Source organism: Pseudomonas sp. 2,4-D (assembly GCF_030418155.1).
In the GTDB taxonomy this organism is placed as follows: Bacteria; Pseudomonadota; Gammaproteobacteria; order Pseudomonadales; family Pseudomonadaceae; genus Aquipseudomonas; species Aquipseudomonas alloputida.
Window position 1 is genome coordinate 57,672 of the sequence record NZ_JAUHUI010000010.1, and the last position, 56,765, is coordinate 114,436.

Genomic DNA, 56,765 nt, shown 5'->3' on the forward strand with positions numbered 1-56,765 from the left:
GGCGAATTTCATCGATGGTTTCAACGTGCTCGCTGTTGTGCCGGCTGCTGGTGAACTCGAACAGCACCACCGGGCCGTCGGTGGCCACGAACACATAGCGGCTGGGCGAGTGCATCACCCACAAACCAAGGTTGTTGGTGTCGGTGGCATAGCGAATATTGATCGGATCGGCCAACAGAATGCCGGCGTAATCCTGGGCGCGCAGTTGCTCGCGAATGCGCTCCAGGCGGTAATGGCGCAAGGCTTTGCGGTCGATGGCGGCATACGCATCGAGTAACGCCGTGTCGACCGGCGCGATGGCATGTTCAGTGACCTTGGCATCGCTGCGAAAGCGCAGGTCGCGTTCGGTTAACGCCGTGAGCAGCTCAATGGAATCAGAACCCGTTTGCATGCAACAACCTCCGCTGAGTCAGACCAACTTTCGGGGCAGTAACTAAAAGGTTTCTAAATCTGGTGACGGCTGTCTTTATTGTTGTGGGCGACGCAGGGCGGCTAGAGGTCCTTGACCAGCCGTAGGGCATCGTAGATGGCCGCATGGGTATTGCGCGACGCCACTGCATCACCAATGCGGAACAGCTGGAAGCGCCCTTCGGGGTTGCTGACAACGGTTTGCGGCTTGCCGACAATCAGGTCCATGTACTCCAAGGCGCCTTCGTTGCTGGCCAGGGGTTTGAGGTCGAAATACAGTTCGTCCAGCGGCCGGGTGCCGTGGTTGACCACCACCTGATCCACCAGGCGCGTTTTGGTCAGGTCGCTGTAATCGGTGCCGATCGTGGCCAGCAATTGGTCGCCTTGTTTCTCCACAGCCTTGAGCCGGTAAGTGACGGTGAAGGTGGTGTCCAGTTGCTGTAACGCGCGCATGTAGGGCACCAGGTTCATGCCCATGACTTCTGGCGCGAACGAGCGGTCGGGGGTCATGATTTCGGTCTTGGCGCCACTGCGGGCTATGAATTCGGCGGCTTGCAGGCCGGCGTGGTCGCCCGCATCGTCGTACACCAGCACGTTGCGCCCAGGCTTCACATCGCCGGAAATGATGTCCCAGCTTGAAACCAGGAACTGATTGCCGTGCTCCAGCACTTCGGTGTGCGGCATGCCCCCGGTCGCCACGATCACCACGTCGGCGTTTTCATCGAGCACAATCGCGGTGTCTGCCCAGGTATTGAAGTGGAACCTCACGCCAAGGCGCTCACATTGGGCCATGCGCCAGTCGATGATGCTGATCATTTCCTTGCGCCGCTCGGACTGCGCAGTCAGACGAATCTGCCCGCCGGGTTTGTCCGCCAGCTCGTACACCACCACCTCGTGGCCGCGCTCGCCTGCCACACGTGCCGCCTCCAGGCCACCAGGGCCGGCGCCGACAATCACCACTTTGCGCTTCTGCACAGCCTTGGGTATTTCATGAGGCATGGTGGTTTCACGCCCGGTCGCGGCGTTGTGGATGCAGTAGGCGGCGCCTGCGTTGTAAATGCGGTCCAGGCAATAGTTGGCGCCTACGCAAGGGCGGATATCGTCTTCACGGCCTTCGATGATCTTGCGCACGATGTGCGGGTCGGTCATGTGCGCGCGGGTCATGCCGACCATGTCCACCAACCCCGAGGCAATGGCATGACGCGCCGTGGCCACGTCGGGAATTTTTGCTGCATGGAAGGTCGGGAAGCCGGTCAGTGTCTTGATCTCGCCGGCAAAGTCCAGGTGCGGGGCATTGCGCATGCCCTGGATCGGGATGATGTCGGTCAGCCCGGCGTCGGTGGCGATGTTGCCGCGAATCACATTGAGGAAGTCGATCATGCCACTGTCTTTCAACAGTTGAGAGATCTGCAAGCCCTCCTCTTTTTGCAGGCCACCGGCGAGCACTTCGTCCCCGGTGTAGCGAATGCCGACAATAAATTCCGGGCCCACGCGTTTGCGAATGGCCGTGAGTACATCGAAGGTGAAGCGCAGGCGGTTTTGCAGCGAGCCGCCGTACGGCCCTTCCAGTTCGTTGGTCAGTGGCGACCAGAACTGGTCCATCAAGTGGCCGTAGGCTTGCAGCTCGATGCCGTCCAGGCCGGCGGCCTTCATGCGTTCGGCGGCATCGGCATAGTCGCGAATGATGCGGTCGATGTCCCACTGTTCAAGCTGCTTGGGGAAGGCGCGGTGTGCGGGTTCCTGATTGTGGGAGGGCGACACCACCGGTAGCCAGTCGCCTTTGTCCCAGCGGGTACGCCGGCCCAGGTGAGTGAGCTGGATCATCACCGCCGCACCATGTTCGTGGCACTCGTCGGTCAGGTCTTTCATCCAGCCGACCACTTCGTCCTTGTAGGCCAGAATGTTGTTGAACACAGGCGGGCTGTCACGGGAGATCGCGGCGGAGCCTGCGGTCATGGTCATGGCTACGCCGGCTTTGGCACGTTCAACGTGGTAGGCACGGTAGAGCTTTTTCGGCATCCCGTCTTCCGGGTAGGCCGGTTCGTGGGAAGTGGTGATGATGCGGTTGCGCAGGGTCAAATGCTTGAGGCGATAAGGCTGAAGTAGCGGATCGTTTTTCATATCGGTCTCGCAAACAGGTCATCAGGCACGCCGACAATATGCCCCTGTGTACACAGGTGTCAATACTCTTGACGATGGTGTACAGTTGCCACAAAGCGCACATTGAAAAGGGAAGAAATGCCCATGAAAGGAACCACTTCAAAGGCGGAAGCAGCAGGCCGAGGCTCACTGGAAGGCTGGCTTAATGCGGCCTATGAAAGCCTGACCGAGTCAGGTGTGGATTCCGTGCGAGTGATGCCGCTGGCCAAGAAACTGAATTTGTCCCGCACCAGCTTCTACTGGTTTTTCGAAGACCGCGATGCCTTGCTCGTGGCCTTGATCGAGCAATGGAAAAACAAGAACACCTTCAACCTGGTGACCAAATCCCAGGCCTATGCCGAGTCCATCACCGAGGCGATTCTCAACGTCTTCGACTGCTGGCTGAACAGCGAATTGTTCGACTCGCAATTCGAGTTCGCCATGCGCAGTTGGGCGCTGCAGTCGCCGGAAGTGGCCCAGGAAATCGGCCAGGCAGACGCGCAACGCGTCGAGGCATTGCGGCAGATGTTCGACCGTTTCGGCTTTGAACACGATGCTGCGATTACCCGCGCCCGCTCCATCTACCTGACGCAAATCGGCTACATCAGCATGAAAACCCGGGAGCCCCTGGCCCAGCGCATGCGCTACATTCCCGAGTACCTGAAGATATTCACCGGCAGGGAGCCGGAAGCCCGTGAGCTGGAGCGCTTTTATCAGCGCAACGGTTTTAGCGGGGCCGATTTGAAGGTCTAAAAACACCGACTCACAAGTGAGCCTCTTTGAAGATACGGGGGTTCATTGCAAGCTTCAGGATCTTGCGCACCTGTGGGCACGGGTTCACCCGCGAACAGGGGCGCAACCCGTGCCATCCCCTGGCCGCCTTACCAGCTATAACTCACCTTCGCCGTAACCTCACGCCCCGGGTTGTAGTAATTCGCCGTCCCCGACCCCACCACATGCTGCTCGTCAAACAGGTTGCTCACATTCAGCGCCAGGTCGGTCCCTTTGGCGATCTTGTAGTTCAGCGCCGCATCGAACAACGTGGTCCCATCGCTCTTCTTGGTATTGGCAGCATCCATGTAGTACGCCCCCACATACCGCGCGCCCAGGCCGACACTCACATCAGTGCCAGGTATGTCGTAGTAGCTCCACAGCGATGCGGTGTGTTTGGGCGCCGTGGTGAACTCATTGCCCTTCAAGGAAGAGCCGTCATACAGCGACCCGCGCAGCACCTCGGACTCCATGTAGGAGTAAGCACCAATCACGCTGATGTCTTGCGTGACTTGTGCCTTGGCTTCCAGGTCAAGGCCACGCACGCGTGACTCGCCCACCGTCTGCTGCTCGATGATGCCGCTTGGCAACACCACGGCAATGGTGACGTTCTCTTGGGTCAGGTCGTAAACAGCGGCGGAGAAGAGTGCGTCCATGCCCATGGGCGAATACTTGATGCCCACTTCGTATTGCTTGCCGGTCTGCGGGGTAACGCCTACTTGCGGGGGCGAGACGGACTCCACCATGCTCACGTAGGTCGACACTTCATCGTTGACGATATAGGTCAGTGCCGCGCGGTAGGAGGTTTCGGAGAAGTTGTCCTTTTCCGTCTGCTCGCCACCGATGTATTCCTTGCTCGACAGGTCCATCGAGTCATTGCGCACGCCTGCGGTCGCGATGACGCGGTCAAAGAACGACAGGTTCTGCTGCAGGAAAACCGCCTTGGTGGTGGCGTCATTCTTTTTGCGGGTATAGGGCGTGATGCCGCCAGGCACGCCGGTGAATACCGGGTTGGCGATGTCGATGGAGGGCGCCAGGCCGTAGACCGAGCTCTGCTTGGTCGTCGAGTCGAGGTACTCGACGCCCACCAGCGTGCTGCTGTCGATGTGCTCGAACTGGGCATCGTACTGCAGCATCAGGTTGCCATTGAGCTGATCGGCATCGCTGTCGGTGCCGAAGACGTAGCGTGGAATGGTGGTGCCAACACGCGAGGCGCTGTCGCTCAGGTAGGCGTAGCCAAAGTCATCGGTCAGCTCGCTGTAGCGCAGGTTGCTGCGCAGGGTGAAGCCGTTGTCGAAGTCGTGGGTGATGTTGCCGCTCAGGCTGGTGCGCTCGACATCGTGGAAGTTGTAGCCGGGCTCGCCGTAGAAGTCGCTGCGGTCGTACTCCTTGTCCAACGGGTAGCCACCGCTGTTCGGCGAGCTGTTGGTCTTCAGGTAATCCAGCACCACCGTGGCCGAGGTGAAATCGGTCGGCGCCCAGGTCAGGCCGCCCATCACGAAGCGGTTATCGTCCTGAGAGTGGTCGTACTCGCGGTCGCTGTTCTGCATCTTGGCCGTGAAGCGGCCGGCCAGGGTTTGTTCGTCGTTCAGCGCATCGCCTACATCAATCCCGGTTTCGGCATGGTCATAGGAGCCGTAGGTCACGTAGCCTTGGCCAAACTTCTCGAAGCGTGGTTGCTTGGTCACGAAGTTGACCGAGCCACCCGGGTCTGCCGGGCCGAACAGGGTGGAGTTGGCACCCCGCAGAATTTCGATACGCTCGTAGGCGTAAGGGTCTTCGCGCACACCGCGCATCGAGCTGAGGGTCAGGCCGTCTCGGTAGGTGGTGGCCTGGAAGCCGCGGATCAGGAAGTAGTCGTTGCGGTCGTCCGAACCGTAGTAGTCGCTGACCACGCCGGGGGTGTACTGCAGCGCCTCTTCGGTGGTGCTGACGCTGCGCTGCTGCATTTCCTTGTTGGTCACCACAGACACGGACGCGGGCGTGTTGAGGATGCTGGTCGCCACCTTGCCCCCTACCCACAGCTCCTTGGCAACCACCGAGTTGGCGTCATCGTCGGCGCTGGCCTTGACCTTGGCATTGATGATGACAGGTGCCAGGCGGTAGTCCTCGGTCGCGCCCAGCTCCAGCGGGCCGGCAGGCTTTGCCTGGGGGATGACCAGGTAGGCGTTCGGGCCCTGCTGCTCTACCTGCAAGTCGGTACCCTGCAACAGCGTCGACAGTGCTGCCGATGGCGCCAGGCTGCCCTGCACGCCTTGGGTCGTGCGATTTGCCACGCTCTGCGCATCGAAGGATAGGCTGATACCTGCCTGACGGGCAAAGCGGTCCAGCGCCGGCGCCAATGGGCCGCCAGGGATATTCCACTGCTGCATCTGGGTTTTCTGATCAGCGCCCGAGGTTTGCGCCAGCGACGGCAATGCATAGCTGCTCACTACCAAACCCAGAATTGCTGCGTGCAAGGCACGATTCAATGGATGGCGCTGTGGTACCGGTGTCGAACTCATTCTCTAGCTCCGTGGAGGGTCGGCAACTGGCCTGTATTCCGGCCTTATCCACAGGCCGAACGAGAATGAGAAATCACCTCATTTATTTTCGATGCTGAGCAATTCCATCGTGCTATCACGTCAATTTCGGTAAAGTCCACAGCGACCAAGGGGTATCTTGGCGAGCTGCTGGTGCGCTACTTCGTCTGGCTGAAGCTGGACGAGCAGGTCTATCGCAGCCTGCACAACACCACTCTGGATACCCCCGGACGGCACCACTCAGATTGATCATGCGTTCATCTCGCTCGTTCAAGACCGCAATGCCGGCCAACGCCACCCAAGGCAGCAAATTCATTCGCAGTCGGGCAACAAGGCAGGTCAGCAATTCTGGGGCTGCTCGGCATTTCCCAAATGCCGAATCATGCAGAGTCTCTGAGGCTGGCGATCACGCCGTAGGGTCAGCCCCACCCTCCTCCTGACCGAGGCCTCCCTTCTCCCTCCTCACGTAAACCCTGCGCACCAGCCGCTGGTTACGCGCCGCGAGCCGCTCCCGAATGAGCAAGGTCTGCGGCCTATCAGCGGCCACCATCCCACTGCGCAAGCCACGCCAATCAAGGCATCCAATTGAATTGTCAGGCGCGAACCGCCCGCTGCGCAGTGGCTATTTGCCAACATTGCGCTCTTGTAATTCACATGTCAAAAAGTTGATACGCCAGCATTTTTGATACAGAATTAAAAAAAGGATGCATTTTAGCGTATTTCAGTATGCTTTAACCGAGTGCAGGGAATGGACGAATACACAACCGCCGGTGCGCACATACCGCCCATCGACTCGCTGGACCTCACGGCACACGGCGTCCTTGGTCATTTCGCGAAATCGTCGCGCAATGCCCAACTGGTGAAGTTTCTGGTGAGCATGGACCGCCTGGACCGCTGGACGGTGGACTTCGAAGAGGATGCCTCGACGCATCAGTTCGAGATCCAGTTGCTGATGCAGGAGCTGCAGTCGTTCGTCGAGGCCTATGCACGCGTCCTGCATCAGGTTCCACAGGCATTTGCCGAGTTGCTGGCCCACCTCACCTCTTCGCGCTGCATGTACCTAACTCGTTATGTCGCGCAACACAACGACGCGTTTAGCGGTGCGCTGGCGCCGCTGCTGGCTGGCGACCTGTCGCAACTCGCTGACCTCACGGTATTTCGCCGCCGGCTGGATGCCTTCAGCAAAGCTCACCTGCTCAGCGAGATTTTCTCTGCCGAGCGGCTGCGCGAGATTTCACAGATCATGGAGAGTTACGCAGATGTATGACGGACGACTGAACCCTGTCGCTGTGGCGGTGGGCAAATCTGTGGGCAAGCGCGCGGTGATGGGTGGTGTGCTGGGTGCCTGGCTATTGCTGGCCGGGCCGGCATTCGCCGCCACCAGCAGCCTGGGCTCCTCGTCGAGTACGCTGCTCTCGGAGCAAAGCTCCGTGGTGGCCGAGGCCATCAAGGCCGATGCGCAGGACTGCGCCGACGGCACCAAGCAGGGGACGATCGGTGCCTCCATCAACGACGCGTTGAGAATCCATACTGAACTGGCTGCCGCAACGCCCAATGTCGAGTCGCTATTCAGCGCCACCGCGGATTGCTTTGGGGGCCTGGGCAGCCTGTTCGATCTCTCCGGCTCGATCCCGAGCCTGGGCTCCATTTTCGCGGCAGCCCAGCAAGCGGTATTGAAATACGCGCAGAAGAAGGTCTGTACGGCGATACAGCAGGTTTCTTCGATGGTCACCACCCCCATCAACCAGGCGATCGGCAAGGTCAGCAGCGGCACTTCACTGGCGGACCTGAACGGGCTGACCAATGGCTTGGTCAGCAAGGGCATGAGTACACTCGACCCGGAACTGGGTAGCAGTTACCACAGCACACCCGCCGGCTACGAGGCCACCTACACCGTCGACGTCAACCCGTTCAACTACATACAGACTGACTTCGGCGGCGGCGCCAGCACTGGTAACGGTACTGGCACCACCACCAGCAGTGCAGCCACCACCAGCACCGTGGCGCCCGCAGCGAGCACCTCATCTTCGAGAACTTCGAGCAATACCAGCCGTTCGTCGTCCGGGTCAGCCAGCGGGTCGTCCGGCTCGGCTGCAGGCCTGTTCAACTAAGGGGGCTGGAGATGAAGAAAGTCGCGGCAGTTCTGGCCGTTGGCCTAGGCCTGGGCGCTACGGCGCTTCCGGCCCAAGCACTGACCTGGGCTTCGGTGCTGACATTCATCAGCACCATGCAGAGCGAGATGAGTGCCTGGTCGGTGACCGTCAAGCAGACCGCGTTGTCCGCCAACGTGATCTCGCAAATGGACAACGATTCGAAAAAGCAGCTTGCCAACGCGGTTGGCGCCATCGAGATGTCCGACCGGGCGATGGCGGCCGTGACCTCGTTCGACTCCGCGGTGGGGCAACCGGTCACCAGCAAGTGCATTGCCCAGCAGCAGGGCAAGCTGATGGTCGAAGCGGTGTCACAGCGTGACAAGGACGCGGCGCGCCTGATGGCAACCTATTCCTCGCAACGGGTGGGCTCCAGGGCAGTGGCCGACCGTGAGACCCTGGCCATGCACCGCGACAACTACTGCAGCGTGTCCGAAGCCAGGCAGGGCATGTGCACGCTCAACGCCAACGGCATGCAGGGCTGGGATGTGGACTACGCCGGGCCGTTCAGCGAAATGACCCTCGCCCCGGAAGGCGAGACCGCAGCGTATGCGTATACCGCCATGATCACGGATCAACGTGCGGAAGCATACATCGACTGCACCACGGTCGCCTGCAATGCTGCCCAGTCGCAGCAACTCGCCGCCTCGGCCATGACCGCGATGGCTGCCAACTCTCTCGTAGGGCAGGTGACGGACCGTCGCGTGCCAATGCTCACAGGGCAGTGATATGAATTTTCGGCTCAAGCTAGCCAGCATTGTCGTGGGCTCGACAATGCTCTCGGGTGTTTCCTACGGGGCGCTTTACGGTTTCGGCCCTGCCGAGATGTGGACCGCTGCGCAGATCAGCGCGCTGTCAGCATCCGTGGGCACCAACATCACCACGTTCGGCACGACCTTCGGTAACCAGATGACCATAAAGTTCGAGCAGATCATCTCGGCCGTGGCCGTAGCCACCAAGCAGGAAGCACTGTCAGCGAGTGTGGTCGCGGACAACAGCAGGCAAACCGCCGAGCAACTGATCAATGCCAGCCGCGCGCAGCAACAGAACGCGGCCGCGACCAAGGCCTACCTCGACTTCAACGCAGCGACCGGCCAAGGTTTCGACCCTTGCGGCACCGTGATCAAGAACAAGTCGATGGACATCGCATTCACCAGCATGGCAGCCAAGGCCAAGGCAGCTGTCGGTGAGCTGGATGCCTCTCCAGGTCGCCTGGTGGCTTCCACAGGCAAGGCGATGCAGCAACGCCTGCAAGAGCACCGCGACAAGTTCTGTACCGCCGCAGAGGCAGACGCCGGGCTGTGCACGCTCAGTACGCTACCCGGTGGTGACACCAACGCCTCCCTGCTGTTCGAAGCCGCGGATGCTGACTCGCTGGCCACCGAAGCGCGTACCGCCTACATCCAGCACGTGATCGGCCCCCCGGACGAAGCCTTGGTCAAGGCCGCTGGCGCTACGCCCGCCGGCGAAACCTACATGGTGCAGAAAAACCGCAAGGACTCGATGTTGTCTGTACCGGCCTACAGCCTGTCGATGATCAACGCCGCCAACACCCGCAGCACGGAGTTCGGCGGCAAGTCCCCCAATGAAGTGCTCAAGCTGCGCGTGAACCAGTACTTCGGTGGCAAGGAAGCGCAGCAATGGTCGGGCAACCTGGCCCGCCAGACCCAGCGCGGGTTGCTGGTGGAGGCTGCCAAGATGGGTGGCCTCGAAGTCTGGATTCATCAGCAGCAGTACGAGCAGAACCAACGGCTGCTCGCTAACCTGGCAACGCTGGTAATCGCCTCCTCTGACGGCCTGGACGCCCCTTTGGAAGCGCGCTACCAGAAAGTGTTGTCTGAAACAGCAGCGCAGTCGGTACAGTGAGGTGCCCATGAAAAAGGATTTCGACGCAGCGCGTGAAGCGCGCAAATGGAAGGTCTCGCTGGGTGCTTCGCTTGTGCTGACCTCTACGCTGGCTTGGGCCTATTGCCCACCCCAGTATCAGGAAAATACCGTAGCGCCGGCATTCACTGCGGCCACCCAGACACTCAACGGCCTGGTGTCCGGGGTAGATGCTTCGCTGTCGGCCCTGCTTGAAACCGAGAGCCAGCGCCTGACCTCGGCCATCGCGATCCTGACCAAGCAGAAAGCCCTGGCGGCAAACCAGATCGCGGAAGCTGGGCACAATGCTGCCCAGCAAACGGCGACGGGGCTGAAGGTGCTGGCCCAGACCCAGCGGGTCAAGCAGTCACGCTTCGACTACGGTGGCGAATTCGGCCAAGGCTTTTCGCCTTGCTCGGTCTATGCGACACGAACGCTGATCAGTGCCCGCGATGCCGACATGGGCACCGAAGTGCGCCAGCGGGTCAAGTCCGAGATCGTGGCTGCACCAGGCACCTACGCCGAGCCCATCAGCGCCCAGGCTGCACTGGTCAAGGCGCGCAAGCAGTTCTGCACCCAGGACCAGGCAGATTCAGGCTTGTGCGAATCGGTCGGCTCGCTGCCGGGCGCCGACCTGACCGTGGCCACCCTGTTCGAACCCGTCATGGAAAACGAGCCGCTGTACCAGGCGAAAGTCGGGTTCGTCAATAACGTAGCCGGCCTGCCGGACGGCCCGGTGCCAGCATCGGCAGGCAAATCCGCAGCCACCGAAGATTACGCGCTTTCCAAGGCCCGCAAGGATGCGCTGGTATCGCCGGCACTGGCCAGCCTGAAAGCAATCCAGCTCGACTATTCCGGCGTGGAAGGCACGGAAACAGGCACCGACCTGCCACTGGCCGTGCACTTTCGCAACGAGGTCAAACGCTATTCGGGCAATACGCCTCAATATGACAGCTGGGCCCGGGTCATGGCCGCACAGAACGAGCGAGGGGCGCTGATCGAGATCTTGAAGATCAAGGCGCTGGACCTGGCCATACTGGAAAAACAATATCGCCAGTACGAAAGCATGGAGGCCCAACTCGCTTCGCTGGTGTCCATGTCGGTAACTGCCGCGGGTGCGCAAACCCAGACCACCCGGGCAGCGGAAAATGCCGCCAGGCAGAACGTACAGCAGAGCGTGCAGTGACGGAGCGCAAGGGATGAACAGAACGATCTTGCGCGGCCTCGCCGGCCTGAGCCTGCTGGCGTGTGCCCACGGCGCCATTGCGGACACCTGCATGGTGTCCCCCACCGACAAGGAAATTGTTTCCGGTCGTTTCGGCAAGTTCCGGGGTGGCGGCGCGGCCAACCATGGTTCGGCCAACCAGAAGGCGCACATGCACGATGGCCTGGACTTTTCCACCAGCGGTACATCGCAACCGGTATACGCCACCACCGAGGGCAAGATCACTTTCGCCGGCTCTCGCGGATCTGCGGGTAATACGATACTGATCCAGCGGGCCAATGGCGATATCGTCGCCTACTACCACCTCAGCGGTTTTGCCAACGGCATCAAGAAGGGCGTCACGGTCAAGCCGGGGCAGCAGCTTGGCCTGTCAGGCAACACCCCCAGCACGTCCATGACGAAACACTTGCATTTTACCTACGGCACCACGAAAAAAGACGAGGCCAGGGCCAAGGCGTTCAGGGAAAATGCTCATCGAGGGCCCTTCAACCCGGCGCAGTTGCCCTCCCCTTTGGTCAAACCGCAGGTTGACATTGGCTGGAAGACTGACCCGGCCCCCTATTTCTGCCAAACTTACGCCATCCAGGATGGTCATCCCGAGCATTATCCAATCCTCGGCAAAGACACCAAGGCGCAGCACCAGATCCTTTTCGGTAATGTACCTTCGGGCGGGGTTGCGCCAGACTCCACGGCTGAGCCTGTCCAGGTGGCAGCAGCCAACGCCGATGCAGCGCTGGCCGAAGCGGATGGCAAGACGCCTGCGATGTACTTGTCCGACGCTGATGGCTATGGTGCCTTGCCCACCGCTCCGATCGGTGGCTACGACACCATGTCGGTTTCAGAAATGCTGGCGACTGAAGCCAGCCGGCGCTTCAGCGATGCCGAGTGGAACAACAGTATCACCCATGTTTCCAGCCGAGCCCTGTGGGTCGACTACAACCGGGCGGTCGGTGTCGGTAATTATTTGTCGGAAGCGATTTATCGCAAGAAGGAAAAAGTTGAAGCATTGCTTGCCGTTTACGCGTCGCAGAAATTGGCAGGTCAACGGATGCAGACCGACAGGGCCCAGCAGCGAGCCCAGAGAGGAGCTGTTTCCAGATCCATTGAATAACGCGGCGCCCACGAAAGGTAAACACAGATGGAACCCAAAGAACTCGATAAGCCTGATCAAGCCTTCGCTGATTCTGCTGCCGGGCAAACAGCCCAGCCAGGGCGGAGTTATGCAGGCATCCTGGTCCATCATGGCGCAGCACCCTATCAAAACGACCCTGCCAAGCAGGGTAGCTACTACGTAACCCTGCAAACACCTGCCGGTCCACAGACCCTTTGGGGGGCAGGCCTTGAACAGGCCATGCGCGAAACAGCACCCGCCGTCGGCAAACCCGTGCAACTGGATTACCAAGGTGGCGCCGAAGCCGGCAGCGAACAGTCGACACAAGGTCGCTGGAGCGTGCATTCGATCGATACGGCTGCCCTGCAGGCCCACAATAGCGGCCAGCAAACAAACGCCAGGCCGTCGCCAGGCGCCGCGCCAGATATCGACCCAAGCGTATTTGACGCCATCATGAAGGTTGCCGGGGAGGTGAAACCCAAAGGATCGTCCCTCGACCCTGATGAAGTACGCCGCATCAACGCAGCCCTTCTCGACAACGCGAGCAACGCTGCAGAGCCACCGAAACCCGCAGAACCGGCAGAACAGGAGCCACAGCACCCGCGGGACGCCAACGGTGCCGAATCACTGCTCAGGGGCGGCGCCCAACTGGTGGGGGGCGTAGCCTCGCTCACCGGCGCCGCCATGCAAGGTATCGGCAAGGGCGCGAGTGCCCTGGCCTCTGCCCTGCGTGGGGATGGGCAAGTTCAGGATGCACAGGTGCCCTCAGCGCAATCGGCCACTGCGGAAAAACACAGCGCGGCGGTTGAGCCCGGCTCGGCCGAAGAAATGACCGGACGCGTGCAGGTGTTGCCGCGCCTTTCCGAGTACCGGGTAGATCAGGTTGAAAAGGCCGCGACCAACTACGAAAAAGCCCACTCGGCCTTCTGGAACGCTGGGAGCCTGCCTCAGGTGCGCGAGCAGATCGAAACCCGCGCCGAGCAAACCGGCCTGAGCGTTCCCGAAGTGATCGAGAAGATGAAACCCGACGGCGAATACACCGACCTGCACGAAAGCTTCGTCCAGGCCGTAGGTGAGTCCCCCGACGCCCAGAACAGCAAAAAAGCCATGGACAAGGCCCTCACCGGCTGGGCCCGGCAGTACGGGCGCGCCCAGGAAGAATTGCTGAACCCGGAAACCCAGGACAACCCGCACTACGACAAGCTGAAGAACCGGCTGGAAAGCTCCAGCGAGAGCATGCACCGCAATGCGGGCAGCATGCCGGCTTTCGCGGGCGAAACGCAGTCGCATCTGGAGCGCCTGAGGGAAGTGATGCAGCGTATTGGCGAACGCCTGAAGGAAATGGTGCAAGGCATCGTCAGCCTGGTTCGCGGCAAGCCTTCGGGCCCTTCACAGGGCGATGACTTCACCCCTTGAGACAGCCCCCAGCTCAGCCGATTCCCAGAGGGAGCCATGAAGGCGCACGTAATCATCCACGCAAGGAGAATGGAATGACCGAGTACAGCAACTGGAAAGAAATCACCGCCACGCCGGAAGCCCACCTGGAGTTCCTGCGGGTGATCGACGGCAAGCTGGAAGAAGGCCTGGGTGGCCGGAACCTGTATGAAAAACTGTCCAAGGAAATCACGGTGGAAGGCAAGGCCTTCAGCCAAGCCTTCCACCTGAACAAACTGGAAGCCAACTCGAACGGTTGGGACACCGACGAGACGCCCGACCCGGTGAAGCTCGAGATCGTCGAGTTGACTTCAAGGATCAAGGAGGCTGACCCAGGCTACGACCTGGCCCACTTCATGGTCGGCTATGAGTACATGATCAGCGAGATGAAAGAGCGCGGCGTGGAAGTGAATGCCGGGCTGGACCACAGCGACCCTGTACCAAAGAACCGCAGCGGCTCGGACTACGAGCCGGGCATGTGACGCCGGGAGGCACCTGTGAAAGCGACCATTTCACTCATGCTGGCCTTCGGTATGTCGGCTCTGGCGAGTACTGCCCAGGCCCAGGAAGCCCCCGTGGCCGAGGAGCAATGGCAGGAGCTACCGCGCAATACCACCATCTACGTGCCGGTGCCCAAGCAGGTCACGCCGGTTGCAGCTTATCGTTCGTGCTCGAACCGCTACGAAGGTGAGCGCTGCGATTTCTCCACCCCTCGCCAAGGAGTGGTCGAAGGCACATGCCAGGCACCGGAAATGCGGCAGCCGCCCGCCTATGGCTACGAGATGCAGCAATACCCCGCCCAGGTGCGCACGGCCTTGGTTTGCATGCCCGTCGAGGGCCCGGCTGCTGGCGGCCCGGACAACCCGGGCCACGAGTCGCTCCAACCGCCTTCGACAGCCCCACAAGCGCAACAGCCAGCCCCCTAGCCCAAGGGTGCTGAGCTCTGCAACTTCGGACTCGCTCGCCGTCGGTTTAGCCTTGGCGCGCTTGGCCGCGCCGGCGACCTGAGGCAATTGCTGGTACGTCAGGTCTAAGCTGCTGCCGCCCCTGGTGGCTGGATGTTTACCAGGCCAACACTCACACCTTCGGGTCGGGCGCGTCATCCTGCGGCGTTGCTGACGACTGCGCCATCTTCGCCATCTGTCCGTGCATCAGCTGAATCAGTTCGCGCAGGCGCTCTGCTTCGGCCCTGAGCTGAACGGTTTCTTCAAAATACTGGCGCACATACCCACGCAAGGGCTCCAGCTTCTCGTTGGCTTGCGCCACACCGGCATCCCAGCCTTCAGCATAGCCATGGGAGCGCCCTTTCCTGAAGCCCTCCTTGCGGCCCTGCCCCAAGCCTTCCTGGTAGCCCGCCTGATAACCCTCCTGCAGCCCTTCCTGCCGCCCTTGGTCGCGGCCTACATGGAGGTTGGCAATGGCCTGCTGGACAGAGCCGTTGTAACCGCCATCCAGACTCATGTTGCCCTTGCGTGCAGCCCAGTTATCGTCCATTTCGCCATCTCCCCGGATCGGCGCTTTCCCGGAGCATGCGCCGCTAGATTGTGGTCAATGCCAAACCCGATACTGTCGGCCGGGTTCAACGCGTAGTCTTTACCTCGCTCCCAGCTGCTTGCTGGGCTTCGGCCTGAGGCAAGGCAAAACTGGCCAGCCGATGCAGCGCAACCGCTACCCAATCGCCACCGAAACGCTTGTCCTCCAGCACCGACTTTAGCGCCAGGATCGGCACACAGTGCCTTGCCAGGCCTTGGACATAAAAAGCAGCCGTCCATTCGGGCAGCAAGTGTTTTATATCTTCGTGGGTTTCCACGCTGAACACCAACGCAAGAATACCAGGCAGGGTCTTGACCTCCCGGCTGGGCAGCGCGTCCGCCAGCCAGAAGGCCACTTCGCCAAGCTGGCCGGCCTGGATCGGCAACAGGGCAACGACCTTGTTCCCGTCATGATCAACGACAATACCCGGCTCAAGATCGAGCGTTTCCGCGTCAAAGCCGAGCGCTGCCTGGCGAATGGGCAGCGACTTGAGGAAATGCTCCAGCAGCGTGTACATCTCGAAAGCTGCCGGAATGTCCTTCTGGATGGCCGGCGCACTCTTGGCCATCACACTGACGAAGCCGCCACCCGCCTGGGCGAGAACATCGCCACTGATGGCCTGCGCCACGAAAGCCTCGAGTTCACACAACGAATACATGGTCCCACTCCCGCACAACGGCTCGACTAGACTGAACTTAAACCTGCTGACAGGTCCAAAAACCTCAGTCGTTCGTGTTTTGTATGTTTGCAGCCCAAACTTCAAGGATGTACCAATGACCCATCAGTTTCACTGTGCATTTCATCCCGCGCCGGGCAATGACGGTGGCGTGCTGAACATCGGCCCTGCCTCGGTCAGCATCGACCTGGAAAACCTCTGCCTGTTCGCCAATGTGGTCGGGCAGATCGAAAAGCGCCGGGCGGCCGGCGTAGCCAGGTCAGAGATTCTTGGTGAGTGGGTGGGCAGTGAAGATATCGACTGGGCGCATATCGGCTTTCACCCCTGCCGCGAAAGCTACAGCCTGCGTTACAACGGGGTAGCCTGGGAGGCGCCTGCCGACGCCACCATCGCCGCCGCCGCCGAGGCGCGCTTGTTCCTTGACAACATGCGCCTGCAGGCCTGACCTGACAGCCCTTGCTAACTAGCGAGCGAGGGCCGTGCTCGCGTGGTACTGACCGAAGAACTCGAATTCAACCCGGCGGTTGGCTGCACGGCCAGCGGGGGTGTCATTCGCAGCGATGTAGTCGCCCTCCTGCCCCTCGGCGCTGATTTTCGCCGCTGGTACGCCACGCCGAACCAGGTACATCTTCGCCGCCTGCGCCCTGAGTAAGGCAACCCGGCGATTTGCCTCCACCGTGCCCACACTGTCGGTAAAGCCCACGATCTTCACCTGCAGCGCGTCCTGCGCCGAGCGCACCAGCACGTCGCCATCCTCGGCGCTGGGGCTGAAGCGTGAGTGGCCGAACGCAAAATTGAGCGTCATGTGGTTGATCGAAGTCTGGATCTGGTTCTGTCGCGCCCTGATTGCCAAAAGCTCCTGACGGCTGCCATTGGCGTCGGCTTCAGCCGCAGCCAACCGCACCCGCAAGCTCTGGATCTCGATGTTCAGGGCATTGATGGTCTGTTGCATTTGCGCGGTGTTCTGCCCTTGCGCCGAGGGTGCTACATAGGGCACCGGGGCGGCGGGGCTCTCCACCAGCTCGAACCCTGCGAAAGCCTTCGGGGCAAGTGCCAGCGAGAGGGCAGCCAGTACCAGCGGCAGCAACCTGCGAGGGGTGGAAACGAAGGTGCTCATACATCTCTCCAATATCGCAGGATCACGAAAACGATGCTCGACCAGGCATACCCCAGCAGCATTACCAGGATGCCTGCCAGCAAGTAGGTACGCAGCGGGTCCATGGCATCCTGGCCCAGCGGCTGAAGCCCGGGAACCAGCGTGGCCGGGAACCAGGCGAACAGCAGCGCCACCAGCGGTGCGAGCCACAGGCCAAGGCGCAACTGGCGATGGTCGCCCCCGCGCGTCCACCATGCGTACCAACCCAGGCTGAGCAGGTAGGCAGGCAGCAACATGACGCTCAGCAACAGGGCTGAAAAGGACAATGCCGCGGCGTAGAAGCGCGGCGACCCTTGGGCCATTTCACCCATCAAGGTCGCAACCACCGCGATGGTAAAAGCGACCAGCGCCACCAGCAGAGGCACCGACAGCAGCCACAGGGCTGCGCGACGATCGCCCACGGCCCTGAAGCCTGGCTTCACGGCAGGTGGAGGTAATGCGTAGGACATGCCTGGAAACTCCTTGTAAGGGTCAGCCGGGCGGCCAGATTCAGAAGAACTGCCGCTGCGTGCCAGCCAACGTTCGACATCCTGTCATCTATCAAAATGACCTGTTAGAAAAATGTTGAAATTGATGGCGAGTATGAATTTTGGGCCTTTTGCCGTCAAGGTTTGAATCTTCGTCACTGGCAGGCACTCACTTGACCAAGCGCAGGGCGTAGCGCACACTCCAGGCATATAAAAAACGTTTTTCTAACAACACGAATTAATAGCAATTTGTCATCCAGAAGGATCTGACGCATGAAAGCCCTGCACCTCGCCCTGCCGCTGCTGGTTTCGCTCGCCTGCACATCGGCATTCGCCGCAAAAATCGATCAGGCCGAAGCCAATGCACGCATCACCCAGGCACTCACCTGCAAGCGCAACGTTTCCCCTGACCAATTCGAGGCCCTGGTCAAGGCCGCCAACGGCAAGGCCATCGTGCAGGCCTCGGACCTGTCCGACGGCGAGTACACCGTGCCTAACCCACTGGACGTTTACGGCCGCGCCGTGACCAAGCTTGCAATGCACCCAGGCTCCAATGGTGAAGGTGACTTCGATACCTACTCCGGCGTATTCACCGGCGAGAGCATCCAGGCAGTGGCCAAGCTCGCCGACATTCCCAAAGACGAATTCGGCCAGTACAAGAAAGAAGTCGGTAACCACGACCTGTGGCTGTATGAAGATGGCAACAGCACGTACATCAGCTGCTCGTACGACATGCGCACAGTGGTGAAGACCATCAAGAGCACAGCTCGCAAGGCAGCGGATGCGGTACAGCGCGCCACCCAGTAACGCCTTGCGAACCTGTATGCGCTGAAAGGAGTCACGCCATGAGCTTCAGGACACTGGCTGCGAAGTTTCTGGAGGCGGTCAAGGACGACCTGGGCATCCCTGCCCGTTTACGCCGGGTCATCGCCGACACTCCCAAGTTGCGCATGAGGGTGGATGACACCGCCGCCGTCATTGCCTCATCGAGCGTGGTGCGCTGGCATGAGTGGTCGCAGCGTATCGGTTTCGGCCAGGGCAGCGAACAGAACGGTCAGGTCAGGGGCTGGCGCGCCAGCGACGGCCATTACCACAGCGAGCATCGGCAGATCGCCGCACTGGCGCGGCTGGGCAAAACCGAAACCGTGCATGAATTTGCCTGTGACATCGGTGAGATAACTGGCCTGTCCGCCTCCAAATCCGAGCTGTACAGGTTTTTCTCCCTGCAGCAGATGGCCGAGCAAGCCTGCCAGGCTTTCACTCGCGACATGAGCCAGGAGGGGCTTGCGCAGAACCTGGGCTGGCCGGAGATCGGCATCGTGCATGGCGGCAGCGACTTCATGGTGCGCTACGACTGGGATGTTGGCCTGTACCTGGCCAACAACGGCGGCTCGCACCACTTCGTCGCCGCCCGGCATATCGCCACGCAGTTGCAGCAACCGGTTACGCTGCAGGGTCGCCTGGTCCGCAACGGCCTCGATGCCGAGGCCGCCGCTCAGTTGAACGATGAATACGCCATCTATGCCGTGAACAAGGATGCGTTCTTCAATGATGCACTCGATGCCCTGCGCGACTTCAAGGCCACTCACTATTGGGGCGACCTGCCGCAGCCGTATAACAACGGCATGGCGATCTTCCTGCCCAGAGAAGAAGCGCGCTCACGCAAGGTTGCGCAAATCTTCGCCAGCGAAGGCTTCACCGATGTAGGTGAAATGCTGGTGGAACTGGCATCGCCGGATGCGGCTGTGGAGCGCCGGGCGCGCCAGGAAAAACTGCGCGCGCGCATTGAAGCCCTGCCAGGCCTGGAAGCAAAAGCCGGGGTGGCACACCTCTTCGGCAAACACGCGGCAGCCGCCCTGCGCGATCAGTTGCCGACACAAGTGGACTGGCAAACCGTGGAGCAGGCCACCCTGGATGAAGCCTTCGGCATTCACCAGCTCGACGCCCAAAGTGTCTACGAAGCGCTCGCCCAACATAGCCCAGGCGCCGTTTCGAGGCATTCACTGCGAACACTGCGCGCCACAGTCGATGGCTACGCGGCGCTGCATGAGCGCCAATTGGCCAACCTGCCTGCACCCGAGGCACCAAGCCCCGACTGAACGCTTGCCCGGTGGCAGGTCAGCTGACAGTCGAGAGCAGGAAATGCGGCCCTGTTGAAACGCCGAAAATCAATTTTTCAACATGCAAAGTTGCCATAAAAAATCAGCTCAACCAGAGCAGTACTGCGCAGCCAGCTGATGAATGCGCGCAGCCGTTTGCTCCTGAGCGCGAGCCTGCTCGCAAGCCCATGACAGCGTCGCCGAATCAGGAAAATCCTCGGTGATCGCCTTTTTTGCGATAAACCACAGGGCGCGCATGACAAACAGCGGGTCTTCCGTCAGTCGCGTATCTCCCGATGACTGCAGGTGAGCAACCAGCGCCTGGGTCGCACTGACCAATCCCTTGTCCTGACTGAACTGGACCAATGTACCCAGTGCCTGCGGATTCATTGAAGGATGAATCGTCAGCGGTGTGCAGCGTTCGGAATCGAGCAAATCCCAAAACGTTACGCCGTCCTTGCAGACCATTCCCACACGGCGACCACCCGCCATGTCATCGACCTCGATGAAGGTGCCTGGCTGGTATTTGTGGATTTTCATCTTCTCGCCCTTACCGATTGAATGGCCGACCACCGCCGGCAACAGGTGCATTCTAAGCAAGCAGGCAGCAAAAAGCCTTACTACTGTGATTAGCGAAACTCAGCCTGACCGTCAGGGCTCGGGAGCTTGCCAGATAACAGTTCGCTGCAACTCGTGGGCGGCTGGGCGGGCAACCATCGCACGCACCAGCGGCTTGCCATCTTCCCCGGGAATTTCGTAATCATCCGTCAAACTGCCTTCCGGCCGCTCGGCAATCCATTGCGCGGCCTGCTTGAGGCCATCATGGAGGAAACCCGCCTGCGCATCTTGTGCCACCTGCCGCATGTCGATTGCGATCAGGACACCGCACTCACCAGCGAACGTCGGCGCCTCATAAGCAGCCTCCAGCCCGCCCACCACGTTGCCGTTGGTGTCGTGGAGCATGATGGGGTCACCAATACTCAGGGGGCCTCGATTGCGGACATAGTCACCGGCATCTTCGACAATACGGCTGGCCTCGTACTCGAAGCCTAGGTCAGCAAAGGCCGATGAGCCTTCGCGGTCGATCCGAAGCACTGCATACTTCGGCGGTATGTTCGGGGTTGGCAGCGGCACCTCTTCAAGGCCGAGCCGTTGAATGTGCTCTATCTCTGGTTTCGAGCCCGCGAGCAATAACGAGAGTTCAGCCACTTGCTTCCGTGACTGCGCAGCCTCTTCTGCCTCGAAGCGTTCTTGTCGAGCCTCTACTGTGCTGCTGAAGCTGCTATCGGGCTGGTAGTCAGGCAACGACGAAAAACCTTCGGCCTTGTCGCTCCACCCGAAGAAGTTCTGACCTAGCTCCTTGCCGATACGTCGGATAACTGGCTCGCCGCGCGAACCATCATTTTCAAATATGACTTTCCGGCCGCTCACCGCGTGATCGAAGGGCTGTTTCTGCCACTCCAGACGCCCCAGGATCTTCCACCCCAGCACATTAGCCGTACCACGCTCCGTCGGAAACGGTCGATTGTTGAGCACTGTCCATGAACCGTTCGCCTCGCGCCTGAATGCCTCATTGCCTTTGAGCAATCGAGAATCGATCAACGCATCCTGCAACCGGTCAGGGTGCTTGATCAAGGCGTTGTATTGTTCGATGCGCTTCATTTCTTCCGGCGGCAACGGCGCCAATTCGACGCCTGCAGACTTCAGGCGATCGTACATGAAGGCCAGTGGACCAGCAGCCAGCAGATCGTTGCGGTAGCCGCCCCCAACTTGAGAGTGCGCGCCTGCGAACTTCACCTCTTCGACTCTTGAGTTGTCGTCGTTACGCAACGCGCTGGTCAGCGGAAACGTCGTACGATACTCATGCATTGCCACCAGGTGAGTGGTCGACTTTACGTTCCTGCTTATTTCCAGGTTCTTGTCAGGGTGGCTTTCAGTTATGGGCAAGCCGTAGGAGGCAACAGTGTCGAATATGGCGAGTTTGTTCACCTGCGCCTGACCAGGCGGAATCAGGTACTCCCGGGTCGCTTTCCACTGGCTATCAAGCTTAGGTACACCCCGATCAATGATCTCGTTCGCCAAGGCACGCGCTTGCGCTGCGCCGCGACTGAAGCCGATCAGGTTCAGGTCGACCTGCAGATCCTGGTTCTTGTTACAAAACGCGACAACGGCCTCGTAGGCTTGCTCGATACGGCTCTCGCTACCGCGCCCGGTACCACGCTCGACCAGGGCAGTCGGTGTGCTGCGCTGATGGCTACCCACCCCGTCGAAGTAGAGCTTTTCTGAGAGGCCCAGGTAATGTGCGGGATCATAGGCGACGGCCTCATGGCCGGAGTTTCGGGAAAGGTTGGTACCTTTCGCCGCATCACACTCATAAAGACGGGCCACGTTAGTGTGGGTGCCCAAAGGTTTGTCGTTGTCCTTGCTATTAGCCGTACCGTCAAAGTACACGCTAAAGTATACATTCTTACTCATGTCATATCCCTATGAACAACTGCAAGCGTCAGCCTTCATTCAACTTCAGAATATGGGCCTTTATGGCCGCACCGGCCCGTTCGATAAAGTCGCCGAAAAACGCCTTGCCCAAGCCCCGCAACGGTGAGCCGTCCAAGGAATCCGCAGCCGCCTCCACGGTGACAATGGCAAACTGCTCGGCAATTATTTCGACACTACGCTTGCGCATCCAGGGCTCGTCATACGGCTTCTGATACCACGTGGCGATCTGGTATGGAATGTCGTCCCTCTCAAATGCCCGGTACAGATGCTCGGCCAGCGCGATAACAGTTTCGCGGATCAGACCGGGATCAATATTGTGCGCTTCAAGCAGCGCCTCCACTGGAGCGTTGGCAACTGCCAGAAGGTCCCCAGTGGTGTAGCCGGGCATCGGTGGAAATACGCCGGGAGGCAACTCAACACCCGTGCCCTTATTGTCGCCCAAGTTGTCTTCGTCTTGCATATGAACATCCTCATGCAACATACCAAATCCAGATTACCGAGGCTGCTCCAGTACTTGAAGGATTGCCCCGCTCGACTAGTCATCGCCCAACTAGCCAGCTTGCTGCAAGCGCTGAGCAGCAGCATGGTAAAGAATTGTCAGATCCTGCCTGGCACCCATCACTTCATTGTGAAAAACCGCCGACACAAAAGGCGCCACCTTGAAAAAGTCCGGCAGCACTTCCGGAGCGCTGGCATGTATCGGAAAGACCGGATTGGCCGGCGCCGCCAGCTGGAACTGATAACCAAACCCGCCCAACCCCGCGCGTTCGGACAGCGCCTGGGCGATGCACAGCACCGCCACCAGCCCGATTTCCGCCACATCGTCAGCATACAGTTCACCACCATCGTAGATAAACTGCTCACCACGCACGATGGCCTGGTCCGCCAGGCCGGTCAGAAGCCGTCGAAGCTGGTCTTCCAGTTGATTGTCATCCATGCCAAGCCTCCGCCAAGCGATCCGAGTCAGGTATCAAGATACGCACACGATTGCGCGTCACCGTCCAAGACAACCTGGCGCGGGTAAAATTCCGCCCACACTGGCAAATTGCCAGACCATTGTTGCACCTGACAGCGCCAAGCCATGTGCGGCAGGACAGCGCCGTGGTTCAGCGGCTTTCATCATCGCCGTCTTTGTCACTTGCCGAGCCGCTTCCGGCTGGAAGCGCAGCGTCGTTGAACGCGTGATTCTGGCTCGCTGAATGTTCTGCACCCGCATCAGGCGAGGCAGGCGGCTCCTGGGCCTTGTCGCTGCCGGCAGGTGGCGCCCCACCGGTCAGCGAAGCCTTGTACGCGTCGATCCGGGCGTCTGCACCTTCATGGTAGGCCGCTTTGCCTTCAGACATCGCTGTCGAAAAGGCTTGCTTGTACTCGGCCCCAGCGGCACTTGCAGTAGCGGCTAAACCCGCACCTGCAGTCAGCGCGCCAGCCGATACTGCGTCACGCACCCGGCCACCCAGGGACGCAGAACCCGAGTTGCGCAAAGATTCCACGCCAGACCGCCCCGCAGACAATGCAGCACTGCCCGCGCCACGCATGGCCCTGCCTGTTGCAGCAGCCCCCCCGGCGACCGCCCGCCCGAGGGCGACGCCAGCCGCTTCGCTGCGCTTCTCGCCGAGCGTACGATTGTCAGTCGACGCAGTCTCACCCTTGTTATCGCTGCCTTGGCTTGCACCGCCCGCGCCTTGACCGTTCGCGCTGAGCAGTGGCGTCTTGCCCCCGCGACCACCGCGCAGCCCACCACCCCTCGGCCCACCACCCTCTGGGCCACCACCCTCAGGGCCACCATCAGGAGAACCGCCGCCCTGGGATGTCAGTCGCTTCTGTCCCCCACCCAGGCGCATACCCGAGCCACTCCCGTGCAGCCTCGAACCCACAGAGGCGACGCCGCCGCGCATTTCCGCTGTTGCGCTGGTTTCACCCATGCTGCCGAGGCCGCCGCCGATCCACCTCAGCACCTCGTCAGGCAAGGTCTGAGGCAGACCGAAGATCATGTACAGCACCGGCAGAAGTGTCAGGCCGAACACCATGAACCACCAGGCAAAGGTCAGGAACTCGGCAATGACCCCAACGCCCCCGCTCGAGGAAACGACCGCCCCCCGCATGGCGAAGAAGCCCTGCGCTATGTAGTCGATCACAGGGTCGGATACCAATATCGCGGCAAACAGCCCCAGAACGGCCAGTGCCGGGCGAGCGAACAGCGACAGCAGCAACAGGTAGCCCTGCGTCTGCGAACCCACGAACGTCCGATCGGGTGTCATGTGCATCACGGCCCAGAGCGGGGCAGCAATGATGGATTGCAACACGGCGAGCACCCAGCCGACGAACACGATCATGAACAGCGTGTAGGGCAAGCTGGGAAGGAATACGCCAAAGTAGAAGGCCAGAGGTTCAATATAGGTCGCCAGCAGCGCGAGCTGCTTGATCGGCACCTCCATGACCCAGTCCCACAGCGGGATGACAATCTTGTCGAGATCCAGCCCGTTACCCAGCGCCTTGACCGATGAAACGGTACCGGCCAGCACCCGTACTGCCGTCGCAGCACTTTTGATGGCAACATCGGCGAGCAGTATGCCGCCACGGGCAACGCTCAGGTAATCGCCCACGCACTTCATGCGGTTGAGCGAGCCCCCCATCTGCCCCGCCGTGCCACACAGTGGCGTCTGCCCGTTACTGCCCGCCCCCGTGGCAATCTCGACCACGTTCTGCATCATGCCGTTGACGAACGAGGACATCTTGCTGTCCATGTCCGCCCTCAATGACCCTACGTTGATATCGCTTTGCGGATCTTTGGGGATGAGGCTCGCCAGATCATCGGCCTTGGCGGGCTTTGCACCGTTGTACGCGTCTTTCTCTTCAGCCTTCTTGTCGATTGCCTCGGTCACAGTGGTGAGGCTGTTGCTCAGCAACGAGAAGCGCGCATCCGAGGGCAGCCCCGCAAGGGATGGCGCACCCACCGAGCCCACCGGTTCGGCAAGCACGTTGGCGATCTGCCCTCGCACCATGCCGACTCGCTGGAACCAGCCCCCAGCCGCAGCCCAGCCATCTTTCGTGAGCGTATCCAGAAAACCCTTCAAGCCACTATCGACGTCGCTCTGGCCGTCAGTGACCTCTTTGACGAGGTTCGTCGCAATCTGGTCTTCCTGCGTCCTGACAATCGTATTGAAGCGGTTTGAATCGACCTTGTCCCAACCGGGATCGTTGATGGTCGCTGGCCATGAGTTGACCCACTTGTCCAGCTCGCCCATCAACTTGCCAGCCGCTTTCACCTTCGCTAACTGAGTTTGTTCATGCACCTTCTCCAACGCCTGGGGAATGGGGTCGGTCTTGGTCTGTGCCGCGTAGGTAGACAGCTTCACGGTGCCGCAGAATGGCTCGCCACCGGCCAGGTTGGTTACCGCATTGCGATCCTTGAGGAAAAACGTGTATTCGGTACGCCCATCGACAAACGTCTGCTTGTCATAGACCTGCTCGACCTGTCCATTGCCCAGGCTCGTGCTCTTGGACTGGACAGCGGGCTGGCTACCAGACCCACTGTTGGCGTAGATGGCGTTTGCTGCCCTGGCACAGTAGGAAACAGCAACGTATTGCCGCGCAAAGTCACGCAAGCCGTAGAAGTTACCCGCCTGGTTGACACCCTGAACGATCCCGTCCGACGACAGCACGCCAATCGCCATGCCGGCCTTGTAGGTGCCATTGGCAAAGCCGATACCCCAGAGGGCGAACATCAGGACGATCAACTGGATGAACGAGTAGCCGCTGGTCGTCGGCAGCAATACGGCACCGCCTGCCACGATCCGCACCGGCGTCCACAAGGACGACCAACTCTTGCCCATTGCCTCCCCGTCGTTGGCCGTGTTTGTTACCCCCATCACTGCCACATACGAGACGATCAGCGACCCGATGATCAGGATGCCGCTGTTGAAGAAGCTGAACATGGTGGCAAGGATGTTCGCGCCGGCTTCCACAGCGTTAGGGTCAGTACCTGCAACCAGGCTATCGATCACTGGCCCGAAAATTCTGCCAAGCATCTTGACCGATTGATCGGAGCAGTCGCTCGGGTCGCTGCACGGTGAAAACGGCATTTGAGCCATTGTGAATACCTACCTGAATCGAGTTGCGGACGGTTGATCTGAATCGTTCGCGACGAATTCCCTTGGAATGCTCCGTCGTCCTTGAATTGGGCTGTCATCCAACCCGGCAAGCCACAGGGCCCAGGCATGCGTCGAGCCCAAGCCATGGCGCTACCCGTGCAACGTTGACTGCCAGGATAGCGAAAGCGCGCTAATCTTAAACCAGAAATCACCTAATTATCAAAATATTGTTATGTAAGAAAACTAACAAGAACTGACATCAGGATGCTAGCTACCTGAAATTTTTGATAGCGACGCTAGACCGACGCAAAATGTAAAGTCGTGTAAATATTGGCATTTAGCCATCAAACGATGGATAAATAACCGAATTAGCGTGATAACCTTCGCATTCCGCGGAAAACCCCTAGCGCGCAATGAATCATTCTTCAGATGGTGCTTTCACAGGTTTTGAAGTCGGTTTTCAGGCGCCAAAAGCACGACATCGTGCGCTTTCTCCCTGAAGCAAGAATGAATGGCGCGCTTGCGCAGCGCCTGCAGAAGAAGGGTGACGGCGTAGCCAGACCCTGACGAAAAGGCTGTTTTACGGGCAGTTGAGCTAATTCGGCAGCAGTGGCAATTTGGCATTAGCGATCTTGGCTTAGTACGCCCCGACTCGCTCGGCGGGGATACTTAAAGTAACCAAAAAAACGATGATTTCGGGGCAGGCCCAAGAAATGCGAAAGCAAAAATGCTAAGGTCAAGCGAATCGATGAACCCATAGGGTTCGCAAGGGTTTATCCAGCACGTCAGCGGAGATCAGTGGATATCCGCATCAGGCCTACGCGACGCGGCGAGCCGCGCAGGGAAGCAGACGATGCTGAATGCCGACTGGTTGGGCGCGTTTAAGCCCTGTGAATAAATGATGGACATAGATGCAGCTATCAATACGTGATGCCAGCCGATTCGTGATCGGTGCTGGGTTAATGCGCGAGAGAGCCATAGAGGCCTCAGGCAATCCGGCAATCAGCTTTGAGAACGTAGCGCAAGCGGCGCTGCGCGAGGGCCCTGACGGCCAGAAAGTCCGGCAGACCATCGACACCCTTGCCGAACATGAGTCGGCATGGCTGCGCAGCACGCCGCCGCACACCCTGCGCACCGACCGGATCATGCAAAGCAGGGCAGCCGAAGCCAACGCTTTCACGGCCATTCATTGCGCCGTGATCAGTGCCATTGCCTTTGAGGTTGCCACCCCCACCGAAAAGCCCCATGCAGAATCCGGCCTGCGCCAGTCACTGACCCGTGCTATCGATGCGATCGACAATACCCCAGGTTCGCGAGCGGATCGTGAAGGGCTGCTGGGCAGCCTGCGAGACCAGGTGGTGTCCGCAGCCTCTGACGGCGACTTCATGAAACAAGCGCTGCGCCAGAGCGAACAGGCCTACCTGGCTGCCGAGCTGGACAAGACATTCGCCCGCTACACCAAGCCATCGCTGTCGCGCAGCGAGGACCTCAACGACAACAGCATGTAAGGACGAGACCATGCCGACTGCCCAGGACTTCCAGAGCTTCACAGCCTCCGTATTCCCGTCACAAGCGGCGGAAATCGTTATTGCCAAGCAGCCGGTGCTGGCCGAGTACGGTCAGGAGTTGCGCGGTGCAGTCAATCAGCTTGCGCCGGAGGCGTCGCGAGCACTGCTCGCAGAATATGGCGCTGCCTCGCCCACGCTGCTCAGCAGCATCGAAGCGTCCATCCTGCAACGCGAGTTCGCCCATGAACATGCGGCTCAGCAGGCGAACCTTAATCAGAACTGGCTGAACGCGGCCGACGCGCATGCGGCCGGTATCGACGAGTCGGTGGCAGCGGCTGACGATATATGGAATGCGGCTCAGTGATACCCCCAGCCTGCATCGCCTCCCAGCCTGAAAGAAGGGCCGGGTGCCACGGCGACTCGGCGCTTATTCACCACGCCGGCGCAGGGCACCCCACTGCTTAGCGCGAAGCGCTCTTGTACCCGTGCAAGGCATCCTTGCACGAGAGCGACGATACAGTGAAGCGCACCACGTACTGCATATAGTCACCAGGCGCGATATTGGCCGGACGCGCGCCTCTGTCAGCCACCGAATTGTAGGCAAGTACGGCATCACACGTTGTCCAGTCGCCAACCTCGGTATTCTGCTTGGCCGACTGCGTGCGCATCTGCGCAGCAAACCCTGCATCTTCCATGACAACCGGGATACGCTGAGGCGTGGTCGTCAAAGCCACATGCTGCCCACTGCCCACCCCCATGAAGCCTACGCTGATAGTGATGTTACCGTTGCGATCGACACGCGGGAGACCACCAAAACGCGTGGCGAACTGCTGCGTGGCCGCCAACCGAGCAAGGGTCTGCCCTTTCAACCTGGCCCAGTATGCATCGGGCGGATTGTCTGCATCATAGGCAGGTGCCGCCCTGTCGTACGGCTTGCCCGCAAGTTTCAGCGCCAGTTGCCGCTGGAAGTAACGGTCACGGCACTCTTCGTTGACATCGCGATCCAGTTCTTTGCCAGATTTGGCGCTGTACAGCAACGCGGACGCGCAGGTGTAGTCATACTGGCCGTTGAAATACAGGTACTGCCCATTACCAACAGGGCTCTTGGTCGGTATCAGGTCGAGCCCGCCGCTACCTGCACCACCAGCAACACCGGTCACAAGGCCGTTGGGCATCATTGAAGTCAGCGAGCTGACCGTTTCGTCCGAGAAACGAATCTTGGTTGTCCCGTCCGGCATCTGCTCGGTCGTGACACAGCCCGCCATTGCCACGGCAGCCAGCACGGGCAGGATGAATTTACACTTGGTCATGCACGTATCCTTACTTGTAAAGTCTGCTTGAGCGCATCAGAAGAACCGCCCCATGTCTTGCTGCTGCACCTTCGTTTGACGGGTCTCGCGGAGCTGGCGCACCACGTCACCCGGGCGCATCTCGACAGGATCGCCACACGGCTCGCCCACCTCGACCACGTAGCCGTCACACACCGACACCTGGATGAGCTGGACGAAACGAGCAGCGGCCATTCGCGCACGCTTTTCACCCTCGTCGACGAATATGCCCAGCGCCAGCGGTGGCATGCGCGAATCCATGAAGTTCACGCCCTCGACAGACAGGTACAGCCGGTCAGAGACGTAGGCAGCCTCGAAAGGCATGCACGAAGCCCAGGCAGCCTCGAATGGCTGGACGCCCACATACAAGGTGTCGCCTTCCAGGGCAAAGCTGAAACGCCCACTTTGCATGGGCGAGAGCAGTATCACGCGGTCGTGTTCAGGATGGCGCAGCACTTCGTCCCGCTTGAAGTTCGCCGTCCAGCGCAGAAAGTTGGCATACGCCACCACCTGCCTGGCCGCCCGCGCTACAAGGGCCCGCTCCTCTGCACTTATTGCCGGCCCGACGTCCTTATGGCCCTGGATCCCCATGTAAATCAGTCCTCGTGCTTTTTGCGTTTTTCCAGCATTGCGAAGAAGTCATCCAGAATCTTGTTCAACATCTTCTGCGGCGTGTGGCCAAAATTCTTGGCGTGCTCCGACACCCGCTCATGGTTGTCATTGCGCAAGGTGTAGGAGTTGGACGGGTCCTTTTTGCGGTTGCGGAACGAAATCAGCCCGGAACGCCGCGCCATCGACATCATGCGCTCGTAGTCCGTGTGCGAAATGTTGAATTTCTTGCGGATGTCGACCTTGGTCAGTCGCTCGTCCGCCTTCATCAGCCGCACAGACTCCACCATCAGGTTATGCAACTGGTTCAGCCGCACCAGGTGGTTGAACCCGCTGTCGATCTGCCCCCGCTCTACAGCCCCGCGATCGGTGTCCGGGCGCGCCAGGCCACTGGAGAGGTTCTTCAGTACGACCTCATCGGACAAGTCGAGCGGGTTTCGGTTCTTCTTGGTTTCCTTGAAATCGGGTGATTCGCCGCTCAGGTAGTACACCGAGCCTTGCTTGGCGATTTCCACTTCCAGGAACGAACAGGCAACCATGAAGATGTCTTCGGTACAGAGCTTGCGCGACACACCCTGCTGAATAGCCTCGCGGCTAAGCGGCTCGTCGGCAGCGCGCATCGCGGCCTGGGTATGCTTGGCCCGCTGGATGTCCTGAACCATGTTGAAATACGACTTCAAAGGCAGCACCTTGTCGGACAGGTTGACCAACGGGTGCAACTCCTTGACGGTGTCGGCCAGTACATCTGGCGAGGGGACCAGCAGCGACCTCAGGCCCTGGGCAAGGGACAATAACTTGGCCCCGTCTTTAACTTCATTCGCTGGTCGCATATACGTACCTAAGATTTCCAATCCAAAATAGTCTTAAAGTGCCTGCGCAGGCATACACACTCCGCTCAAGCAGAACAGCAGCACCAAGCTTCGTAGGCCGGGCCCGCTCTCATTCTCCAATCCTGGAAAAGATCCTCCTTCGGCACCACAAGGCAGCATTCGGGCAACGCGAGAGGGCTCCCCGCCATTCTACGCGCCCGCAAACCAGCGAAAGGCATACCCCATCCATGAAGCAGGAAGCAATGGCAATCATTGCGGCGCCAGGCACCCGATGTCACCACCCTGACCTGGATCAAGCCCCATTGACTGCAGGGTCTGCTTGGTCAATTCCACCTGCGCCTTGATCGACTCCGGGTCGTTCGCCATCTGCTGCGCGACAGCATTTTCAATCGGCGACTGGGAGGAAGCAAGATGAGACATGGTCGCCATCACCGCAATTACCACCAAAGGCGGCACCAGCCAGGCCATTGCGGTCTTGCGCCGGCGCGACCTGGCCTGGCGCTCGGCATTGCTTGCGGCCTGCTCGCGCAGGGCCTTGCGCGAAGGCTGTGGTGCTGCGCCCTGGTACTGCGGGGCAGTCACAGGAACCGGGCGCAGGGCCTCTGCAGGCACTGCCGTCCTTTGCGCTTCTTCGCGCTGGAAGTAGTCGTTCAGGGCCTCGTTCAGGCATTCCGAAAGGGCCTGGCGCACCTTGTAGGCAACCAGCGCAGGCTCGATATGGGTAAGCGCACCCTTGCGGTCTGCCTCGGCATGGAACACCAGCTGCAGGGCCGCCAGTTCGTGACTGGCCTGCACCCCGGCATCGCCCTCGATCGCCAGGCTGACGCTGCCGCTGAGCACCCGCTGATGGCCATCGTCTTCGGCCGCGTCGAAGCCGGCCACTACCAGCGACAGCTGCTGGAAGGCCCTGGCGATACGCACGGTACGGGTCGCCCGCTGTGCGTCATTGGGGCATTGGCTGTCGAACACCACCAGCAGGTGCTCGCCCGAACCGAAGAGGCGGATACTCGGGTCGAACTCGAAGTTCGGCGCTTTGGCTTTCATGTACTTTGCTCCTTAAAGTTTTCCAAAGATGTCTTCAAGCACGACCGCCTGCGAAAGGCCGGTCATCATCCTTGGCTTCCCTGTACGGTGATCGATGAAGAATGCAGCCGGCACACCCGCCTGTTCCTTGCCGTTGTGTTCGAATGCGGCGAACAGAAACGCCAGGTTGGTGCTTAGCTGCTCGACGGTTTCCGGCGATGGCTCGGAGCGGACCTGTTCGTGGTTGCCCAGTACCCGCGCCAGCATCTTCTGGTCCTTGGTCTGCAGGATGGTGGCGGCCAACGGCACGCCATCCGCCGGGTTACCCAGTGCTGCAGACGGGATCCACTTGATCGAATGGCCCTTTGCTGCGTAGGCCCTTGTCAGGTTGTAGGCTTCGCGGCAGTACGGGCAACGCGGGTCGATGATGATGTAGACGGTATCGCCGATGCCGCCCTTGCCTTCCTTGATGCCTGCCAGGGAGTCGACGGTTTTCATCGACTCCGGGATCGCGCCTTTGAAGGTGCCGTCCATGGCTGCAGCTTCGCGCACATTCGGCGCCTCAACGGGTGACATCTGCGGCGCAGCTGGCACGGCCGCGATCGGGGCAGTAACAGGCGGTGCGACGATGGCCTGGGCAACGCCAGGCAGGAAGGCATCGGAGATATTGCTGCCCGTTTCGGCATTCCAGGCCACGCCGGTGAACAGCACCGCAGAGTCCGGCGTACTGAAAAGCACCACTTGATGGCCGTTCTTCTCAACGGTCCAGGCGGTCAACCCGCCGAGGCCGACCGGTCGGGCGCTGACGATACGCCCATAGCGCGACACCCGTTGCGCGGTCAGGTCATCAAGCTCCTGCTGGGCAGGGTTAACCTGTGCGGCACCTTGAGCGGTGATGAAGGCAGAGAGGTCCGCCGGTTGTGCCGGGGCGGCATGGGCGACGGAAATACCCGCCGCAAGCGCCGCCAGCACGGCGACAGGTCTTGCAATCACACCCTTCATGGCTCGATGTCCCTATTAAGAATCCAATACGACCGTATTCTAACAAAAAAGCAAAAAAAGGCACCAAAAAAACAAAAAAAGGCCATCTACTTAGATGGCCATTTGCTTTTATCCAAACCTTCAAGACTGCGCTTCAGGCAGCCCCTTCATCGAGCGCTGCCCCTTGTGCCGCGGCATACCTCTCCTGCTGCAGGGCCTCATAGCGCTTCTTGTCGGCTTCGGAATACTTGTACGCCGACATCGCCAGCTCAAGACCGTTGACCGCCTTGTCCAGCTGGGGCTCCGCCAGTGACATCCCCGCTTTGCACTCATACAGGAAATGCGACAGGATCCCCGGCGCTTCCGGGAACCCGGCTTGGCGCCCGATCGTCTGCAGGGCATACCACATGTCACGGTCGAAGAAACGCATCCAGCGCATTTCTGCGGGTGGCAGCACACCCAGGCGGCGCGCCTGGAAGAACATGGCAAAGATGATGGTGCGGACGAATGCGTGCGCGTGCAGGATCGCACTGGCATTGGGGTGCTTGATGTACTTCTGGATGATCGCCCGAGGCTCTTCCAGCGGCACTTCGGGCTTCAGCCAGGCATAAGGGTCGCCCTGCTGCTTGGCCTTGCCGGCAGGTGCCTTGAACTGATCCCAGCACCAGGCAACCATGTAGTCGCTGTCGGCCATTGCCGCCTTGAAGGCATTGTCATCCAGCGCCGTATCAGTGGCGACCACCCGCGGCAACGCTATCGCCACCAGCAGTGTTTCTGCCGGCGTCAGATTGGCAACCCGGGTCCAGTGCTGGCCCAACTGGCGACGCATCACCTCGGTGGTTTTCTCGCGATCCAGGGTTGGTGCCCAGCTGCGATCCGATTGCTCCTGCCAACCACTGATCAGCAAGTGCCGGTAGGCAAACTGGCGGGAGGTCTGCGACATGCCGAACACTGGGTGGTCCAGCGGCTGGGCGATCAGGTCGAGCTCGGCGAACATGCGCAGGTGCGGGTACTGCGCCTTGTTCTCTTGCACAAAGCTCTTGATATTGTGCGTCTTGGTGAACCTGAGCTTGGGGTGGGTCTTGTTGATACGCAGGAACATGCGCACCGACAGGATCACCATCAACAGCAGGAAAAAACCATTCATGAGCAGCGACGACGAAGTGATTTCACCCCACGCCACGCTGGAAAAATCTCGCTGACAGGCACCGATGATGCCTTCCGGCGCACACATGCGCCCGACCCACTGGTTGATCGAGGCAATACCTGGCAGCGCGGCAAAGTCGCCCAGCACACTTGGCAACCACAGCTCGACGTAGCGAATGTAGGTGTACACCTTGGCAATCTTGTCGTGAGCGAAGTACCAGGCACCCCACCCCCCGAGGTAAAGCACTGCCATGATCCCGAGCAAAATGGCGGGGTCATCCCAGGTAAAGCTCTTCTGCCCACCTCCCTGTTGCTTCATTCAACGCCTCCTCTGGCCGCCACAAAGACTCTGCCGGTCATGTCTGTCTTGCCAACTACCTGGCCAGTTCCTTGAGCAAATTGTGCGTGGTACGCACTCGCCCCACCATGAACACTGCGGCTCGGCGGCAAACCGCCCGCACAGTCATTTTCTTCACCACCTCGATGTAGACCAGGGCAATCGTCATGCACAGCGCCAGTGGCAGCAGAAACTTCCACAGCGCCGGCACCAGCAGCAACATCAACCACGGCAAGGCGGCACTTGCGTTGATCACGAAAAAACGTGCGGGGGGAGCGCATCTGCTCCAGTGATACCGTCCTGTTGCCATAACTTCTCCGTAAACTCGTTGCAGTCAGCATTAATGGGCAGCCCGCACCTCAGCCGTGGCGCAGGTCGCGGGCAGTCGCCTCGCTGATCAGGCCTGCGGCCAGCAGGCGATCCGCCTCGGCAGCAAAGGTATGCCCTTCTTCACGCACGAACTCGGCAACCCGCTGGGTTACCCGGCCCATGTCGGTCAGGTCCATCAAGGTGTCGCGCACCTGCTCGGTAAATCTCAGCCACGATCGCGCAGCGGTGCGTTTGCCATCCACCGTCGGCACAAGCTTCTGCGCCATCATGAAGCGGCTGGTATCGACGAGGTCGTAGATGGCGGTGGCACGCTCCTGCTCCGGAAAGCGGGAAATCATCCGGCGCATGATCGCCGCCACATCCTTGGCGTGCACCGTGCCAAACACCGGGTGCCCCGTCAGCGACAGCTCCACCGCCGCGCGAATGGTCTCCTGGTCGCGCAACTCGCCGATCACGCACAGGCCAGGCGCACGTCGCATGGCCTCGCGGTTGGCCCGGTAAAAGTCTTTGAAGTGCGTGGGAATCTGCGACTGCACGAAGATCGAGTGCTTGCTCTGGACCTTGTCGTAGGTGAATTCGATCGGTTCTTCATGGCTGATCAGGTTGCCCTTGATCGGCGTGTCGTTTTCCAGGATGAAGCGGTTGATGGCGGCAAAGGTGGTGGTCTTGCCATGGCCGGTGGCACCGGCCACATAGACAATGCCATCACGCGGCGTGGCCATTCTGACGATTTCCTCGCTCAGGCCCACGTCCTGGATGCGTGGCGGGTCATCGGGAATGGCCCGGATGACAATCTGGCACGAGGTATCGCCATGGCAGGCGATGGGCGAGGCGTTTACCCGGTAGGCATAACGCAGGCGCGCACCGCGGGCATCCTTGCGCTCCGGGTCGAACAACTCGTAACGCTCGTTGACCGCCGTGCCGGAGACGATATCGGTGGTGGCGGTGTCCCGATTGGCCGCCATCTTCAGCAGTTCGTTGACTTCCCCGACATCCAGCGCACGCCGGGTGACCGCATACATCCGCCCATATTTCTTCACCACCACCGGCAATGCGGGCTGGATGAAAATGTCGCTGACGCCATGGGTCAGGGTTTCCAGCATCATGGCCTTGAACTGGTCAGCGCGATCGAAACGAAACGGGTCTTCGTAACTGGTCAGGCGCTCCAGGCGCTCGATCATCGCACCCGGTTCCAGCATCATCACGTCGTCGTGGAAGTCCTGCTTCATTGCCGCCCGCCTTCAACACCCGCGGGCTGTCGGGCTGCAGCAGGCGATGACGCCGGGCTGCCAGCGCCGGTTACCGGCGCACGGCGCGGAGGGTTGGCAATGGTCGAAGTAGCGATCGAACTGCGCCACACGTTCATGTTTTCGTTGAACTCGGGCAAGGCGGTGATGCGCAGCAGGGTTTCGTCCACCGCCATCGACCGCCCTTCCCGGGTAACCGGGATCTCCGCACCGGAGATGATCGGCATGGTGACCTGGCCATGACGGGCAAACTCATTGAAACGGCGCATACCATCGATATCGCGGTTCATCCGGTCGAAGCCGTAGGTCAGCATCAGGTTGGCCTGCTCGACACCTTGTTGCCAGCCCTCGCGCACGGCCAGTTTCCACACCCGCTCTTCCTCGTCGGAACGCGGCACCAGTGCCGAAACCAACGAGGTGCGGTCGAAGGTGGGCGGCGGGAAGTTCAGGTATTCGCGCCAGCTGGGCGGCACGGAGGAAAAGCGTGCCTGCGACTCGATCTTGTAGGCCGCCCCCGACAGGCGCAGCGTGTAGTCGCCGTCCTGGTTGTACAGGTGGCGCGCTTCGGTGATGACCGGCGGCACGACGCGATCCTGGATCATCAGGCTACTGAAGTCATAGACGGTGTCGAACTCACGCTCGCGCAGCTTCAGGGCTTTGTTGATGTTGGTCAGCTGCCACGCCAGGCCAGCCTTCACCCCCACCTGCAATGCCGCATCGAGAATGGCTTCGCCGCGCGCGGCCGATGCCTGGTTCTTCTCGTCACGCATGGCCTCGATAGCCGACCTGGCATCGCCGGCGTCACTCTGCTGCTGCACGTAGGCGGGTTTGTCATAGAGGCGCTCGGCGTCCTCGAGGGTCATCGGAGGCATGTCCATCGCCATGTTCAGCCCCTCCCCAGCGCCAGCGGTACCGGCTTGTAGATCAAGCGCAGCGTGTTGGTGCTCTTGTCCAGCACCACATCGGCACCGGTATCGATCTGTGCACCCACATCCTTCAGCACATTGATCGGCGTTGCCTTGCGCACCCACACGTTGATGGGCTTGAGATCGACGCGCTTGCCGCTCTCGACATAGGCGTAGCCATAACGGCTGGCGAAGGTCTGCAGAAGCTCCTGAGGCTTGCCAATGAAGTCGATGTCGACCTGGTCGGTGTCTACTGCAGCCTGCCGCGAAGCAGCTTGCACACGGTCGGCGTTCAGCCGCGAAACGTAGGTGTGCTGAGAATTGACCGCTACCGACACCTTGTCGGCGATGATCCGGCTGGCAAACGCCTCGGTGTCTTCGGTAGTAGGCTTGGCAGAGCTGGCACAACCACCCAGCGCAACCAGTGCCACCAGCACACCGCCAGCCTTGCAGGCGCGTGCACCCATGCGTATTCCTTTCATGTAAAAACTCCTGAAGTTGTCTTGTTCATCGACCCGGGGTAACCCTTGCCCAGAAGCCTTGGCATTCTGCGGCGACCTGCGTTACTGGTAGCTGACCACCAGCCTGGCGTGGCGCTGCCGCTCGAGGTACTTGCCCCATTTCACCGCCAGCGGGATCAGGTCTTTCTTGTAGATGTCGTTGAATTTGCGGGTACGCGAGTGGTAATTGGCGGCGCGGGTCCAGAAGTCCTGGCCGTTGTTCTCGTCCAGCTTCTGGCGCAGCAGCCATGCCGCCAACTCCGCGTTGTAACAACCGCGCCAGGCAACATCGGACTTGGTGATCGCCGGGTATGCGGCAAACACGCCTTTCGGGCCCCAGTGGGTGGTATTGATCTGGAAGTGGCCAAGGTCGAAGGTGCCATTGCGGTTCGACACGCTTTGGCCGTTCTTGCCGCTTTCCTTGCTGGAGATGGCCAACAGCACGTTGGCCGGCACACCCTGGCGCTGGGCGGCCTGCACGACGCAGTCGATATCCGCAGGCCGCACGGCATAGAAGTCATCGGCCAGTGCCTGCATGGCGCAGCATATCAGGGCGATGAACAGCCACTGGGGCCGTTTGCGCATCATGGTCAGATGATCCATTTCTGGTGCTGGAACCAGAACCAGAACGCGCCCTCGACGAACAGCTGCCCGGTCGAGACCTGCCAGCTACGATAGGACTTCTTCATGCCGAATACCCACAGCGCGAAGCCGATCGACAGCCAGTTGAGGGCGATCAGGATGCCCGCGCCGGTCGCCAGCATGTAGATGAACCCGGCAATCGCAGCAGCGCTGGCAATGAAGAACGCCCTGGAGTGCAAGCGGTGGCTACGGGCAATCCGGTCGATCTCGTCACGTTCGATGGTGGTCAACTGCGCCTTGACTCGCTCGTTGCGGTAGCGCGCAGCATGCTCCTTGACCTTCTTGACGTCATCCTCTTCAAGCAAGGCGAAGCCGCAGTTGTTGCAACCCCAGCTGTGCAGCACACGCATCTTGCCTTTCGGCCCCTGCTCGAACTCCTGATGGTCACCTTCCGTCTTTAGCAGCACACCCCGCTCGCACTCGGGGCACGCTGGGCTGAAGTTGGAACGCCAGAGTGCCTTGATGTGCTGGTTGCCCATGCGCAGCTGATTCACGCCAAGCACCGCCATCGGCATGGTGATGAACGCGAACTTCGCAGCTTTCTTCCCTGAACTGAACAACCCCATCGCCTCACCTTAGCATGCAAAAATTCTTGTTTCTGATTATCTGTCAGATATCTATCGTCGTCAATTTATGACAAAAAATAGAATCACACGCCGATCTAGGCTCTGACGCCCGGTCTTACTTGGGCGGCTGCTCTTTCATCATCAGGCGGCACTTGGCCTGCAGGTCATTCAGCCGCTCGCGCATGCCGGCCACACCCTGAGCAGCGGGCTCAGGGGTAACGCTGTAGTCCGTTTGCCGGGCAATTTCTGCGCAGGTTTGCTCGATCCGCTCTTGTGCGGCCCACTTGTCCGACAGCGATGCAAAGCCTTCGCCGCTGGCCATCAGCTGCATGTCGAGCATCTGCTGAGGCACGACCATGGCCAGCTCACGTGCCCATTCATCGTCCAGTTCCTGCTCGTCTACCGGTGCAATGGCTGGCGTCACTGGCGTCACGGCCAAAAGGTCGGCAACGGCGAGGATGCTTGCCTGGATCCCCTCCGGGCTCATGGGGTCAATTTGTGGTGCGGGCACTGAAGCTGCTGTAACCATGACCGCATCCGGCACATCGGCGGGGGCCTGCGGCGCCGGTTTTTCTGCCAGTGGTGCTGCTGGAGCCGGCTTCTTCAGGTCGCCGGACAAATACGCCCCAAGCACGCCGAGCGAGGTGTCCAACCGGCCCAGCAAAGGCCGGTCAGGGTCGGCATAGTTATGCTCGAACACACTGTGCATGCGGGCAAGAGTTGGGTCACCCTTCACTACCGCGCGTACCCGTTTGGCGAAAGAGCCATCCTTCAGGCTGTCGACGAATGCCTGGCGCGACTGCCGGTTCTGCGGCAGGTCCGAAGGCTCAGGCGGCTCGACCGGAATGAAATCGTTGATGCGCATTTCCTTCGGCGCCGGGCCGGCCGTGTAGAAGCCCAGGCCGCGAATAAGCGCCACGCCACCGGTCTTGCCATTTTGCGATTTCTTGCCGATCAGGAAGGTGAACTCGCCGTTCTCCTGCATGGCGACGTCGTCGTAGTTCAACCGGCTGCGCTGCTCGATGGCAATGTTGTCCGACTGCCGCAATTTTTCGTTGCCCGCAACACGTTCGAAGTTGCCCAGCATGGCTTGCGAAGACTCGGCCGCCGCACCCTGCACGCGCCGCCAGGTTTCCGATTCGGTGCCCGAGGTCAGGCGGCCAACGGCGCGAATGTTGGTGTTTTCCCAGGTGGCATCCGCTTCTTCGGCGCTGGATTTCTTCAGCGAGGAAAAGTCCTGCGCCGCGAAGGTGACACTGAAGCCCAGGCTACGCGCTTGGGCCGGGGCCACGGCAAAGCCGACCACGGCGTAATAGCCATATTCGTCGAGAATGGTATAGAACGGGAACTTCGAGCCGGTCGGCCGGCTGTCGATGATTTCGCGCACTACCCCTTCGACCCGGTTGCCCAGGCAGCCGGCCATCATCTGCTTGATGCTGCCTACAATCATCTTGCCAAGCATGCGCATGCTGTCCGGTGCACGCTCCAGCGCCGGCAGCAGCACCACCAGCAAGCGGCGGTTGATCACCACATCATAGAAGTCCACGTCACCGACGCGGGTCTTGAAGATATGGCCGTAGTTGAAGGTCAGGTCGTTGAAGATCCGTCCCAACTGCATGACGATGTAGCCGTGCTGCTCCAGGGTCTTGGTTTCCTGCTTCTTGAACTTCGCCTTCTGGTAGCCTGGCAGCGTCAGCAGGTACGAGCGCAGCGGGGCGACGATCACGTCGAACATCTCACCGTACTTGCCGCCGTGCTCCCACACCAGATCTTCGATGACGTTGAGCTCGAAATATTCCAGGTACTTCTCGGGCGACAGGTTGATGTGCCCCTTGTCCCGCAGGTAGGTCAACGGCCGCGTCAGGGCTGCCACGAACATGATCGCCCGCCCCTTCCACATGTCACCGCCGCCGCCGGAATCATCCATTAGCGACACAATCAGCTCGATCAACATGCCCGACGAGGTGTTGCCCATCATGTTCATGTTGTTGGTCACCTTGTCGACTTGCTTCTCGACGAAGTCGCGGCCAGAGGTGATGAAGTTGATGATCAGCAGGTCATCTTCGCGGCCCAGGTAGCGCGACAGGCGGAAGATTTCCTTCTGCAGCTTGGGGTCACCCTTGCCGTCGACGTAGATGAAACCAGTGTTCTGCACCAAAGCGTTGAAGACGATGCCGAGCAACAGCTCGGTGTTATGGGTGACCAGGCTGTCGTCAGTGATGTAGAGGTGATGCGGGTGATCGATCTCGATGCACTGGCAAGGTGCCTGGCCGGCAGCCGTCACTTTCCACACCTCGGCCCAGCCATTGAACTTGGCCGAGCCGCGCTTCTTGCGCACCTTGGGCAGCATCACCACGATGCCGCGCCCCATCAACTCGCGAATGGCGTCGGTGGTCACGGTATGGGCTTCTTCGCTGCCATCCTGCCCGCGGGTAAGCACCCGCCACAGGTGGTCACCCGTGGCTTGCGCCCGGCGCCCGTCACGCGTGGCCACGGTCCAGATCGGCTGGATGCCCTGCTCAATCACCCGCAGCACCGCAGCCTGCTTGCCATCGGGCGTGCACACGCTGTCGCCGACCCGGATGCGGCCCATTTCCACCCAGCCACCCGGAGTCAGCACCTTGGCATGCTTGGGCTGCGGCTTACCGGAGCCAGTGGTGCCCAGCACCAACTGGTGGGTGCGTAGGTCACTGTCGCCGGCGTAGATCTGCTCTTTGCTCTCCAGGTCATTGCCGAAGAGAGTCACGCCCTCACCTTTCTTCTTGCCCTTGTACGAGCCGTCATTGACGTCCGCCAGCTTAGGCACCCGATAAGGGAAATCGAACGTGCGATTGTCGACGTCGACGAACTTGCGCTTGAACGCCCAGGCCAGCAGCAACAGCAGCTCACCGGAAAAGGGCACCTTGATCGAAATCAGCGCCAGGACCGGTAGCGCGAAGGTTCCGAAAACCGCGCCGTCGGCCGACTGGAAGAAATCACTGAAGCGCTGCCCGGCCAGGCGGGTATCCTTGCGCCTGCGGCTGCTGCTGATTTCATGCTGACGGGATGCGCCCTTGTACTGAGCCATCTGTCACTCCCTCACACTACGTCTTCGAATGCACTGGCGCTGATGTAGTCAGCCACCAGGTCTTTGGCGATCCGCGCGATCACCGACTGCTCCATGTCGTCATCGACGAACTCGACGTCCTTGAACGTCTCTCGCTTCAAGCGTTCGACCATGTCTTTGCACCCCCCTGAAGGGAAGCGCCGGGCCAGCAGGGCCAGCGCATCGGGGCGCGGCATGTGCTCGTAGAGCATGGTGCGCAGCTTGCGGTCCTCGGCGGTCGTGGTCAGTGCCCACAGGCGCATCGGCCCGGCAGACATGGTGAACAGCTGGCTGTAGGTGGCATTCTTGGTCTCGAAGCGGGCCAGGAAGGTACAGCCATGCTTGTTCGCACCGTGCACGAAGTTGACCAGCGCATGCTCTTCGGTGTCAGACAGGCCGATGTTCTTCCGCAACCAGTCGCGGGTTTCCTTGGTGCCCGAGTCGAGGATGAAGGTGGCCGTGGCGATCTTGGTCAGCTGGCCGAAGTCTTCCATCAACTGCGAAGCCAGAATGATCTCCATGTTCCACTTACGGGCCTCGCGGCCATCGGTCTGCATCTGCTCCTGCAAGCCCACGTGGCCACCAGTCTTGTGGAATTCGTCCATGCACATGACCTTGTATTCATCCACCAGGTCGGCCACCAGGCGCTCGTAGAACGGCAGGTACTTCTCGGTGAAGAACGGGAAGTCCTCCTTCGAGAATGCCACCTTCTTCATGAAACACTGGCGGGCGATCATGTACATCAAGGCAGTCTGCTTCTTCGCCGAAGCAGAGCCCTGCAGCGCCACGTCCTGCAGGTCGAGGGCAACGATGCGGGCACTGCCGACGTCGAAACGGGTGTGGTCGGCGAACACCGGGAAGTCGCCGACCGCCTCGCGAATGCCGAGAATGAACGCATCGACCAGGCTGCGCCCTACCTCACCGGAGCCTTCGTACTCGGCACGCACCTCTTCGGTGGATGCCACCGCCACCAGGTCGTTGAGGGTAGGCACCGCATAGCGCTGGGTGACTTCCGCTTCGTACACCATGCCGGCATCGAACATTGCATCGACCAGTTCCCAGTAGGTGGTGGCCGGCAGAATGCGGAAGCCCAGCGCCGCCACGGCGCCGTCGACCACGTCGTTGTGCCCGGGCTTGTAGGTTTCCGGGCTGGCCCTCTCGATCTTGTCGTCCTTGCGCCGGTAGGCCAGGTCAACCATGCGGCCGACGAAGTTGCTCATCCCTTCATAGGGCTTTTCGCGTTCGGGCGGCGTCACCAGGATAGTGAGAAAGTTCTTGTTGAACTCGCGGTCCTTCGGCAGCGGGTAACGCTGGCCAAGCGGAGTGTCCAGTGGGTTGATGCAGTCCTTGCGAGCGTTCTGCAAACGTTTGTACACCACCAGGTGATGCAGCCGTGGTGGCAGGTTGTCGCGCACCAGGTCGCAGAAACCGGACGAAGAAATACCGATGTCGGTGATGCCGATGTAGGGCAACCCGGTCAGGCCCGGCATCAGGCACGATTCGAAGTGGTTGTTGTTCATCAACACCGACTTGCCCGAGCCTGGCTTGCCTGCAATCAGGGTGATCCAGGTGGTCTGCTGCGAGGAAAAACGCTGGTACTTGAGGATCTTGCCATCCAGGCTGCGGTAGATGGTCGACCCTTCCTGGAACGGCGAAGCTGGCCGGGTCAGCGGCAGCATGGCCACGGCATCGCCCAGCGGCGCAGCGGCCGGGTCGCCCAGGTGCTTGGTGGTCAGGGCCAGACAGTTGGACTGAAACGCCTGCATCGGGTTACCGGTACGTTCGATGAACACGGGCTGGCCCCAGGCTTCCAGGGTGCGCCAAAGCTTCGACTTGCGCAGCGCCAGTTCCTTCACGCCCTTTTCGTCCGGGCTGGCCCAGGTCATCGCGGCCACTTGCAGCTTGACCATGCATTCACCGTCACGCACGCGCTCGCGCAGTTCCTTGGTGGCGAGGTTGATGTTGCGGTTCTGCTCGGAGGTGACCGACAGCAGCTGGGCGAACAGGCTCTTCCAGGCCAGCACACTCATGCCGTCGGAGGACAGCATGATCGACACCGAATACGGCAAAGCGCGCGACACACCGTTCTCTTGCGTTTCCGCGCGGTTGAGGCTGTTGAACAGGGTGTTGAAGTATTGCGGCTCTGCCGGTGGAATCGACATCAACAACGGCGCATACACGCGCGAGCCAACCCGCACACTGGTAGGATCCGGCAGCAGACTGGTGCGCTCGCCACTGCCGATTTCAGCCGAAGTGACCATGATTTGGCTGGGCAGCGTGGGGTACATGAACTCCGACATGTCGCCATTGCGCTTGCTGGTCTTCCAGCGCATGGGAATGGCGCTACCCGGAATATAGGGCTTCCAGGTACGCGGCGTGATGTCGGGGTTTACCTTCGCACGGATGGCGCGGATCGCTTCACTGACGTCGAGCACATCCGCCGAGCAACCGAACTCAGGGGACGTCAGGTCTTCGGAAATCTTGGTGACAAAGGAAAGGTGGCGGTCCTTGAGGTAGGAAATAGGCCGCAGCAGGTTCTGCGCTTCGGCGGTGGCCGGCCACTCCGATTCCTTCCTGAACTCGTTCAGCGCCTCGCGCGCCATCGACCTTTCGGTCTGGTCGAGCAGCGCGGGCCGCGACCAGAACACCAGGTAGCATTCTTCGTCATACACATACTGAGCGTACTTGCTGACACCTTCGTTGATCAGGTGCCGCACGTTGAGGTTCAGCCGCTCGGCGGTTGCTGCCTGCTGCAAGGCGTTCTGCTCCAGCGGCGCGGTCGCATCCAGGTCGCGGCTGAAGACAATCTGCAGGTGGTGGCCGCGTACCTTGAAGTACACCGAGAGCGACGCTTCCAGCAGGCTGACCAGGCGTTCGAACTGTTCGCGCCCAAGCACGCTCTTGGTGCCGTTGAAGCGCACGATGGAAGCCAGCGAACCGTCGTTTGCGACGATGGCCTGCCCGCCATCGACCGTTTCCAGGTCGCAATAGTCCTGCACGTCTGCCTTGAGCTGGCTCAGCACCGTCAGGATCACCGCCTCGAGTTTGTTAAACATTTCCTTGTTCTCCCTTGCCAACGCTCTCAACGGCGAGACTGAGCAGCAGTACGAGCGGCTGCATCAAGCAAAATTCTTCAGTAACTGGCCGGTCAATGCCGACCAGTTAGCTGGCAAAAACACCGCACGGTTATTGGCCGCGTAGTATTCGAGTTGTCCATCTTTGAACGCGCTTTTGGTTGGGAACAGCCGTAACGGCGCCAACCATTCAGCGCGCTTGCTAAATTCTTCATCGCTGACAAGTTGCTTGCTCGCGAGGGTTTCCGCCACGCCAAGCACGGTGATGACTTCGCCACCGAATATTTCTTTCAGCGTGTCATTACCACGAAACTTGAAAGCCGCCAGCAGGCTGGCCAGCTTTTCATTGGCCGCCACGTCATCGAGCAACTCATTAACGTAGATACAGCGGGCAATGTTATTGATCTCGGTTTGCGTCAGTTCCTGCACGGCGACGAAAAAGCCGGTGTCATTCATGGCGCAGGCGCCAAGATGATGAACCTGACGACACAGGTTGCAGGCGGTGATCAGGTTTTCCTTGGTGCAGTTGTCGGCATTGCCGTCCAGTGCATGAAGTTCCTGAAACTTTGCAGACTTGAACCCGCAAAAGCGGCAGGTGTAATTGTCGCGCTGCCACACCGAAGTGCGAAGTTTGCTGTTTTCATCGCTGAACAGTTTGCGCTGGTCATCGTCCGAGCGCCACAGCGGCCGACGCACGCCAAATACCGGCTGGTTGGCAGTTCGACTGAGATAGCCACTCGACAACGTGGGCACAGTGTTTGCCCCGCGTTCAGAAGCGTTTGTTTCGCTCACGTCCGAATATTCCCGAAACTGTTCTTGAGGTGCGGGGCATGACGCCCCGCAATAGGTTCAGCGGCGTGCAGCGTTAGTTGACCAAAGTGTTGCGCATGATCCACATCACGGTACCGACACCCGCCATCAGGCCGCCGATGAACAGGCCGACAATCGCCGACATCGGCTTCTCACGCTCATCCTTGGAGGCTTTCCACAGGGTGTACAGGGAGATGGCAACAACTACGAAACCACCAACCGACACCAACGAGATCAGCAGCGTGGCGCCGCCCTGAGCAGTGTCGTCGATGTTGCTCATGACATCACTGGCCGTCTTGCCACCCGACTTGTCCTGGGTCAGGTCGGTTTTGTCGATGGCAAAAGCCGACGGTGCCGCCAGGGCCCCGATAACAGCGGTAGTTGCACGAACCTTGGCCGAATCGTATGCAGCTTTCAGAGTTTTGAGTGCTTTCATAAGTGACGCTCCTTATATTTCATGTTTCGAAAAGCCGTTACGACCACGGCGTGAAGAGGCCAACCAGATTGAATCCGATTGTGTTATTGAGTACATCGCTGAACCATTTGAAGTTCCATGCCAGGACGCCGCCGATGATCCAGCCGCTGGCGGTGCCGAGGCCGGCTTGAGTTTGATTGTTGTAATAACCGTTTACCGTCAACCAACCTTTCACCATGGCGATAAAGCCGACAACCTGCATGATGCCCAGCAGGGCCAGGGTTGCCAGTTGTGCCTGCTCTTGCAAAGTCGTCCCGGTCGAGGAATAGGACAACATGCGCGAATTGGCATAATCCCCGGTCAGGGTTCGCGACATGATGCCCATCCACTCCAGCGTACCGATCGCCAGCAAGATAGAGCCGATCACCAATTGCACACAGGCAGAGCCGACAGAAAAACGCTGTCTTCCGGCCACATATTTCAATGCGTTGTCATGGGTCACGCCCCACAACTCGATCAACGCCGCACCGGTCAGATAGAGGCCGATAAGCACGGCAATACCCTGGCACATCATGATCGCTGTCGGGATGACCTTCCCGATATTGACCATTACATCTACTAGATCGGCAAATCCGGCCGCCATGACAACGTCCCTGTTTTAAAGAGCGGGTGAAGTAACCACGATGCCGCTGTCGCGATCGACGGCAAGCACTTTCAATTCGCGCTGCACCGGTGGCAACGGGTCGCCGGCCTTGACGCTGTCTTCGCTATCGCCATTTTTCACCCAGGCCCGGTGCCCGACCACCGCCTGCACCTTGTAGCCCGAGGACTGCGGGATCGGGTGAGCGCGCCTGGTGTATCCTTGCGAGGCAACGGGCGCCGGCTCCCGACGCGGTGGCTTGATCACCTCCACGCGCTGACGGCTGTCTTCGTAGAACTGCATGCGCTGCTGCAGGCCGGACAGGTTGTTATCCAGGGCCTTTATCTGGCTCAACAGCAGTTGAGTATTGCGCTGCGATTCCTCGCGCACGATCTTCAGCTGTTTTTCGCTGTTTTCCTGGGCCTGCAGCGCCGCCTGCGCCTGCTCCCGGGACTTGGCCAGCTCGATGCTCAGCACATCCATGCGTGGCTGTTGCGCCAATTGTGCCTGGGACTGCGGGATGCGCCTGGCCTTGGCCGCTGGCGACGAGGTCGCCTTGATCACGACCACGGCGAGCACAATGAGCGCCAGGAAGCTGCCGGCAAAAACGCCAATGAGTTTTCCGAACGACCAGTTCTTCATGTCGAACTCCTTATCGAGATTGATCGTGAACGTCTTGCAGGAAGAACAGGCCAAAGCCTTTGTTCGCAGGAGTTGCGTAGGTGGCCGGGCGGTTGAAGCCGCGGCGCACTTCGCCGGCGATGGCGGTGCCCATTTCACCGACCGACGAGCCGATCACCTGCTTGGTCGAGGGCTCGGTAGTGGTCTGTGCCACAACGCCACTCGGGCTGATGACAGTGGTACCCGCTGTCTGCTGGTAAGCCCGACCGTAGCCGGACAACAGCGAGGCGGCACCCAGGGCGAAATAGCGCTCCATGGTGTGGTGGTCCTTGGTCTCGGCAATGCCCTGCTTGGCATCATCCTCGCGCAATGCCACAGCGCTGATGCGCATGGTCGGACGAGGGTCGTTGACCGGTGGCGCAAGAATGGTGAACTTCACGCGAATGTTGTCGGGCGCCTGCTCGATCTTGCCGATCAGCTTGGAACCGTTCCACTTGCCGCCTCGAATGGTCGCCAGCACGTCACCACCATCATCGGTGTTGACCTCGGCATCGAGCGTGGCGTACATGATGGTACCGGTCTTGATCAGCATCGCCCGGTCGGTGTCACCCACGGCCTCGATGGCATTGGGGTCCTTGTCCTTGGCAGCCCGTACTGCGGGGCCTGTGACACTGCCGCCAGCGCGCTCGGTCGGGTAGTAGCTGACGGTGCTGAAGCTGCTTCTCTCAGCGAAGCCCTTGGCACTTTCAGACTCGCCCATCAGTTGCTTGATCGACTTCAGCGTTTCGCTTTTCAGCTCGCTGACGTACTGGTCGCGCTGCTCCTCGGCCTTTTTCAGCTCCTCCTCCAGACGCCGGCGCTCCTGCTCCTGGGACTGGGCGCTGGCCACACCAGGCCGCTGTGAAACCTGGGCTGAGTCACGAGGCGGCATACCCGCCCCGATGTAAATCTCGGGCGAACGCTGATTGCCGTCATTGTAAGGCTGCCCAGGCACGTTGAACTGCGCGCCCTGGCCACGAGCCAGATCCCGCCCGGTGGACTGCACGATGTTCGGATCGAAGCCAGGCTGATAGGACATCCCGCGCTCGGCAGCCTGTTCGGCCTCCAACATGCTGCGCTGCGCACGGCGCTCTGCTTCGGCCTTGGTAATAGGGTCGATCGACACTTCAGGTTGCGGCGCATTCGGCACGTCCACCGTGGACGCCTTGCCCGCAGGCGCATCCTTCGAAGACATGCCGTTGTAGGCCAGGGCGCCCAGCGCCAGCACGACCAACCCGGCAGCAATCAGCGAGACCTTGCCGACACCGGAACCGAACACCGCCTGCAAGTTGCGCTGCATCTCATCGGACTTGCGCGCCTTCCTCTCCTGCGGGCCAGCCGGCCCGTCGCGGTCGGCTACCAGGTGCTCGTCCTCTTCATCGAAGCCCGAGTCGTTCGGCGGCATGTTGTTATCACTCATTGCAGATTCCCTTGCTCGATGAAGACGGTTACGGCTTGCCCGCCAGTCGTGAACGTGACGCTGTTCTGCAGGCCCGCATAGCGATACACCGCCACACCGGTGGTGCTTCGCGCTGCGTTGGTGTAGGCCGGATATTGCGCATCAGCCTTGGCTTTCACGTACATGTTCGGGCCATAGCTCCAGGCCTCGACGCCCTCCAGCCCGGTCACCTTCAGGCGGTTGGCATCTTTCGGCGGCACACCATCCAGGAAGTAGGTCAGCGCATCGTCGATCGACGGCATCCGCAACATCGCCACACTCGCTGTCGCATCCGGGTTGCGCCCCGGCACCTTGGCATCAACACGCATGTCCACTTCTTCCTGGCCGGCGGCCAGGATCAGGATGATCGGCGTGGCCAGGCCGCGCAGGGTGACGGTGACGTTGCCGTAGGCCGCCGCTGTGGCGGGGTCCAGGGTGAGGATGTTGGTCGGTGCGGCAGTACCGTTCTGACCGTTCTGCCCACCTCGCTCGCGACCGTCGCTGAACAGCTCGCGGTTGATCGACACGTTCTGGATCATCCACGGCTGCCCGGCATAGTCGGAGAACACGATCGATGACTGCTGGCCCTTACTCAGGCGAACGATGGGGGGCGATACCCCCGGGTCGAGGTTGAGTGCCAACGTGCGGGTCACCGGCTTGGCCGGGCTGACATAGGCGGTGGCCTTCTGCTTTTCCCGCTCCAGCCACAGCTGCTTGATCAACTCGACTTGCGACGATGTCAGCTGCGAGTCCTGCACGTCGTTGACCGTGTCACTGATGACATCCTCCGGGCGCGGATAGACCACTTGAGCAGCGCTGGATACCTGCCGGCCCAGGCCATTCATCGGCGGCTGGGGCGGAGCCTCGCTTCCTTGCGCCGCGTCAACCTGCCCTGCGCCACCCTCGGCAGCGGGCGCAGTTGGCGCCTCGTTGGCAAATGCAGGCAAAGCGATAGCGCTCGCAAGCAACGATGCGATCAGATGCTTCTTCATGGTCACTTCCTTGAGGTGTACGGCGACAGCTGAACAGAATCGACGGCAATGCCTTTGATGTTGGTGGCCGAGGCGGGGATCTGGACGATGGTCACGGCGGCGAGGAAGTCCTGGCGCGAGCGCGCCTGCTGGTCACCGCCGACATAGAATTCGATGGCAATCGGTACCTGCACCAGCCAGTAGTTCTGCCCGCTGGCCAGCACACCAGCCTCTTCGACCTGGGCAACCTGGGTGGCCATGGCGCGCAGGATCATCCGCCCCTTGAGCACGCGCTCCAGGTTGCCGGAATCGTCCAGGGTCTTCAGGAAAGCCTTGCGCCCCTCGTCGGTGTACCAGCGGGCGCCCGCAGAATTGAGGTTGGAGCGGTAGTTCACATAGTCGTAGGAGTACGAATTGACCACGGCATCCTTGGCATACTCGGCAAGGGTGGCCGGGGTTACGCGCGGATTGCTCTCGGTCGAGACTTCACAGATCGCGTGATTGTCAGTGGTCGGGATCCAGCGGTACTTCGGGTACCAGAACACCACCGCAGCGATGGTGACGCCAAATACGCAAGTCAGCGCCAACAGTTGGCCCCATACGCGCTTGTTGCGGCGCTTGAGATCGAGGCATTCCAGCTGCAGGCGCTTGACTTCACGCACGGTGGCCGCTGCTTCACCCGGCGTTTCATCCAGCGCCAGCTCCAGCAGTTTCTCTTCGTCCGTGCCCCGCCGAGTCTCCTGCGCTTTGCCACCAGGGGTTCCGTGTTGGGTTTCCTTACTCGACATTGCGGATTTCCCCTGTCGTTCCGTCGTAGATGCAAATCGAGTCGGTTCCGTCATAGAACACGACATTTTCAAAGTTGGTTTGAGTCACCAGCCAGATGGCAGCAACCGCAACAAACGGCAGCAGGCCTATGCACGCCCACTCGCCAACATTCAGCAACACGCCAAGCAAGCGGTTGTAGCGTCGCAGCGCGCGAACATCCACGTCCTGCCCTGCACCGCTGCCCCATGACGTAATGATAGACCCCAGCTCATCCATATCTCGCTCCATGCGGCGGCATTTTCATCCAAAACTTAGAAAGCTGCAACAGCGAAATTTTGACAGATTGAGATAATACCTGCAATCCGCGACGCATTTTGACACGCCAGCACCCGAGCCTTTGACGCTAAATTGGCCAGATCACGCGAGCGCCCAGCCAAACAAAACCCTGCCCAAAACAGGGCTTTTATCCAATAAATGCTAATAAAATCAGAATGTTGAGATTGAGCGCCCAGCCACCAGATTCGACTGAGCACTTGAGTACTGCAGGTTTTAAAAAATGAAGGCCTTCAGATTATTATGATGCTATAAACCTGACCATTCAGTCATGTGCAGAGGCCAAACCAGCCTGCTTTGAAAAGCCTTTGAGAAACTGTATAACCCACGAATTTCGTGGCTTACAGGGGCTTTAGAGGGCCATACTTCCAGGTTGGTGACGGGGGGAGTTGCAACACTTCCGCCATAACACTCCTAGAACTTGCTCCAGCCTTCCTCCCTGACCTTCACCGAGGGCCTACACCCACACACCTCGGTTTAAAAACCCTCTTAAATCAAGGGAAGCGGCACTTCAAAAGCGCGTTCTGCCGCTTGGCATGTTGCGCAGCGCAACCGCAGAACCGGCGGATAAAATCCGACCGAGGCGTATAAGCCCAACGCCAGAGTAACGATCCAGCATGGCTAAAACGTGATTTTCCAACAAATACACAATATTCCGCGATAACGGCTTTTTGATATCAAACTGCCAGCACGCCTCACATGTTTGGGTGCCCTGCAAATCGAACGCCGCCGGGGCGGCGCTCGATCTCATGGACGATAAAAACTTGCGACAAACACCCTTCAGCGCCGCCGCTATTTCACGCCCGAAAAAAAAGGGCACCCATCCTCGGGTGCCCTTTGCCTTACAGCCAGGTGAACTGAATCACCCCATCGATCGCGCGCCCACCGGTTGCGCATGGCCCCTCGACGTCACGATCCCCAGGAAGGAAATCACGATCGCCAGGCCCAATGTCGAGCTCACTTCCGCCCGATGCTCAGGCGTGTACATCATCACCGCCAGCGCCCCGGCAATGAAGATGATCACCGCCCAGGTCAGGTACGGGAACAGCCACATGCGGAACTTCAGTTCGGTGTTCTCGCGCTCCAGACGGCGGCGCATGCGCAGTTGGGAGATGGCGATAACCATGTACACCAACAGGGCGATGGCGCCGGAGCTGGCCAGCAGGAACTCGAACACACCCTTCGGTGCGAAGTAGTTGAGGACCGCGATGGCCGCACCGATCAGGGTGCTGCCGAATACTGCAGCACGCGGTACACCGACCTTGGAGGTCTTGTTGAGGAACGCCGGGGCGTCACCGCGCTTGGCCAGCGAAAACATCATCCGCGAAGCGATGTAGATCGACGAGTTCATGCAGCTGGTAACGGCTACCAGAACCACCAGGTCGACCATGAATGCCGCGTTGGGGATGTTCATGATTTCCAGCGCACGCTGGTACGAACCCACCACCGCCAGCTGCGGGTCGCTCCACGGCACCACCGAAATAATCACGAAGATCGACAGGATGTAGAAGGTGCTGATACGCCAGATCACCGAGCGAGTGGCCTTGGCGATGTTGCGCGACGGGTCGCTGGACTCGGACGCGGCGATGGTCACCGCCTCGGTGCCGATGAAGCTGAACATCACGGTGATGAACGCCCCCACCACTGCCGACCAGCCTTTCGGCGCAAAGCCGCCGTATTCGGCCATCAACCCGCTCAACCCACTGACCTCGCGGTTGGGCAGCCAGCCCATCAGCGCGGCGAAGCCCAGGCCGATGAAGCCCAGGATGGCGGTGACCTTGAGGATGGCGAACCAGAACTCGAACTCGCCGTACTTGGCCACGCTGAACAGGTTGGTACCGGCCAGCAGCAACACCGAAGCCAGGGCGAAGATCCAGCTGTCCACCTGCGGGAACCAGGCGTTCAACACATGCCCGGCGGCCAATGCTTCGATAGGAATCACCAGTACCCAGAACCACCAGTACAACCAGCCGATGGTATAGCCGGCCCAGCGGCCAATGGCCTGGTCGGCATAGGTGGAAAACGATCCGGTGTCGGGGTGTGCCACGGCCATTTCGCCGAGCATGCGCATGACCAGTACCACCAGGGTCCCGGCCACGAAATAGGAAATTATGGTTGCTGGCCCGGCTGCCGCGATGGCGTGGCCAGAGCCTACGAAAAGTCCGGCGCCGATAATGCCGGCGATGGACAGCATCGTTACGTGACGTGGCTTGAAACCTTGTGCAAGGTTGCCATCAGATCCCACGGTGTTCATTGATGTTGTTCTCTTTTTGCTGACACAAGGAAGGACGGGCAGGCGTAGGCGAAAAATATCTCCTTTGAAATCAATAAGTCGACACGTTGTTCGCGCGCTGTTGTTGATATTTGGCACGCGTCACAGAGCAAGGTGTCAGTGCGGTTCGGGGTTCATTTAATCCCCGCATGGCTGTGGGGAATTACACGAGAACGCCACGGAACTGTTCGATCACGACAGGGCATTTCCATCAACGCCAGATGTCGTGAATGGCATATCCGATCGCGCCACAGGCCCAAATGGAGCTTTTGTTTTTCATTTGAATGTGTGTTGCCTGTGCCGGCCTTTTCGCGGGTGAACCCGCTCCTACAACGGTACGTGGCGATGCCACCGATTGATGTAGGAGCGGGCTTGCCCGCGAATGCGGTGGCGGGTGCGACGGTGAATGACTGGGGGTATTGGGCGGCAGGTCCGGCCTATTCGCGGGACCCGCTCCTACAAGGGGGCGTGGCGACGGTGCCGATTGATGAATGCGGTGGCGGGTGCGGCGGTGAATGACTGGGGGTATTGGGCGGCAGGTCCGGCCTATTCGCGGGTGAACCCGCTCCTACAACGGTACGTGGCGATGCCACCGATTGAGGAATGCGGTGGTGGCGACGGTGAATGACTGGGGGTATTGGGCGGCAGGTCCGGCCTATTCGCGGGTGAACCCGCTCCTACGACGGTGTGGGGCGACACCACCGGTTGATGTAGGAGCGGGCTTGCCCGCGAAGAGGCCCGCAGCCTCAACGCACCAGGCAAGGCCGTTTGTTATCGAAGCTCCAACCCGGAATCAGGAACTGCATCGCCACGCTGTCATCCCGCGCACCCAGCCCCATGTTGCGGTAGCACTCATGGGCCTTGGCCAGTTGGTCTTCATCCAGTTCCACGCCCAAGCCCGGCCGCGCCGGCACTCGCACATGCCCGTCGACAATGCGCAGCGCCTCACGGGTCAGGCGCTGGCCATCCTGCCAGATCCAGTGGGTGTCGATCGCCGTGATCTCACCCGGCGCCGCAGCCGCCACCTGGGTGAACATCGCCAGCGAAATGTCGAAGTGGTTATTGGAATGAGAACCCCAGGTCAGCCCCCAGTCGTTGCACATCTGCGCCACCCGTACCGAACCCTGCAAGGTCCAGAAGTGCGGGTCGGCCAGCGGAATGTCCACCGACTGTAACTGAATGGCATGCCCCATCTGTCGCCAGTCAGTAGCGATCATGTTGGTCGCGGTGGGCAGGCCGGTGGCGCGGCGGAACTCGGCCATCACCTCGCGGCCCGAATAACCGTTCTCGGCGCCGCACGGGTCTTCGGCGTAGGCCAGTACATCGTGCTTGTCGCGGCACAGGGCGATGGCCTCCTTCAGCGACCACGCGCCATTGGGGTCGAGCGTGATGCGCGCTTCGGGGAAGCGTTCGGCCAGCGCTGTCACAGCCTCCATCTCTTCTTCACCGCGCAGCACGCCGCCCTTGAGCTTGAAATCGCTGAAGCCATAGCGCGCCTTGGCGGCCTCGGCCAGCCGCACCACTGCTGCCGGGGTCAGGGCCTTTTCATGGCGCAGGCGAAACCAGTCGTCATCGCTGTCGGCTTCGTTGCGGTAGGCCAGGTCGGTCTGCTGGCGGTCGCCGATGTAGAACAGATAGCCGAGCATCTTCACCGCATCACGTTGCTGGCCCTCGCCCAGCAATGCTGCCATCGGCACATTCAGGTGCTGGCCGAGCAGGTCGAGCAATGCCGACTCAATGGCCGTCACCGCATGCACGGTGATGCGCAGGTCGAAGGTCTGCAGACCGCGGCCCGCCGAGTCACGGTTGGCGAAGGTCTGGCGCATGGCATTGAGCACACGCTGGTAATGGCCGATCGGTTGGCCGACAACCAGGCTGCGGGCGTCCTCCAGGGTCTGGCGAATCTTCTCGCCACCGGGCACTTCACCCAGGCCAGTATTGCCGGCGCTGTCGCGCAGCACCACCACGTTGCGGGTGAAGAACGGGCCATGGGCGCCACTGAGGTTGAGCAGCATGCTGTCATGGCCGGCCACGGGGACCACGCGCAGGTCGGTGACCACCGGGGTGCTGGCATGTACGGCGGGATTGGTCTGCATATTCATGGTTGTTGTCTCGCAGTCATCAGTGGGTCTGGCCCAAGGCCGAAGGGGCCTTGAGGTCATCGGAAGGGACGCCCTTGGGGCGAGTGCGTACGAAGAAGATGGCAATCGCCGCCAGCACCGAGGTCACCGCCAGGCCGTACAGCCCGCCCTGGATCGAGCCAGTCTGCTGCTCCAGCAAGCCGAAGGTGGTGGGGGCAACGAAGCCGCCGAGGTTGCCGACCGAGTTGATCAGGGCAATCACCGCCGCAGCGATGCGGGCGTCCAGGTAGCCCTGGGGGATTGGCCAGAACAGTGACGACGCTGACTTGAAGCCGATCGCGGCGAAGCACACGGCGACGAAGGCGAACACCGGCCCACCCGTGGTGGACATGAACATGCCCGTGGCAGCGACCAGCAGGGCGCCCGCCACCCAGGCCTGCTGGAACTTCCAGCGAGCGGAACCGGCGGCGAAGGCGTACATGGCCAGGATCGAGATCAGCCAAGGGATCGAGTTGAAGAAACCGACCTGCATGTCACTGAGGTCGCCCATCCGCTTGATGATGCTGGGCAGCCAGAAGGTGGCGGCATAGATGGTCAGCTGGATACAGAAGTAGATCAGGCAGAACAGCACGATCTGGCGGTCCTTGAGCAGGCTCCAGGCCGACGGCCTGACCGCGCCGATGGCCTCACGCGCTTGCTGCTCGCGGTCGATGGTGGCGACCAGCGCGTCCTGCTCGGCCTTGCTCAGCCACTTGGCGTCCTGCGGCTTGGAGTCGAGCCAGAAGAACACAAAGAAGCACAGCGCCACCGAGGCCATGCCTTCAATGAACAGCATCCACTGCCAACCATGCAGGCCCAGGCCCTGGATCTGCATCAACGCCCCGGCCAGCGGCCCGGAAATCAACGAAGCCAGGGCCGAGCCACTGAGGAAGATGGCAATGGCCTTGCCGCGCTCTGCCGCCGGCAGCCAGCGGGTGAAGTAGTAGATCACGCCAGGAAAGAAGCCTGCTTCGGCCACCCCAAGCAGAAAACGCAACACGTAGAACTGGGTTTCGTTCTGCACGAAGGCCATGGCCGTGGCCACCAGCCCCCAGGTGAACATGATACGGGTCAGCCACAGCCGGGCACCGACCTTTTGCAGCAGCATGTTCGAAGGTACTTCGAACAACGCGTAACCGATAAAGAACAGCCCGGCACCAAAGCCATAGGCCGCAGCGCTGATGCCCAGGTCGCTTTCCAGGTGCGGGCGGACGAAGCCAATGTTGACGCGGTCAAGGTAGTTGACGATGAACATGATGACGAACAGCGGCAGGACGTGGCGCTTGACCTTGGCCACGGCACTGGCCAACGCGTCGCCTTCATGCCGGGCAGACGGAGCGAGGGTGTCGTTCACTTGCGGATCTCCCACTAATTGTTTTTGTGCGGGTCGGGTTGTCTGACATGGCAGTGGGGAGGAGCTTATTCGCAGCGAGGTTGTACGACAAGATCATTAACGTCGGCAAAATAGCAAAATACAAGCTGTCACAATGCTAATTTGATCCTAACGTGCAAAAACAGATCAATTACATGCTGAATTGGATGCGCGAAAAATCGGCAGAAAATTTTTCTATCGATTAACTTGTCGTACAAGCAAATCAAGAAGCGGATCCCACATGGAACCCGAACACGCGCGCAAACGCGGCCATAGCCGTGCCCATGACCTGGTTTCCAGCCTGACCCAGCAGATTCTGCTGGGCACCTTCAAACCAGGCGACAAACTGCCTTCGGAAAACACCTTGGTGCGCGAGCACGGGGTCAGCCGCACGGTGGTTCGCGAAGCCTTGTCGAAGCTGCAGGCCTCTGGGCTGGTGGAGCCGCGCCACGGGATCGGTACGTTCGTGATGGAGCGCCAGGCCCAGGCCGGGCTGCGCGTTGCGGCGGAGAGCGCGGCGAATGTGCGCGATCTGCTGGAGCTGCGTATTGGCCTTGAGGGCCAGGCTGCCGCGCTGGCCGCACTGCGTCGTGATGAGGGGCAACTGGCGCGCATGCGCCAGGCGCTGGATGACTATCAGGACCTGGCCGCTGCCGGCGACAGCTGCATCGAAGCCGACCGGCGCTTTCACCTGCTGATTGCCGAGGCCACCGG

The 56,765-nt window shown here is 60.3% G+C and carries 54 protein-coding genes (2 of these 54 cut by a window edge); 16 read left to right on the top strand and 38 right to left on the bottom strand.

Annotation, left to right across the window (positions count from 1 at the left end):
• Positions 1-391, bottom strand: the 5' portion of a protein-coding gene (locus QYE47_RS10020; protein ID WP_070384367.1) for a Xaa-Pro peptidase family protein. It extends 917 nt beyond the left edge of the window; 391 of the gene's 1,308 nt are visible here — the first part of the coding sequence; its start codon is at positions 389-391; its stop codon lies off the left edge, out of view.
• Between the two features lie 101 nt (positions 392-492).
• Positions 493-2,529, bottom strand: coding sequence for an NADH:flavin oxidoreductase (locus tag QYE47_RS10025; RefSeq protein WP_070384368.1), 2,037 nt, complete (start codon positions 2,527-2,529; stop codon positions 493-495).
• Between the two features lie 123 nt (positions 2,530-2,652).
• Here QYE47_RS10025 and QYE47_RS10030 point away from each other — a divergent pair, with 123 nt between their 5' ends.
• A complete protein-coding gene (locus tag QYE47_RS10030; protein WP_070384369.1) occupies positions 2,653-3,300 on the top strand; it encodes a TetR/AcrR family transcriptional regulator in 648 nt (215 codons plus the stop codon).
• Between the two features lie 128 nt (positions 3,301-3,428).
• Here the strand turns inward: QYE47_RS10030 and QYE47_RS10035 are convergent, their stop codons facing one another.
• Positions 3,429-5,822, bottom strand: coding sequence for a TonB-dependent siderophore receptor (locus tag QYE47_RS10035; protein WP_070384370.1), 2,394 nt, complete (start codon positions 5,820-5,822; stop codon positions 3,429-3,431).
• 766 nt (positions 5,823-6,588) lie between these two features.
• Here QYE47_RS10035 and QYE47_RS10040 point away from each other — a divergent pair.
• From QYE47_RS10040 to QYE47_RS10080, 9 genes are all read left to right on the top strand, one after another.
• Positions 6,589-7,107 carry a hypothetical protein gene (locus QYE47_RS10040; RefSeq protein ID WP_019438944.1) on the top strand — a complete coding sequence of 173 codons (519 nt, stop codon included), beginning with the start codon at positions 6,589-6,591 and terminating at the stop codon, positions 7,105-7,107.
• Positions 7,100-7,951, top strand: a complete 852-nt coding sequence (locus tag QYE47_RS10045; RefSeq protein WP_014592435.1) for a hypothetical protein — start codon at positions 7,100-7,102, stop codon at positions 7,949-7,951. Before QYE47_RS10040 ends, QYE47_RS10045 begins: the two co-directional genes overlap by 8 nt.
• An 11-nt stretch (positions 7,952-7,962) precedes the next feature.
• Positions 7,963-8,718: a hypothetical protein gene (locus QYE47_RS10050; protein WP_014592436.1), complete on the top strand. Its 756-nt coding sequence runs from the start codon at positions 7,963-7,965 to the stop codon at positions 8,716-8,718.
• 1 nt (position 8,719) lies between these two features.
• Positions 8,720-9,856: a hypothetical protein gene (locus QYE47_RS10055; protein WP_014592437.1), complete on the top strand. Its 1,137-nt coding sequence runs from the start codon at positions 8,720-8,722 to the stop codon at positions 9,854-9,856.
• A gap of 7 nt (positions 9,857-9,863) precedes the next feature.
• Positions 9,864-11,039, top strand: coding sequence for a hypothetical protein (locus tag QYE47_RS10060; RefSeq protein ID WP_014592438.1), 1,176 nt, complete (start codon positions 9,864-9,866; stop codon positions 11,037-11,039).
• 28 nt (positions 11,040-11,067) lie between these two features.
• Positions 11,068-12,189: a M23 family metallopeptidase gene (locus QYE47_RS10065; protein ID WP_223279195.1), complete on the top strand. Its 1,122-nt coding sequence runs from the start codon at positions 11,068-11,070 to the stop codon at positions 12,187-12,189.
• Between the two features lie 27 nt (positions 12,190-12,216).
• Complete coding sequence (locus tag QYE47_RS10070) at positions 12,217-13,605, top strand: hypothetical protein (protein ID WP_014592440.1); 1,389 nt, start codon at positions 12,217-12,219, stop codon at positions 13,603-13,605.
• A 74-nt stretch (positions 13,606-13,679) separates the two neighbouring features.
• Positions 13,680-14,105 carry a hypothetical protein gene (locus tag QYE47_RS10075; RefSeq protein WP_070384371.1) on the top strand — a complete coding sequence of 142 codons (426 nt, stop codon included), beginning with the start codon at positions 13,680-13,682 and terminating at the stop codon, positions 14,103-14,105.
• Positions 14,106-14,120: 15 nt separating this feature from the next.
• A complete protein-coding gene (locus QYE47_RS10080) occupies positions 14,121-14,549 on the top strand; it encodes a hypothetical protein (RefSeq protein WP_014592442.1) in 429 nt (142 codons plus the stop codon).
• A 151-nt stretch (positions 14,550-14,700) separates the two neighbouring features.
• On the opposite strand, the gene QYE47_RS10085 is transcribed toward QYE47_RS10080, so the two are convergent.
• Both QYE47_RS10085 and QYE47_RS10090 read right to left on the bottom strand, forming a co-directional pair.
• Entirely contained in the window at positions 14,701-15,117 is a 417-nt protein-coding gene (locus QYE47_RS10085; RefSeq protein WP_014592443.1) for a hypothetical protein, read from the bottom strand.
• Positions 15,118-15,202: 85 nt separating this feature from the next.
• Entirely contained in the window at positions 15,203-15,814 is a 612-nt protein-coding gene (locus tag QYE47_RS10090) for a hypothetical protein (RefSeq protein ID WP_019438941.1), read from the bottom strand.
• A gap of 115 nt (positions 15,815-15,929) precedes the next feature.
• Between QYE47_RS10090 and QYE47_RS10095 the strand changes: the two genes are divergently transcribed.
• Positions 15,930-16,277 carry a hypothetical protein gene (locus QYE47_RS10095; RefSeq protein WP_014592445.1) on the top strand — a complete coding sequence of 116 codons (348 nt, stop codon included), beginning with the start codon at positions 15,930-15,932 and terminating at the stop codon, positions 16,275-16,277.
• 18 nt (positions 16,278-16,295) lie between these two features.
• Here the strand turns inward: QYE47_RS10095 and QYE47_RS10100 are convergent, their stop codons facing one another.
• Positions 16,296-16,949: an OmpA family protein gene (locus QYE47_RS10100; protein WP_070384372.1), complete on the bottom strand. Its 654-nt coding sequence runs from the start codon at positions 16,947-16,949 to the stop codon at positions 16,296-16,298.
• A complete protein-coding gene (locus tag QYE47_RS10105) occupies positions 16,946-17,437 on the bottom strand; it encodes a hypothetical protein (protein ID WP_014592447.1) in 492 nt (163 codons plus the stop codon). The genes QYE47_RS10100 and QYE47_RS10105 overlap by 4 nt, the downstream gene beginning before the upstream one ends.
• 291 nt (positions 17,438-17,728) lie before the next feature.
• On the opposite strand from QYE47_RS10105, the gene QYE47_RS10110 reads away from it, so the two are divergent.
• Both QYE47_RS10110 and QYE47_RS10115 read left to right on the top strand, forming a co-directional pair.
• The gene (locus QYE47_RS10110) at positions 17,729-18,262 is read left to right on the top strand and encodes a hypothetical protein (protein ID WP_070384373.1); all 534 of its coding nucleotides are present in this window, start codon (positions 17,729-17,731) and stop codon (positions 18,260-18,262) included.
• A 38-nt stretch (positions 18,263-18,300) separates the two neighbouring features.
• Positions 18,301-19,554 carry a DUF6685 family protein gene (locus tag QYE47_RS10115; protein ID WP_070384374.1) on the top strand — a complete coding sequence of 418 codons (1,254 nt, stop codon included), beginning with the start codon at positions 18,301-18,303 and terminating at the stop codon, positions 19,552-19,554.
• Between the two features lie 108 nt (positions 19,555-19,662).
• On the opposite strand, the gene QYE47_RS10120 is transcribed toward QYE47_RS10115, so the two are convergent.
• The 5 genes from QYE47_RS10120 to QYE47_RS10140 all read right to left on the bottom strand — a co-directional run bounded on the left by QYE47_RS10120 (position 19,663) and on the right by QYE47_RS10140 (position 26,141).
• The gene (locus QYE47_RS10120) at positions 19,663-20,094 is read right to left on the bottom strand and encodes a hypothetical protein (RefSeq protein ID WP_230855411.1); all 432 of its coding nucleotides are present in this window, start codon (positions 20,092-20,094) and stop codon (positions 19,663-19,665) included.
• Positions 20,095-20,205: 111 nt separating this feature from the next.
• Entirely contained in the window at positions 20,206-22,029 is a 1,824-nt protein-coding gene (locus tag QYE47_RS10125) for a DUF2235 domain-containing protein (protein ID WP_019438937.1), read from the bottom strand.
• 28 nt (positions 22,030-22,057) lie between these two features.
• Positions 22,058-22,510, bottom strand: a complete 453-nt coding sequence (locus QYE47_RS10130; protein ID WP_014592452.1) for a hypothetical protein — start codon at positions 22,508-22,510, stop codon at positions 22,058-22,060.
• Between the two features lie 90 nt (positions 22,511-22,600).
• Entirely contained in the window at positions 22,601-22,987 is a 387-nt protein-coding gene (locus QYE47_RS10135) for a hypothetical protein (protein WP_014592453.1), read from the bottom strand.
• Positions 22,988-23,156: 169 nt separating this feature from the next.
• Positions 23,157-26,141 carry a DotA/TraY family protein gene (locus QYE47_RS10140; protein ID WP_070384375.1) on the bottom strand — a complete coding sequence of 995 codons (2,985 nt, stop codon included), beginning with the start codon at positions 26,139-26,141 and terminating at the stop codon, positions 23,157-23,159.
• Positions 26,142-27,103: 962 nt separating this feature from the next.
• Here QYE47_RS10140 and QYE47_RS10145 point away from each other — a divergent pair.
• A complete protein-coding gene (locus QYE47_RS10145; RefSeq protein ID WP_026031971.1) occupies positions 27,104-27,649 on the top strand; it encodes a hypothetical protein in 546 nt (181 codons plus the stop codon).
• Between the two features lie 10 nt (positions 27,650-27,659).
• Entirely contained in the window at positions 27,660-28,013 is a 354-nt protein-coding gene (locus QYE47_RS10150) for a hypothetical protein (RefSeq protein WP_014592456.1), read from the top strand.
• A gap of 97 nt (positions 28,014-28,110) precedes the next feature.
• Here QYE47_RS10150 and QYE47_RS10155 read toward each other — a convergent pair whose 3' ends face one another.
• From QYE47_RS10155 to QYE47_RS10280, 26 genes are all read right to left on the bottom strand, one after another.
• Entirely contained in the window at positions 28,111-28,959 is an 849-nt protein-coding gene (locus QYE47_RS10155; protein WP_014592457.1) for a hypothetical protein, read from the bottom strand.
• A gap of 36 nt (positions 28,960-28,995) precedes the next feature.
• The gene (locus QYE47_RS10160; RefSeq protein ID WP_237141834.1) at positions 28,996-29,568 is read right to left on the bottom strand and encodes a hypothetical protein; all 573 of its coding nucleotides are present in this window, start codon (positions 29,566-29,568) and stop codon (positions 28,996-28,998) included.
• A gap of 5 nt (positions 29,569-29,573) precedes the next feature.
• Positions 29,574-30,377: a hypothetical protein gene (locus QYE47_RS10165; protein WP_019438933.1), complete on the bottom strand. Its 804-nt coding sequence runs from the start codon at positions 30,375-30,377 to the stop codon at positions 29,574-29,576.
• 288 nt (positions 30,378-30,665) lie between these two features.
• The gene (locus QYE47_RS10170; protein WP_014592460.1) at positions 30,666-31,460 is read right to left on the bottom strand and encodes a hypothetical protein; all 795 of its coding nucleotides are present in this window, start codon (positions 31,458-31,460) and stop codon (positions 30,666-30,668) included.
• Positions 31,461-31,472: 12 nt separating this feature from the next.
• Entirely contained in the window at positions 31,473-32,441 is a 969-nt protein-coding gene (locus tag QYE47_RS10175; RefSeq protein WP_070384376.1) for a hypothetical protein, read from the bottom strand.
• 133 nt (positions 32,442-32,574) lie between these two features.
• Positions 32,575-33,885 carry a hypothetical protein gene (locus QYE47_RS10180; protein WP_014592462.1) on the bottom strand — a complete coding sequence of 437 codons (1,311 nt, stop codon included), beginning with the start codon at positions 33,883-33,885 and terminating at the stop codon, positions 32,575-32,577.
• A gap of 55 nt (positions 33,886-33,940) precedes the next feature.
• Positions 33,941-34,159, bottom strand: coding sequence for a hypothetical protein (locus QYE47_RS10185; RefSeq protein WP_019438931.1), 219 nt, complete (start codon positions 34,157-34,159; stop codon positions 33,941-33,943).
• A 103-nt stretch (positions 34,160-34,262) separates the two neighbouring features.
• Entirely contained in the window at positions 34,263-35,462 is a 1,200-nt protein-coding gene (locus tag QYE47_RS10190; protein ID WP_014592463.1) for an ATPase, T2SS/T4P/T4SS family, read from the bottom strand.
• The gene (locus QYE47_RS10195; protein WP_230855413.1) at positions 35,459-36,352 is read right to left on the bottom strand and encodes a type IV secretory system conjugative DNA transfer family protein; all 894 of its coding nucleotides are present in this window, start codon (positions 36,350-36,352) and stop codon (positions 35,459-35,461) included. Before QYE47_RS10195 ends, QYE47_RS10190 begins: the two co-directional genes overlap by 4 nt.
• Positions 36,353-36,366: 14 nt before the next feature.
• Complete coding sequence (locus QYE47_RS10200; protein ID WP_223279199.1) at positions 36,367-36,867, bottom strand: DotD/TraH family lipoprotein; 501 nt, start codon at positions 36,865-36,867, stop codon at positions 36,367-36,369.
• A gap of 81 nt (positions 36,868-36,948) precedes the next feature.
• Positions 36,949-37,473, bottom strand: a complete 525-nt coding sequence (locus QYE47_RS10205; RefSeq protein WP_019438929.1) for a transglycosylase SLT domain-containing protein — start codon at positions 37,471-37,473, stop codon at positions 36,949-36,951.
• A 2-nt stretch (positions 37,474-37,475) separates the two neighbouring features.
• The gene (locus tag QYE47_RS10210) at positions 37,476-38,093 is read right to left on the bottom strand and encodes a hypothetical protein (protein WP_014592467.1); all 618 of its coding nucleotides are present in this window, start codon (positions 38,091-38,093) and stop codon (positions 37,476-37,478) included.
• A 115-nt stretch (positions 38,094-38,208) separates the two neighbouring features.
• Positions 38,209-41,160 carry a hypothetical protein gene (locus QYE47_RS10215; RefSeq protein ID WP_019438928.1) on the bottom strand — a complete coding sequence of 984 codons (2,952 nt, stop codon included), beginning with the start codon at positions 41,158-41,160 and terminating at the stop codon, positions 38,209-38,211.
• 11 nt (positions 41,161-41,171) lie between these two features.
• Positions 41,172-44,234, bottom strand: coding sequence for a type IV secretion system protein IcmB/DotO (locus tag QYE47_RS10220; protein WP_019438927.1), 3,063 nt, complete (start codon positions 44,232-44,234; stop codon positions 41,172-41,174).
• Positions 44,235-44,297: 63 nt separating this feature from the next.
• A complete protein-coding gene (locus QYE47_RS10225) occupies positions 44,298-45,044 on the bottom strand; it encodes an HNH endonuclease (protein WP_014592470.1) in 747 nt (248 codons plus the stop codon).
• A 73-nt stretch (positions 45,045-45,117) separates the two neighbouring features.
• Positions 45,118-45,498, bottom strand: a complete 381-nt coding sequence (locus tag QYE47_RS10230) for a hypothetical protein (protein WP_014592471.1) — start codon at positions 45,496-45,498, stop codon at positions 45,118-45,120.
• Positions 45,499-45,535: 37 nt separating this feature from the next.
• Complete coding sequence (locus QYE47_RS10235; RefSeq protein ID WP_014592472.1) at positions 45,536-46,120, bottom strand: hypothetical protein; 585 nt, start codon at positions 46,118-46,120, stop codon at positions 45,536-45,538.
• 15 nt (positions 46,121-46,135) lie between these two features.
• On the bottom strand, positions 46,136-46,759 hold the full coding sequence (locus tag QYE47_RS10240) for a hypothetical protein (protein ID WP_014592473.1): 624 nt from the start codon (positions 46,757-46,759) through the stop codon (positions 46,136-46,138).
• Positions 46,760-46,769: 10 nt separating this feature from the next.
• Positions 46,770-48,197, bottom strand: a complete 1,428-nt coding sequence (locus tag QYE47_RS10245) for a DotG/IcmE/VirB10 family protein (RefSeq protein ID WP_014592474.1) — start codon at positions 48,195-48,197, stop codon at positions 46,770-46,772.
• A complete protein-coding gene (locus QYE47_RS10250) occupies positions 48,194-49,207 on the bottom strand; it encodes a DotH/IcmK family type IV secretion protein (protein WP_014592475.1) in 1,014 nt (337 codons plus the stop codon). The genes QYE47_RS10245 and QYE47_RS10250 overlap by 4 nt, the downstream gene beginning before the upstream one ends.
• 2 nt (positions 49,208-49,209) lie before the next feature.
• On the bottom strand, positions 49,210-49,974 hold the full coding sequence (locus QYE47_RS10255; RefSeq protein WP_070384377.1) for a DotI/IcmL family type IV secretion protein: 765 nt from the start codon (positions 49,972-49,974) through the stop codon (positions 49,210-49,212).
• Positions 49,964-50,230 carry a hypothetical protein gene (locus tag QYE47_RS10260; protein ID WP_070384378.1) on the bottom strand — a complete coding sequence of 89 codons (267 nt, stop codon included), beginning with the start codon at positions 50,228-50,230 and terminating at the stop codon, positions 49,964-49,966. Before QYE47_RS10260 ends, QYE47_RS10255 begins: the two co-directional genes overlap by 11 nt.
• A gap of 568 nt (positions 50,231-50,798) precedes the next feature.
• Positions 50,799-51,107, bottom strand: a complete 309-nt coding sequence (locus QYE47_RS10265) for a hypothetical protein (RefSeq protein ID WP_155766720.1) — start codon at positions 51,105-51,107, stop codon at positions 50,799-50,801.
• A 42-nt stretch (positions 51,108-51,149) separates the two neighbouring features.
• A complete protein-coding gene (locus QYE47_RS10270; protein ID WP_070384379.1) occupies positions 51,150-52,541 on the bottom strand; it encodes an amino acid permease in 1,392 nt (463 codons plus the stop codon).
• 764 nt (positions 52,542-53,305) lie between these two features.
• Positions 53,306-54,661: a glucarate dehydratase gene (gene gudD / locus QYE47_RS10275; protein WP_019438920.1), complete on the bottom strand. Its 1,356-nt coding sequence runs from the start codon at positions 54,659-54,661 to the stop codon at positions 53,306-53,308.
• Positions 54,662-54,680: 19 nt separating this feature from the next.
• A complete protein-coding gene (locus tag QYE47_RS10280) occupies positions 54,681-56,033 on the bottom strand; it encodes an MFS transporter (protein ID WP_070384380.1) in 1,353 nt (450 codons plus the stop codon).
• 259 nt (positions 56,034-56,292) lie between these two features.
• Between QYE47_RS10280 and QYE47_RS10285 the strand changes: the two genes are divergently transcribed.
• Positions 56,293-56,765, top strand: the 5' portion of a protein-coding gene (locus QYE47_RS10285) for a FadR/GntR family transcriptional regulator (protein WP_003249857.1). Its footprint extends 229 nt past the window's final position; 473 of the gene's 702 nt are visible here — the first part of the coding sequence; the start codon lies at positions 56,293-56,295; the stop codon falls past the right edge of the window.

What these genes read in the sequence shown, in the direction of transcription:
- QYE47_RS10025 (WP_070384368.1), bottom strand. Translation starts at nt 2,529, where the DNA reads ATGAAAAACGATCCGCTACTTCAGCCTTATCGCCTCAAGCATTTGACC.
- QYE47_RS10030 (WP_070384369.1), top strand. Translation starts at nt 2,653, where the DNA reads ATGAAAGGAACCACTTCAAAGGCGGAAGCAGCAGGCCGAGGCTCACTG.
- QYE47_RS10035 (WP_070384370.1), bottom strand. Translation starts at nt 5,822, where the DNA reads ATGAGTTCGACACCGGTACCACAGCGCCATCCATTGAATCGTGCCTTG.
- QYE47_RS10040 (WP_019438944.1), top strand. Translation starts at nt 6,589, where the DNA reads ATGGACGAATACACAACCGCCGGTGCGCACATACCGCCCATCGACTCG.
- QYE47_RS10045 (WP_014592435.1), top strand. Translation starts at nt 7,100, where the DNA reads ATGTATGACGGACGACTGAACCCTGTCGCTGTGGCGGTGGGCAAATCT.
- QYE47_RS10050 (WP_014592436.1), top strand. Translation starts at nt 7,963, where the DNA reads ATGAAGAAAGTCGCGGCAGTTCTGGCCGTTGGCCTAGGCCTGGGCGCT.
- QYE47_RS10055 (WP_014592437.1), top strand. Translation starts at nt 8,720, where the DNA reads ATGAATTTTCGGCTCAAGCTAGCCAGCATTGTCGTGGGCTCGACAATG.
- QYE47_RS10060 (WP_014592438.1), top strand. Translation starts at nt 9,864, where the DNA reads ATGAAAAAGGATTTCGACGCAGCGCGTGAAGCGCGCAAATGGAAGGTC.
- QYE47_RS10070 (WP_014592440.1), top strand. Translation starts at nt 12,217, where the DNA reads ATGGAACCCAAAGAACTCGATAAGCCTGATCAAGCCTTCGCTGATTCT.
- QYE47_RS10075 (WP_070384371.1), top strand. Translation starts at nt 13,680, where the DNA reads ATGACCGAGTACAGCAACTGGAAAGAAATCACCGCCACGCCGGAAGCC.
- QYE47_RS10085 (WP_014592443.1), bottom strand. Translation starts at nt 15,117, where the DNA reads ATGGACGATAACTGGGCTGCACGCAAGGGCAACATGAGTCTGGATGGC.
- QYE47_RS10090 (WP_019438941.1), bottom strand. Translation starts at nt 15,814, where the DNA reads ATGTATTCGTTGTGTGAACTCGAGGCTTTCGTGGCGCAGGCCATCAGT.
- QYE47_RS10095 (WP_014592445.1), top strand. Translation starts at nt 15,930, where the DNA reads ATGACCCATCAGTTTCACTGTGCATTTCATCCCGCGCCGGGCAATGAC.
- QYE47_RS10100 (WP_070384372.1), bottom strand. Translation starts at nt 16,949, where the DNA reads ATGAGCACCTTCGTTTCCACCCCTCGCAGGTTGCTGCCGCTGGTACTG.
- QYE47_RS10105 (WP_014592447.1), bottom strand. Translation starts at nt 17,437, where the DNA reads ATGTCCTACGCATTACCTCCACCTGCCGTGAAGCCAGGCTTCAGGGCC.
- QYE47_RS10110 (WP_070384373.1), top strand. Translation starts at nt 17,729, where the DNA reads ATGAAAGCCCTGCACCTCGCCCTGCCGCTGCTGGTTTCGCTCGCCTGC.
- QYE47_RS10115 (WP_070384374.1), top strand. Translation starts at nt 18,301, where the DNA reads ATGAGCTTCAGGACACTGGCTGCGAAGTTTCTGGAGGCGGTCAAGGAC.
- QYE47_RS10120 (WP_230855411.1), bottom strand. Translation starts at nt 20,094, where the DNA reads ATGAAAATCCACAAATACCAGCCAGGCACCTTCATCGAGGTCGATGAC.
- QYE47_RS10125 (WP_019438937.1), bottom strand. Translation starts at nt 22,029, where the DNA reads ATGAGTAAGAATGTATACTTTAGCGTGTACTTTGACGGTACGGCTAAT.
- QYE47_RS10130 (WP_014592452.1), bottom strand. Translation starts at nt 22,510, where the DNA reads ATGCAAGACGAAGACAACTTGGGCGACAATAAGGGCACGGGTGTTGAG.
- QYE47_RS10135 (WP_014592453.1), bottom strand. Translation starts at nt 22,987, where the DNA reads ATGGATGACAATCAACTGGAAGACCAGCTTCGACGGCTTCTGACCGGC.
- QYE47_RS10140 (WP_070384375.1), bottom strand. Translation starts at nt 26,141, where the DNA reads ATGGCTCAAATGCCGTTTTCACCGTGCAGCGACCCGAGCGACTGCTCC.
- QYE47_RS10145 (WP_026031971.1), top strand. Translation starts at nt 27,104, where the DNA reads ATGCGCGAGAGAGCCATAGAGGCCTCAGGCAATCCGGCAATCAGCTTT.
- QYE47_RS10150 (WP_014592456.1), top strand. Translation starts at nt 27,660, where the DNA reads ATGCCGACTGCCCAGGACTTCCAGAGCTTCACAGCCTCCGTATTCCCG.
- QYE47_RS10155 (WP_014592457.1), bottom strand. Translation starts at nt 28,959, where the DNA reads ATGACCAAGTGTAAATTCATCCTGCCCGTGCTGGCTGCCGTGGCAATG.
- QYE47_RS10160 (WP_237141834.1), bottom strand. Translation starts at nt 29,568, where the DNA reads ATGGGGATCCAGGGCCATAAGGACGTCGGGCCGGCAATAAGTGCAGAG.
- QYE47_RS10170 (WP_014592460.1), bottom strand. Translation starts at nt 31,460, where the DNA reads ATGAAAGCCAAAGCGCCGAACTTCGAGTTCGACCCGAGTATCCGCCTC.
- QYE47_RS10175 (WP_070384376.1), bottom strand. Translation starts at nt 32,441, where the DNA reads ATGAAGGGTGTGATTGCAAGACCTGTCGCCGTGCTGGCGGCGCTTGCG.
- QYE47_RS10180 (WP_014592462.1), bottom strand. Translation starts at nt 33,885, where the DNA reads ATGAAGCAACAGGGAGGTGGGCAGAAGAGCTTTACCTGGGATGACCCC.
- QYE47_RS10190 (WP_014592463.1), bottom strand. Translation starts at nt 35,462, where the DNA reads ATGAAGCAGGACTTCCACGACGACGTGATGATGCTGGAACCGGGTGCG.
- QYE47_RS10195 (WP_230855413.1), bottom strand. Translation starts at nt 36,352, where the DNA reads ATGCCTCCGATGACCCTCGAGGACGCCGAGCGCCTCTATGACAAACCC.
- QYE47_RS10200 (WP_223279199.1), bottom strand. Translation starts at nt 36,867, where the DNA reads ATGAAAGGAATACGCATGGGTGCACGCGCCTGCAAGGCTGGCGGTGTG.
- QYE47_RS10205 (WP_019438929.1), bottom strand. Translation starts at nt 37,473, where the DNA reads ATGATGCGCAAACGGCCCCAGTGGCTGTTCATCGCCCTGATATGCTGC.
- QYE47_RS10210 (WP_014592467.1), bottom strand. Translation starts at nt 38,093, where the DNA reads ATGGGGTTGTTCAGTTCAGGGAAGAAAGCTGCGAAGTTCGCGTTCATC.
- QYE47_RS10215 (WP_019438928.1), bottom strand. Translation starts at nt 41,160, where the DNA reads ATGGCTCAGTACAAGGGCGCATCCCGTCAGCATGAAATCAGCAGCAGC.
- QYE47_RS10220 (WP_019438927.1), bottom strand. Translation starts at nt 44,234, where the DNA reads ATGTTTAACAAACTCGAGGCGGTGATCCTGACGGTGCTGAGCCAGCTC.
- QYE47_RS10230 (WP_014592471.1), bottom strand. Translation starts at nt 45,498, where the DNA reads ATGAAAGCACTCAAAACTCTGAAAGCTGCATACGATTCGGCCAAGGTT.
- QYE47_RS10235 (WP_014592472.1), bottom strand. Translation starts at nt 46,120, where the DNA reads ATGGCGGCCGGATTTGCCGATCTAGTAGATGTAATGGTCAATATCGGG.
- QYE47_RS10240 (WP_014592473.1), bottom strand. Translation starts at nt 46,759, where the DNA reads ATGAAGAACTGGTCGTTCGGAAAACTCATTGGCGTTTTTGCCGGCAGC.
- QYE47_RS10245 (WP_014592474.1), bottom strand. Translation starts at nt 48,197, where the DNA reads ATGAGTGATAACAACATGCCGCCGAACGACTCGGGCTTCGATGAAGAG.
- QYE47_RS10250 (WP_014592475.1), bottom strand. Translation starts at nt 49,207, where the DNA reads ATGAAGAAGCATCTGATCGCATCGTTGCTTGCGAGCGCTATCGCTTTG.
- QYE47_RS10255 (WP_070384377.1), bottom strand. Translation starts at nt 49,974, where the DNA reads ATGTCGAGTAAGGAAACCCAACACGGAACCCCTGGTGGCAAAGCGCAG.
- QYE47_RS10260 (WP_070384378.1), bottom strand. Translation starts at nt 50,230, where the DNA reads ATGGATGAGCTGGGGTCTATCATTACGTCATGGGGCAGCGGTGCAGGG.
- QYE47_RS10270 (WP_070384379.1), bottom strand. Translation starts at nt 52,541, where the DNA reads ATGAACACCGTGGGATCTGATGGCAACCTTGCACAAGGTTTCAAGCCA.
- gudD (WP_019438920.1), bottom strand. Translation starts at nt 54,661, where the DNA reads ATGAATATGCAGACCAATCCCGCCGTACATGCCAGCACCCCGGTGGTC.